Annotated in this window: 54 protein-coding genes, 1 tRNA gene and 1 pseudogene (2 of these 56 cut by a window edge); 29 read left to right on the forward strand and 27 right to left on the reverse strand. The window is 69.1% G+C overall.

Annotated elements, in window-relative coordinates:
* The 3 genes in view from NAG42_RS06765 to NAG42_RS06775 are tightly spaced (at most 14 nt apart) and all read left to right on the forward strand, a layout consistent with a single transcriptional unit that may run on beyond the window.
* Positions 1 to 2,522, forward strand: partial view of an AAA family ATPase gene (locus NAG42_RS06765; protein WP_250028823.1) — the 3' portion only. Its footprint begins 787 nt before the window's first position; 2,522 of the gene's 3,309 nt are visible here — the last part of the coding sequence; its start codon lies beyond the left edge, outside the window; it ends in the stop codon at positions 2,520 to 2,522.
* A 14-nt stretch (positions 2,523 to 2,536) separates the two neighbouring features.
* Entirely contained in the window at positions 2,537 to 4,171 is a 1,635-nt protein-coding gene (locus NAG42_RS06770) for a hypothetical protein (protein ID WP_250028825.1), read from the forward strand.
* Positions 4,168 to 6,816, forward strand: coding sequence for a phospholipase D-like domain-containing protein (locus tag NAG42_RS06775; protein ID WP_250028826.1), 2,649 nt, complete (start codon positions 4,168 to 4,170; stop codon positions 6,814 to 6,816). Before NAG42_RS06770 ends, NAG42_RS06775 begins: the two co-directional genes overlap by 4 nt.
* A gap of 200 nt (positions 6,817 to 7,016) precedes the next feature.
* On the opposite strand, the gene NAG42_RS45290 is transcribed toward NAG42_RS06775, so the two are convergent.
* From NAG42_RS45290 to NAG42_RS06785, 3 genes are all read right to left on the reverse strand, one after another.
* The gene (locus NAG42_RS45290) at positions 7,017 to 7,256 is read right to left on the reverse strand and encodes a beta family protein (RefSeq protein ID WP_369077093.1); all 240 of its coding nucleotides are present in this window, start codon (positions 7,254 to 7,256) and stop codon (positions 7,017 to 7,019) included.
* A complete protein-coding gene (locus NAG42_RS06780) occupies positions 7,177 to 8,040 on the reverse strand; it encodes a beta family protein (protein WP_284045030.1) in 864 nt (287 codons plus the stop codon). Before NAG42_RS06780 ends, NAG42_RS45290 begins: the two co-directional genes overlap by 80 nt.
* A gap of 352 nt (positions 8,041 to 8,392) precedes the next feature.
* On the reverse strand, positions 8,393 to 9,049 hold the full coding sequence (locus NAG42_RS06785; RefSeq protein WP_250028829.1) for a chromosomal replication initiator protein DnaA: 657 nt from the start codon (positions 9,047 to 9,049) through the stop codon (positions 8,393 to 8,395).
* Positions 9,050 to 9,279: 230 nt separating this feature from the next.
* Here NAG42_RS06785 and NAG42_RS06790 point away from each other — a divergent pair, with 230 nt between their 5' ends.
* Entirely contained in the window at positions 9,280 to 9,831 is a 552-nt protein-coding gene (locus NAG42_RS06790) for a hypothetical protein (protein WP_250028831.1), read from the forward strand.
* Positions 9,832 to 9,950: 119 nt separating this feature from the next.
* Here the strand turns inward: NAG42_RS06790 and NAG42_RS06795 are convergent, their stop codons facing one another.
* Positions 9,951 to 10,412, reverse strand: coding sequence for a site-specific integrase (locus NAG42_RS06795; RefSeq protein WP_250028832.1), 462 nt, complete (start codon positions 10,410 to 10,412; stop codon positions 9,951 to 9,953).
* A gap of 116 nt (positions 10,413 to 10,528) precedes the next feature.
* On the opposite strand from NAG42_RS06795, the pseudogene NAG42_RS06800 reads away from it, so the two are divergent.
* From NAG42_RS06800 to NAG42_RS06820, 5 genes and pseudogenes are all read left to right on the forward strand, one after another.
* Positions 10,529 to 11,179: pseudogene (locus NAG42_RS06800) on the forward strand (nucleotidyl transferase AbiEii/AbiGii toxin family protein).
* A 154-nt stretch (positions 11,180 to 11,333) separates the two neighbouring features.
* A complete protein-coding gene (locus NAG42_RS06805) occupies positions 11,334 to 11,717 on the forward strand; it encodes a YbaB/EbfC family nucleoid-associated protein (RefSeq protein ID WP_250028833.1) in 384 nt (127 codons plus the stop codon).
* Entirely contained in the window at positions 11,714 to 12,043 is a 330-nt protein-coding gene (locus tag NAG42_RS06810; protein WP_250028834.1) for a hypothetical protein, read from the forward strand. Before NAG42_RS06805 ends, NAG42_RS06810 begins: the two co-directional genes overlap by 4 nt.
* Positions 12,040 to 13,305, forward strand: coding sequence for a WXG100 family type VII secretion target (locus tag NAG42_RS06815; RefSeq protein WP_250028835.1), 1,266 nt, complete (start codon positions 12,040 to 12,042; stop codon positions 13,303 to 13,305). The genes NAG42_RS06810 and NAG42_RS06815 overlap by 4 nt, the downstream gene beginning before the upstream one ends.
* A gap of 18 nt (positions 13,306 to 13,323) precedes the next feature.
* The gene (locus NAG42_RS06820) at positions 13,324 to 13,626 is read left to right on the forward strand and encodes a hypothetical protein (RefSeq protein ID WP_250028836.1); all 303 of its coding nucleotides are present in this window, start codon (positions 13,324 to 13,326) and stop codon (positions 13,624 to 13,626) included.
* 91 nt (positions 13,627 to 13,717) lie between these two features.
* On the opposite strand, the gene NAG42_RS06825 is transcribed toward NAG42_RS06820, so the two are convergent.
* Positions 13,718 to 14,227, reverse strand: coding sequence for a DUF6933 domain-containing protein (locus tag NAG42_RS06825; RefSeq protein ID WP_250028837.1), 510 nt, complete (start codon positions 14,225 to 14,227; stop codon positions 13,718 to 13,720).
* Between the two features lie 66 nt (positions 14,228 to 14,293).
* Here NAG42_RS06825 and NAG42_RS06830 point away from each other — a divergent pair, with 66 nt between their 5' ends.
* A complete protein-coding gene (locus tag NAG42_RS06830; protein ID WP_250028838.1) occupies positions 14,294 to 14,689 on the forward strand; it encodes a hypothetical protein in 396 nt (131 codons plus the stop codon).
* A 131-nt stretch (positions 14,690 to 14,820) separates the two neighbouring features.
* Here the strand turns inward: NAG42_RS06830 and NAG42_RS06835 are convergent, their stop codons facing one another.
* From NAG42_RS06835 to NAG42_RS44815, 4 genes are all read right to left on the reverse strand, one after another.
* Positions 14,821 to 15,738: a nucleotidyl transferase AbiEii/AbiGii toxin family protein gene (locus NAG42_RS06835; protein WP_250028839.1), complete on the reverse strand. Its 918-nt coding sequence runs from the start codon at positions 15,736 to 15,738 to the stop codon at positions 14,821 to 14,823.
* A complete protein-coding gene (locus tag NAG42_RS06840) occupies positions 15,735 to 16,385 on the reverse strand; it encodes a type IV toxin-antitoxin system AbiEi family antitoxin domain-containing protein (RefSeq protein WP_250028841.1) in 651 nt (216 codons plus the stop codon). The genes NAG42_RS06835 and NAG42_RS06840 overlap by 4 nt, the downstream gene beginning before the upstream one ends.
* 282 nt (positions 16,386 to 16,667) lie before the next feature.
* Positions 16,668 to 17,714 carry an SEC-C domain-containing protein gene (locus NAG42_RS44810; RefSeq protein WP_250028843.1) on the reverse strand — a complete coding sequence of 349 codons (1,047 nt, stop codon included), beginning with the start codon at positions 17,712 to 17,714 and terminating at the stop codon, positions 16,668 to 16,670.
* A gap of 156 nt (positions 17,715 to 17,870) precedes the next feature.
* Positions 17,871 to 20,219 (reverse strand): TOTE conflict system archaeo-eukaryotic primase domain-containing protein, encoded by a 2,349-nt coding sequence (locus NAG42_RS44815; RefSeq protein WP_250028844.1) that lies wholly within the window; start codon positions 20,217 to 20,219, stop codon positions 17,871 to 17,873.
* A 154-nt stretch (positions 20,220 to 20,373) separates the two neighbouring features.
* Between NAG42_RS44815 and NAG42_RS06855 the strand changes: the two genes are divergently transcribed.
* The 4 genes from NAG42_RS06855 to NAG42_RS06870 all read left to right on the forward strand — a co-directional run bounded on the left by NAG42_RS06855 (position 20,374) and on the right by NAG42_RS06870 (position 22,684).
* A complete protein-coding gene (locus tag NAG42_RS06855; RefSeq protein WP_250028846.1) occupies positions 20,374 to 20,589 on the forward strand; it encodes a hypothetical protein in 216 nt (71 codons plus the stop codon).
* 731 nt (positions 20,590 to 21,320) lie between these two features.
* A tRNA-Arg gene (locus NAG42_RS06860) sits at positions 21,321 to 21,396 on the forward strand.
* A 4-nt stretch (positions 21,397 to 21,400) separates the two neighbouring features.
* Positions 21,401 to 21,946: a GNAT family N-acetyltransferase gene (locus NAG42_RS06865; RefSeq protein ID WP_250028848.1), complete on the forward strand. Its 546-nt coding sequence runs from the start codon at positions 21,401 to 21,403 to the stop codon at positions 21,944 to 21,946.
* Between the two features lie 9 nt (positions 21,947 to 21,955).
* A complete protein-coding gene (locus NAG42_RS06870) occupies positions 21,956 to 22,684 on the forward strand; it encodes a hypothetical protein (RefSeq protein ID WP_250028850.1) in 729 nt (242 codons plus the stop codon).
* Here the strand turns inward: NAG42_RS06870 and NAG42_RS06875 are convergent.
* The 5 genes from NAG42_RS06875 to NAG42_RS06895 all read right to left on the reverse strand — a co-directional run bounded on the left by NAG42_RS06875 (position 22,681) and on the right by NAG42_RS06895 (position 27,851).
* Complete coding sequence (locus NAG42_RS06875) at positions 22,681 to 24,552, reverse strand: hypothetical protein (RefSeq protein ID WP_250028852.1); 1,872 nt, start codon at positions 24,550 to 24,552, stop codon at positions 22,681 to 22,683. The two genes, NAG42_RS06870 and NAG42_RS06875, sit on opposite strands and share 4 nt — an antisense overlap.
* 88 nt (positions 24,553 to 24,640) lie before the next feature.
* On the reverse strand, positions 24,641 to 25,489 hold the full coding sequence (locus NAG42_RS06880) for a hypothetical protein (protein ID WP_250028854.1): 849 nt from the start codon (positions 25,487 to 25,489) through the stop codon (positions 24,641 to 24,643).
* Between the two features lie 65 nt (positions 25,490 to 25,554).
* Positions 25,555 to 26,277: a hypothetical protein gene (locus NAG42_RS06885; protein WP_250028855.1), complete on the reverse strand. Its 723-nt coding sequence runs from the start codon at positions 26,275 to 26,277 to the stop codon at positions 25,555 to 25,557.
* Entirely contained in the window at positions 26,274 to 26,825 is a 552-nt protein-coding gene (locus tag NAG42_RS06890) for a SigE family RNA polymerase sigma factor (protein WP_250028857.1), read from the reverse strand. Before NAG42_RS06890 ends, NAG42_RS06885 begins: the two co-directional genes overlap by 4 nt.
* 111 nt (positions 26,826 to 26,936) lie before the next feature.
* Positions 26,937 to 27,851, reverse strand: a complete 915-nt coding sequence (locus tag NAG42_RS06895; RefSeq protein WP_250028858.1) for a manganese catalase — start codon at positions 27,849 to 27,851, stop codon at positions 26,937 to 26,939.
* Positions 27,852 to 27,963: 112 nt separating this feature from the next.
* Between NAG42_RS06895 and NAG42_RS06900 the strand changes: the two genes are divergently transcribed.
* Positions 27,964 to 29,208 (forward strand): Nramp family divalent metal transporter, encoded by a 1,245-nt coding sequence (locus tag NAG42_RS06900; protein WP_250028859.1) that lies wholly within the window; start codon positions 27,964 to 27,966, stop codon positions 29,206 to 29,208.
* Between the two features lie 45 nt (positions 29,209 to 29,253).
* On the opposite strand, the gene NAG42_RS06905 is transcribed toward NAG42_RS06900, so the two are convergent.
* Positions 29,254 to 29,844 carry a response regulator gene (locus NAG42_RS06905; RefSeq protein WP_250028860.1) on the reverse strand — a complete coding sequence of 197 codons (591 nt, stop codon included), beginning with the start codon at positions 29,842 to 29,844 and terminating at the stop codon, positions 29,254 to 29,256.
* A gap of 78 nt (positions 29,845 to 29,922) precedes the next feature.
* Here NAG42_RS06905 and NAG42_RS06910 point away from each other — a divergent pair, with 78 nt between their 5' ends.
* The gene (locus tag NAG42_RS06910) at positions 29,923 to 30,573 is read left to right on the forward strand and encodes a sensor histidine kinase (RefSeq protein ID WP_250028861.1); all 651 of its coding nucleotides are present in this window, start codon (positions 29,923 to 29,925) and stop codon (positions 30,571 to 30,573) included.
* A gap of 197 nt (positions 30,574 to 30,770) precedes the next feature.
* Here NAG42_RS06910 and NAG42_RS06915 read toward each other — a convergent pair whose 3' ends face one another.
* Positions 30,771 to 31,658, reverse strand: a complete 888-nt coding sequence (locus NAG42_RS06915; RefSeq protein WP_250028862.1) for an NAD-dependent epimerase/dehydratase family protein — start codon at positions 31,656 to 31,658, stop codon at positions 30,771 to 30,773.
* Positions 31,659 to 31,748: 90 nt separating this feature from the next.
* Positions 31,749 to 33,740: a glycosyl hydrolase family 28-related protein gene (locus NAG42_RS06920; protein WP_250028863.1), complete on the reverse strand. Its 1,992-nt coding sequence runs from the start codon at positions 33,738 to 33,740 to the stop codon at positions 31,749 to 31,751.
* 106 nt (positions 33,741 to 33,846) lie between these two features.
* Here NAG42_RS06920 and NAG42_RS06925 point away from each other — a divergent pair, with 106 nt between their 5' ends.
* The 5 genes from NAG42_RS06925 (at position 33,847) to NAG42_RS06945 (ending at position 38,795) form a co-directional block, all read left to right on the forward strand.
* Positions 33,847 to 34,794 carry a hypothetical protein gene (locus tag NAG42_RS06925; RefSeq protein ID WP_250028864.1) on the forward strand — a complete coding sequence of 316 codons (948 nt, stop codon included), beginning with the start codon at positions 33,847 to 33,849 and terminating at the stop codon, positions 34,792 to 34,794.
* A gap of 38 nt (positions 34,795 to 34,832) precedes the next feature.
* Positions 34,833 to 36,044, forward strand: coding sequence for a CehA/McbA family metallohydrolase (locus NAG42_RS06930; RefSeq protein ID WP_250028865.1), 1,212 nt, complete (start codon positions 34,833 to 34,835; stop codon positions 36,042 to 36,044).
* An 84-nt stretch (positions 36,045 to 36,128) separates the two neighbouring features.
* Complete coding sequence (locus NAG42_RS06935; protein ID WP_250028867.1) at positions 36,129 to 37,361, forward strand: CehA/McbA family metallohydrolase; 1,233 nt, start codon at positions 36,129 to 36,131, stop codon at positions 37,359 to 37,361.
* A 7-nt stretch (positions 37,362 to 37,368) separates the two neighbouring features.
* Entirely contained in the window at positions 37,369 to 38,589 is a 1,221-nt protein-coding gene (locus NAG42_RS44820; RefSeq protein WP_250028869.1) for an EAL and HDOD domain-containing protein, read from the forward strand.
* A gap of 53 nt (positions 38,590 to 38,642) precedes the next feature.
* Entirely contained in the window at positions 38,643 to 38,795 is a 153-nt protein-coding gene (locus NAG42_RS06945; RefSeq protein WP_250028871.1) for a hypothetical protein, read from the forward strand.
* Here the strand turns inward: NAG42_RS06945 and NAG42_RS06950 are convergent.
* The 4 genes from NAG42_RS06950 to NAG42_RS06965 all read right to left on the reverse strand — a co-directional run bounded on the left by NAG42_RS06950 (position 38,792) and on the right by NAG42_RS06965 (position 42,825).
* Positions 38,792 to 39,949 carry an RNA polymerase sigma factor gene (locus NAG42_RS06950; RefSeq protein ID WP_250028873.1) on the reverse strand — a complete coding sequence of 386 codons (1,158 nt, stop codon included), beginning with the start codon at positions 39,947 to 39,949 and terminating at the stop codon, positions 38,792 to 38,794. The genes NAG42_RS06945 and NAG42_RS06950 overlap by 4 nt on opposite strands.
* Positions 39,950 to 39,951: 2 nt before the next feature.
* Positions 39,952 to 40,281, reverse strand: coding sequence for a YciI family protein (locus tag NAG42_RS06955; RefSeq protein WP_250028875.1), 330 nt, complete (start codon positions 40,279 to 40,281; stop codon positions 39,952 to 39,954).
* A gap of 26 nt (positions 40,282 to 40,307) precedes the next feature.
* On the reverse strand, positions 40,308 to 41,372 hold the full coding sequence (locus tag NAG42_RS06960) for a LacI family DNA-binding transcriptional regulator (RefSeq protein ID WP_250028877.1): 1,065 nt from the start codon (positions 41,370 to 41,372) through the stop codon (positions 40,308 to 40,310).
* A 376-nt stretch (positions 41,373 to 41,748) separates the two neighbouring features.
* Positions 41,749 to 42,825, reverse strand: a complete 1,077-nt coding sequence (locus NAG42_RS06965; RefSeq protein ID WP_250028879.1) for a HAMP domain-containing protein — start codon at positions 42,823 to 42,825, stop codon at positions 41,749 to 41,751.
* A gap of 172 nt (positions 42,826 to 42,997) precedes the next feature.
* Between NAG42_RS06965 and ahcY the strand changes: the two genes are divergently transcribed.
* The 8 genes from ahcY (at position 42,998) to NAG42_RS07005 (ending at position 51,767) form a co-directional block, all read left to right on the forward strand.
* Positions 42,998 to 44,473 carry an adenosylhomocysteinase gene (ahcY, locus tag NAG42_RS06970; RefSeq protein WP_250028881.1) on the forward strand — a complete coding sequence of 492 codons (1,476 nt, stop codon included), beginning with the start codon at positions 42,998 to 43,000 and terminating at the stop codon, positions 44,471 to 44,473.
* 58 nt (positions 44,474 to 44,531) lie between these two features.
* Entirely contained in the window at positions 44,532 to 46,181 is a 1,650-nt protein-coding gene (locus NAG42_RS06975) for a Na+/H+ antiporter (RefSeq protein ID WP_250028883.1), read from the forward strand.
* A gap of 181 nt (positions 46,182 to 46,362) precedes the next feature.
* Entirely contained in the window at positions 46,363 to 46,968 is a 606-nt protein-coding gene (locus NAG42_RS43975) for a TetR/AcrR family transcriptional regulator (protein WP_308201120.1), read from the forward strand.
* Positions 46,965 to 47,855 (forward strand): ABC transporter ATP-binding protein, encoded by an 891-nt coding sequence (locus NAG42_RS06985; protein ID WP_250028885.1) that lies wholly within the window; start codon positions 46,965 to 46,967, stop codon positions 47,853 to 47,855. Before NAG42_RS43975 ends, NAG42_RS06985 begins: the two co-directional genes overlap by 4 nt.
* Entirely contained in the window at positions 47,852 to 49,429 is a 1,578-nt protein-coding gene (locus NAG42_RS06990) for an ABC transporter permease (protein ID WP_250028886.1), read from the forward strand. The genes NAG42_RS06985 and NAG42_RS06990 overlap by 4 nt, the downstream gene beginning before the upstream one ends.
* 22 nt (positions 49,430 to 49,451) lie before the next feature.
* A complete protein-coding gene (locus NAG42_RS06995) occupies positions 49,452 to 49,934 on the forward strand; it encodes an NUDIX hydrolase (RefSeq protein WP_250028888.1) in 483 nt (160 codons plus the stop codon).
* Between the two features lie 37 nt (positions 49,935 to 49,971).
* Entirely contained in the window at positions 49,972 to 51,087 is a 1,116-nt protein-coding gene (locus NAG42_RS07000) for a PQQ-binding-like beta-propeller repeat protein (protein ID WP_250028889.1), read from the forward strand.
* A complete protein-coding gene (locus NAG42_RS07005) occupies positions 51,087 to 51,767 on the forward strand; it encodes a LamG-like jellyroll fold domain-containing protein (protein ID WP_250028891.1) in 681 nt (226 codons plus the stop codon). The genes NAG42_RS07000 and NAG42_RS07005 overlap by 1 nt, the downstream gene beginning before the upstream one ends.
* On the opposite strand, the gene NAG42_RS07010 is transcribed toward NAG42_RS07005, so the two are convergent.
* The 6 genes from NAG42_RS07010 to NAG42_RS07035 form a co-directional block, all read right to left on the reverse strand.
* Entirely contained in the window at positions 51,764 to 52,324 is a 561-nt protein-coding gene (locus NAG42_RS07010; protein ID WP_250028892.1) for a DUF1707 SHOCT-like domain-containing protein, read from the reverse strand. The two genes, NAG42_RS07005 and NAG42_RS07010, sit on opposite strands and share 4 nt — an antisense overlap.
* 9 nt (positions 52,325 to 52,333) lie before the next feature.
* On the reverse strand, positions 52,334 to 53,125 hold the full coding sequence (locus NAG42_RS07015) for an SAM-dependent methyltransferase (RefSeq protein ID WP_250028893.1): 792 nt from the start codon (positions 53,123 to 53,125) through the stop codon (positions 52,334 to 52,336).
* A gap of 44 nt (positions 53,126 to 53,169) precedes the next feature.
* On the reverse strand, positions 53,170 to 54,198 hold the full coding sequence (gene rsgA / locus NAG42_RS07020; protein WP_250028894.1) for a ribosome small subunit-dependent GTPase A: 1,029 nt from the start codon (positions 54,196 to 54,198) through the stop codon (positions 53,170 to 53,172).
* A 98-nt stretch (positions 54,199 to 54,296) separates the two neighbouring features.
* Positions 54,297 to 55,184, reverse strand: coding sequence for an NmrA family NAD(P)-binding protein (locus NAG42_RS07025; RefSeq protein ID WP_250028895.1), 888 nt, complete (start codon positions 55,182 to 55,184; stop codon positions 54,297 to 54,299).
* Between the two features lie 20 nt (positions 55,185 to 55,204).
* The gene (locus tag NAG42_RS07030; protein ID WP_250028896.1) at positions 55,205 to 56,620 is read right to left on the reverse strand and encodes an L-fucose/L-arabinose isomerase family protein; all 1,416 of its coding nucleotides are present in this window, start codon (positions 56,618 to 56,620) and stop codon (positions 55,205 to 55,207) included.
* A protein-coding gene (locus tag NAG42_RS07035; RefSeq protein WP_250028897.1) for a LutC/YkgG family protein crosses the window boundary here: on the reverse strand, positions 56,617 to 56,855 show its end. The gene runs 358 nt beyond the window's last position; only the last 239 of its 597 coding nucleotides appear in the window; the start codon falls outside the window, past its right edge — the gene reads right to left on this strand; it ends in the stop codon at positions 56,617 to 56,619. The genes NAG42_RS07030 and NAG42_RS07035 overlap by 4 nt, the downstream gene beginning before the upstream one ends.

Genomic DNA, 56,855 nt, shown 5'->3' on the forward strand with positions numbered 1-56,855 from the left:
TCAGCCTGTCTGCGCTCGCCGCCCCGACCGATCTCGTAGCACTCAGCGAACACCTCGCCGCCGCGCGGACGGCGGCCGGCGAGGCCGAGCACAATCTCGTCGTCGCCGAACGGTTCGACAACGCGGCGCGGGCGGCCTTGCAAGCCGCACCCCGGCGGGGTCCGCTGGAGCAAGCGCGGCGTGACCATGCTGAGCGCGCGAGGCTCACCCACCGACAGCCCGACGCCGAGAACGATCGGGCCGAAGCCGCCAAATCCCTGTCCGTCACGACAGTCGACCACTCCGCCGCGACCCGTGAACTTTCGGTGGCCCGGGATGCTGCCGAAACCGCGACAAGCTCGGTGACGGCGGCCAAGACCCGCGTCACGGCACTGCGAGCCGAGTGCATGAAGCTCGGCAAGCTATCCACTCCGGCCGACGTCGCCGAAATGAGCGGCAGCGAGACCGCCCTCCTGACGAAGCTCACCGCGGCCCGGCAGGCGCTCACCGACGCGGAGGCGACAGAGGCCGACGCCAGACGCGAAGTCGGTGCGGCGCCCCCACGTGCCCCACTCGAGCAGGCCAAGCACAACCACGCTGAACTGGCCAAGTTCCTTGCGTCGGAGCCGGAGTTGGCGCGGCAGCGCGAGGAGGCCAAACAGCAGGTCGAGGCGGCGCACAAGGAAGTTGAGGAGGCGCACCAGGCCGTTGCCCGGGCTCGGACTGCCCGCGACGAGGCGGCACGCACCGACGTCGCGGCGACCCTCCGGCCACACCTCGTAGCGGGCCAACCCTGTCCCGTTTGCGAGCAGCCCGTCGAGGCCCTGCCCGACCCGCTGGATCACGAACTGCTCGCCGCGGCCGACAAAGGCCTGACCGACGCAGAGGCCCGGCTACGTCGGACAACCCAGCACCACACCACGGCCGTCGCGGCCGAGCAACGGGCCATCGGTGCACTCGAGAGCGCGGCCGCATCGGCAAACGCCCTCCGCCAAGCCCTGAGCGGGGAACTGGCGGACGAGAGGTCCGTCGATGCCGAGCTGAGCCGCCTGGACAGGTTGACCGTCGCGCTCCGAGACTCCGGCGCCGGCCTTCATCGGGCCCGCGCCGCATACGAGGCGGCCGACAAGGAAGCGGCCGCCTTGCGGAAAAGGCTGACGGTGGCCCGGACTCGGCTGAACAGAGCCCGGGATCCACTCGTGCCGCTCGGCGCACCGGCCGTCGACGGTCTCGATCTCGCCGAAGCGTGGCAAACACTCGAAACTTGGGCGGCGACCGAGGCCACCACCCGCGACGACCTCCTCAAACTCGCGATCCACCAGGCGAGCGAGGCCGAGCAGGCCGCGGAAGCAAGCTCGACCGCGCTCGCGGGTGCCCAGACTGCGGCTGACCGCGCGGACGTTGCCAAGATGGCCGCCGCTCGCGCCGACCAAGAAACGGCGCTGGTGCTCCGTCAACTCCGAGAGCGGATGTCCGAGCTGGACACGACCCTCGCCGATGCGCCGACCGACGAGGCTGCCGCCGCCGAGCTGACCCGCATCGATCACCTGGAAGCCGAGACCAGGACCGCCCACGAGAAGGTCCAAGCATCCCGGGCCGCCCGCGACCTGGCTGCAACCGCGTTCGATCAGCTCCGCGCCGACGAGCAGACCGCTTGGCTCGACCTGCGGGCCGCCCGCGACCGGTTGGTGCCACTCGGCGCCCCGCCCGTTCGCCAAGAAAACCTCCTGACCGCTTGGGCTGACCTTGTCGGCTGGGCCAGTCAGCAGTCACGCACTCGGCAAGCAGAGACCGCACTCGCGGAAAGCTCTCTCGCAGCAGCCGAACGGCACCTGAATGAGGCTCAGGAAGCCCTCACGGCTCGGCTTTCCCAGGCAGAGGTCGTCGTGCCGCAAGGCCGGCCCCTCGCGGAGACGGTGGGGGCGGCCGTCGCGGCCGCCTTGGAACGGGCACGAGCCGACGCCCGTCACATCAAAACCCAGCGAACAACTCTGGCTGAACTCGTCACCGGCAAGGCGGCCGCGGAAGCCGACCACGAGGTGGCGCACATGCTGGCGGGCCTCCTGCGGTCGAACGAGTTTCCTCGCTGGCTGGTCGCCTCCGCCCTCGACGTCCTGGTCAGGGACGCCTCGGCGAGCCTCGCCGAACTGTCCAGCGGCCAATTCGACCTCACCCACGAGGACGGCGACTTCCTCGTGATCGACCACACCAACGCCGACCTGCCACGCCCAGTCAAGACGCTGTCCGGCGGTGAGACCTTCCAAGCGAGTCTGGCGCTGGCGCTCGCACTGTCGGCGCAGATGTCCACCCTTGCGGCCGCCGGCTCGGCCCGCCTCGACTCGATCTTCCTGGACGAGGGTTTCGGAACACTGGACGAGACGACCCTGGACACTGTCGCCAACACGCTGGAGAACCTGGCGAGCCAGGGCGACCGGATGGTCGGCGTGATCACCCATGTCAGCACCCTCGCCGACCGCGTCCCGGTGAAGTTCAGGGTGAACCGCGACCAGTACGGATCCACCGTCACGCGGGACAACTTGTGACTACGCGGATTGTTGTGGACGAGGTACCCGCGCCCCGCTGGATCGCGGCTTCCTTGCGGGAGAACGAGGGCCGCGACCCGCTCGGCCTCCAGACGACCACCCAGGATCGATTGATGCCGCTGCTCCTGCCGGGCATCCTTGAGTTGTCCCGACGTGCACGGTACTTCGCATTCCACGCCTTTCTCCTCGACGAATACCAGGGCAGACGACTGCCGGCCGACGGCAAGTCGCTAGCCACATTCATCCGCCGGCGTGAGTGGGAACTCGGCCTCGCGGTGCAGCGCTGCCCAAACGAGTGCGGATCGAGCCCGGTCGGCGCACGGCGGCTGAGTGACGTCGCCGCAGGGCCGGGACCGTTCCCGCGCGGGGAATCTGTGGAGAGCAGCTTCGGCGGATACGGGCTGTACTACCGCTCGCCGCTGATTGAACTTGGCATCGTCGCGAGAGCTGGAACGATGCTCGGTGACCAACCGATTGCCATCGATGTCCTTCGCGCAACCGATCGAGCCCGAAGCCTGGCTGCGACATTCCGGAGCGCTGTGGAGGACACGGATTACTACCGCCGATTCATGTGGACCAGCGATCCGCTACCCGCAGCCGCAATCGATGAATACGCCGGGGTCGCCTGCCTGTGCCGGCTGCGTGAGCGACCGGACGAACGCAGCGCCGTGCACGACGCCATCTTTGGTAGCGACGCACCCGCTACCAGCGGAGCCGATGAGGCCGGACCCGGCGTTAGCGCCGCGCTGGACACCGGTGTGGTCCAGCGCCGACGCAGCGTTGGGCACTATCTCAGTCTCGTCGCTGCCGATCCAGATGTGCCTTGGTACGGTCGCGCGTATCGGGACGCGTTGTGGTCGTATTCGCAACCGCGTAGCGACGGGCACGCTCTCGTCGCCGGGCAGTGGGCGGCGCTCATCGCCAAGGACATCTGGCAGGAGGTCATCTGCTCGGTCTGGTCGCAGTTCTGCCGTGCCGGCCTGGCCCGCAGCCGCGACCTGGGTCGCGGGCTTACCCACGCCGAGGTACGTGACGTGGCCTCAAACATGGTTGGCGGACCACCTGCCTGGGCCTCCGGCTACCCAACGGCTGCGATCGCTGCCGAGCTGGAGACCGCCGCGTTGACCGTGCCTGACCGTGACGGCGAGGACATAGACGTCGCCACGGCGACGCTGGATACCCTTCGGTGGTTGACCGCCGGGCTCGACACGGCCACCTCCGCTGTCGTGGTGCTGCTAGAACTCGCCCGCCGCACCAAGGGTCGCGTCGATCCCGGCTGGGAGAAGGCGTCGCGGGTCAGATCGGCATGGCAGCCGTCGGTAGCCGAAGTCCTAGCCGCCGTCGGTGAGCATCTCAACGGTCAGCCGTCCCTCGGGGAGACGCTGTGGTGGCTGGTATCGCGGTTCGTGGTCCCGGTGCATGAGCGCATCGCCTATTCCAAACTGCCGGACTTCACGTTCCGGTTCCGCTGGGATGAAGGGCTCCTGCGGTTCTACGACCACGGCATCGAGCGGTTCCCACTCGCCGCGATCCGCGCAAACCCGCTGAGCTGGATCACCTGGGACCTGGGTCTGTGGGAAGGCGACGAGCCTACCGAATCACGGCTGACCGATCGAGGCACCGCGTTCGTCCACGAGGTTCTCGGATGACCGAGCCGGCGGTCCCTTTGGCGGAACGAAGCCGCCCGGTCAACGAACTGTTCATCGGTGCCGCGTCGGCGATGTGGGCCACGACGTACAGCGTGGACCTGTCGTTGTTCAACGAGTTCCTGCTACCTCGGTTGGGTGACCCTCCGCTCAACGTCGTCGTGCTCGCGGACCACCGCAGGCTCACCGCCGGCCTCGACCGCCTCCCTGCTGATGCCGTCGACACCCTCACGGCTGTGAACCGGCGATGGCTGCTGCGCGGCGTACGTCCGGGCGGTCAGGCATTCCACCCCAAGACGTACCTCACCGTGGCCGGAACCAGGGCGACCCTGCTGGTCGGGTCCGGGAACCTTTCAATGACCGGGCTCGACCGGGGCAAGGAAGTCTTCACCACCTTCCGCTCCGGCACCCCCATCGGCGACGCAGCCATCCGCACATGGCGAACCTGGATTCACCGCGTCGTCGGCCTCGTCGATGACACAACTCTCGCCCAACGGCTACTCGACCTCGACACCCGGCTGCCGCCCCAACCAGCCGACACGCCGCAGACAGACTCACCTCTGCTCCACAATCTGGACACCCCGATCGCCGCCCAGTTCAAGACGGTCCTTACCGCCCAGGCGCCCACGGACATTGACGAGCTGCTACTCAGCGCCCCGTACTACGACGACGATGCGGAAGCGGTCGGGCAGCTACTCACCGACCTGCGCCCTCGGCGCGTTCGTGTGTTCCTCACGAAAGCCACGAGCGTCAACGGGAACCGGCTCAAGGAAAGACTGATCGCCAGCGGCGCCACAACCGACGTGCTCATGTACCAGCCGGACGAGTTCGTGCACGCCAAACTCATTGGCGCCGTGGCCGGCGACCAGGGATGGCTACTGTCTGGATCTGCGAACCTGTCCCGAGCCGCGTTGACCCGCACCGTGGGACACAGCGGCAATGTCGAGGTCGCCGTCCTTAGCCAACTCACCGCGGACAAGGTCCGAGCGGCGTTCACACCCCCGGACACCACAGCCGTTACCGCCAACCTCGACCAACTCGGATCATGGTCTTTCCGATCCGAACCGGAACCCGCAGCGCCCTCAGTACGCCTGATCTCCGCATCTGCGAACGGCGACGGACGGGTGGAGGTGTCCAGCGAGCCGATGGCTCAGCCCGGTTGGCTGCTTGACGACCTGACGCACCGACAACCGCTCACCCGCGACACCTCCGGGAGAGCCGTCACCGCTGGTCCGCTGCATAGGCGCCTCGTTCGTCTGGTCGACGCCAACGATTCCGTCCTGTCCAACCAGGTAGTCGTGGACGACCCGACCGCACTCGCAACCGCGCTCACTGCGACAGCGCGACTCAGCGTCGACCTACCAGACGGCCTTGTCACTGGTGACCTCGACAGCCCGCTCGGCAAGATGCTGGTCTGGCTGCACCGCAACTTGGTGATGGAGGTCAGCGATCGACCGACATCCGCCGCAGGCGGCGGCGTGACGGCCGATGAGGAAACCGAACAGGGCAACGACGACCTATGGGTACGCCTCGAACGTGAACAGCTCGGGCGTGACCCACGCGCCAGTCGATACGGAAGAATCTGGGGCGACAGTCTCGACGCCAGCGAACCGATCATCGAGCTCCTCGACGCGCTACGTGCGCGGACTCCATCGGAGCCTGCTTCCGGCCGTGCCGGGCCTTCACTTCTTGCAAGACTCCTCGACGACGCTGGCGACGCCGAAGAAGAAGAGGCACCGACGCCGCGGAGGTGGCGGCTCGCAGCCCGCGTCCGCATACGCGCCCGCAACCTTCTAAGACGCTGGGCCAATACGCAAGCGGACCCTCGCCTGGCATGGATCGAGCCCCTTGCGCCGGCCGGTAACTTCGCGACGATCGTCGGCGCGTTCGCCGAACTCAACCTCGCCTCCGCCCAGACCCCCGAACGGCTGGAGTTGACCGAGCAAGACCTTGATGACCTGTGGCTGCGCTGGCTTGGCGGATTTGCGGGAGGCGGCACCCGCCCTGGCTGGCTCAACCAGGTCGATCAAGAAGTCTGTACGAAAGCCAAGCAACGGCTGCCCCAGTGGCTACCGGAAGCCGCTGCTGCATTGTCCTGGCTGACCGTGCAGCCTGGTCCACGCCGCCGGGAACGAGTTGTGGAGGCCCAGCCCGTCATTATCGCCGCGTTCGAACACAACCTGGTCGACCCGACAGACGAAACCGCCAGATACCTCAGCGCCATCACCGGACGCGCCATCACTCGCGCCGAAGTGGATGAACAGCTCTTGGGCGCCATCACGTTCATCGATGATGATCTCTGGTGTGCCCGCACGGCGTCCGAGCTTGGCCTTGACGACCTAACTCTCGACGCGCCACCTGGCGCTGCAGCGATCCAGGTCCGCCTTGGTGTGCGAGGCATCGCGGATCCTCTTCTTGATCCACGTCTGCCGCGGTTGCTCGCCGCGGTCCGCCAATACCGGCGTTGCCGCGGAGTGGCCGTCTACGCCACTGACAGTAGCTGGCGACTTTCCCTCACAGAGGGTGAGACGCTCGCCGTTCTTCCCGGCCTCGGCCAGACGGTATTGGAGTCGAGCGAACCAACCAGCGATCGTCTCCTCGACCAACTCAACGCCGCGGTCGGTGTGCTGGCCGACCTGTTTGCGTAGCCGAAGCAGGCATCGCTCGATTGCCGGCCCCTGACGATCCCCTCCATGGCTGCTGGAAGCGCCCAGTCATCCCTACGGTGGTTCATCACTATCAATCCGGCCGAGCGTCGATGCCGCACCACAAGTGGCATTCTGTGCAGACTGGAGCGACCGAGCGCAACGACAGAAGGTGCGAGCGCGATGCAGAGTGATTGCGCACCTCAAGCGCCGGGCTCTCCCTGCGCGGTGCTGAGCGTTCTAAGCACGTGGGTCAGATGATGTGCCGTGCCCCAGGCGCGCCACTGCATCGGGTTACCGGGGCCTCCGAACCGTTCGGCGCACCGTGCGACCTCGCCGTCACCCCACGAGTAGGCACCGCCCTCAGCTGGCCAGTGGTCTGCTGCGACCAGCGAGGCGCATAGCTCGTACATGGCCTTGTTGCCGTTGCCGTCCGCGCCCATCGGTATATCCACCACACGTCGTCGTCGGTATACCTGATGTTGGGCATGGGAACCCATCCCCCACGCTCATTTCGGGATGGCCGATGCCGTAGTCACCGAATCCGAGATCGGGTTCTCGAAGGCGCTTCCAAAGGGCCAGGTCATGTCGGGGAATCGGGGTGGCCGCGTTCTTGGGCAGATCAGCCAACGTCTTGGGCATTGCGCCTGCGGCCACCGTGATGGATTCCCAGGGATAACGTCGTGCCCAGGCGACGCACTTCCGGTCCAGCGGCTCAACTCGGCCGAGGTCGCGCGCCGAACGGATCTCGAAGAAGTCGAGGACGAGGGACGACTGCTCGATCGTCGTTCCCGCTTGCCGACACAGCTCGGCCAGCCTTCCCTCGGCTTGTTCGTCATCCGGATCAGCCGCATCGCCGCCCAGCCGCACCACGGTCTGACCTGTGTGCATCTCCGTGGCCTCTCGCGCCTCAGCGAGCCGGCGGCTGGAGTCGTGTAGGTGGAGGACCGGGCGAACCGGTACTCCCCAGAGGGCGAAGTCCTCAGCAATGTCCCGTAGCGGCCCTCGCCAGCGGTCGTCCGAATCGCCCAGGTGGCCGACGTCAACGGCGATCGTCATGCCTAACGGAACCGAGTCACGGGCCTTCTTGGTGAACGCGTACGCATCCTTGATCGGATCATTGGACGCTGGCGGCACCTCAAAGATCGGCAAAGTGCTTGGCACGAACGCTTCGGGCAGCCGGGCGATGGCCTTGAGCTCACCTTCGCGGCCTCTGAGTATGGGCATGTAGACCAAGGCGCACCCCTCGCAGGCCATCCACACCTTTCGCTCGATAGTGCACGCTTGGTATTCAGTCCGCAACTGTGGGTATACCCTTTCCCCGGTAGACAATCGTAGCGGACAGCGACCCAGCGGTCGGGCTGATGCGCGTCGTGGCCGGGGCGGCGGACCGGCCAGGTGCGACAGAACTCTCATAACTGGCCGAATCCTCGTTTCGTCGTCCGGCCGGACCGCGAGGAGCGAAGTGCCCCGTTTCGATCCGGTCGGTAGCTGATGCGTCGCCGGCGTGCGGGCACGGAGGACCCGTGGAAGCCTTTGCCGTACCTGGCGATATGAGAATGGGGGACGGCGGGTCAACTCACCGGGATGAGCGGGCGACGTACTCTTCCACCTTCGCCTTGAGAAACTCGAGCTCGTTGATGACGCCCGAGAGCTGACCATCGGTGTGAGCGCCGGTTGTGGGTCGAGATGTCGCGGCCTCTCGCTTCGACTCCCCGGCAGTGCCGACCTGCCGGATGTCGGTAGATCCGGCAACGCGCTTCCCGTTCTGCGTCGCACCCTGCGATGGTTGACTCGTCGCGGACGCTTTCGTCGCCTCTGGCCGGTGTGTGGCTGGTCGTGCCAGTGTGACGGCGATGTCCACTGGGCGGTCGAGCCGCCGACTCAGAGCGTCGGCGATTTGCCCACGGAGCCGTGACTCGACGACGTCGCGAGTGAACGCGTCCGGCGCGACGAATAGGGCAGTGTCATTGACGATGGTGTGGAGCTGAAGCAGCGTGACGTAGGCGAGTTCCTGCGTAGACCGGAGCTCGCCGGCCAGGTCGAGCAGTGCGTCCCCCCAGGTGTCAGTCAGCCGGTCGGAGCGCGGGAGCGTGACCCGGGAGGCGCCGTGCGCCGCCTTCAGTGCCTGCGCCCGCCCGGCTTCGGCCAGCCAGTGGTCGACGGTGGTACCGGCCGCCTCGGCGGCTTCTTCGAATTGGCGGTAGTCGTCAGAATTGATCTTCACTTTTGGCATGCCGGATATCCAACCCCGGAACCCGGGCGATGCGCGAGATCGTCGTGTGTCATCTTGCGGCGTGACCTCCGCCCGGTCGCCCAGTCGGGCGGAAAGCTATGTCTGCCCAGCTTAACGAGGGAGTCAGGGTCAGCCGATGGGATTCATTCGGGCTGAGCCGCGTACGTTTGATCGCTCGGCGTCCGAATTTGCGGATTACCCTGTCGGACCCTCGCCGTACGGTCCGGCCCATGCGATCAGAGATCCTCGCCCACCTGCACGAGGCGGTGGAAGCCGCCGCCCGCAAGGCCGCTGAGGCCGAGGCGGCCGGCGCCGTCGCCCGCAGTCTGCTGGACCAGTTGGACGCGGCCGTGGGAGCTGCCGTCCGTACCCTCCCGCCCGACACGTCGGTTCGGGAGGTACGCCGCTACGTCGACGAACGTGGACGCAAGATGGTAGAGATCGAAGTCGACTTTCCCGACGATCTCGCCGCGTACCTCGACGAAATGCCCGACCGGAACGCGTTCATAGAGGACGCGTTGCGACGTGCGATGAATACGACGACGCTCGGCCGCCATGCCTACTATCAGCGCTTGAGCGTCGCCGCAGCGCGGTTCGGGCTACGACCCGATGCGGGATCCGACCTCGAGGGGTGGATGGAGCACTTCCCGGAAGCGCCTGACCAGTTGAGCTTGGAGATCCTGACTGCACACGCCGACTGGGTAAGCCGACGTCCTGTGTCCGGGTCGGGGACGCCGCGAGCTGACGGCGGCGATACCGCCAGCGCGGCGACAACCGCATGACGTCGCGCGGATGAGCCTGGATTAGGCCACGTTTCACCTCTTGGCTTTGATGCGTTCGGCGACCGCTCCGACGGCCTCGTGGTGCAGCTCCTTGGCGACGCTCTGGTAGGTGTCGCGGGTCAGAGTGGTGGTGGAGTGGCCGAGTTGTGGGCAACGGTGTCGGGGTCGAGGATGACGTCGCGGTTGCCGGCTTCGCTCTTGGGCTTCTTATGACAGATACTTCCGCCGCCGTATGTGGCGATCTGGTTGACGATGCCGATTTCGGCCTTGCGGAGGCGGACTTCGGCGTCGAGCAGGCCGCAGGTTTCGCCGCGGCGGGTGCCGCTATAGGCCATGAGGTGCAGCATGAGGTGGATATCGGGCGCTTCGGCGGCGGCGTAGTCGAGGAAGTCGGCGAGTAGTTCGTCGGTCCAGACCATGACGGGGCTGGGGACTTCACCGGTGGCGTGCCAGCGTTCGACGCGTTCGGGCTCCCAGACGATCGGCCGGGATCGCTTGTTGGGGGTCTTCACCAGGGCGGCGGGGTTGGCTACGCCGGCGATGATGCCTTCGCGGAGGGCGTCGTTGAACGGCTTGCGCAAAGTGGCCCGGATCCGGGAGCGGGTCGCGTCACCGGTGGGTCGTCTACCGGCGACGCCTTTGCGAAGAACGTTTCCCGGAACTGGCTGCTACCCGCACGAACGCCGCGTAGCAGCCGGTGGATCCCTTTCACGAACGACTCGCTCGGACTGGGCTTGCGGCCGCTCAGCGGTAAGGCTTCGCCCTGACCGGCGGATACGCGGTCCAGGCAGCCGGTCTTCTGGAGCGGCCCAGCGAGGACATCGACCTGTTCACTGGCTGGAACAGCCGCGACGAGTTCGGCGCGGCGGTCGCCGCCGTGGTTCAGGCGTACCGCGACGACGGCCTCACGGTCGACCTCGAACGGCGCTATGACACGTTCGCCCGACTAACAGTGACCGACGGCAGCCACACGTCGAAGGTGGAGCTCGGCGTGGATTGGCGGGCCAACGAACCGATTCTCATGGCCGTGGGACCGGTTCTGCATCCCGACGACGCGGTGGCGAACAAGATGAGTGCGCTCTACGGACGGGCGTTCGCGCGCGACTTCGTCGACATCGATGCCGCCCTGCGATCAGGCAGGTACACCCACGAAGCCGTTCTAAGACTCGCCGAACGCGCCGATCGCGGCTTCGACCGGCGAATCTTTGCTGACGCTCTCGGACAGGCCGATCTGCTGGACCCGGACGACTTCGCCCAATACGGCATCACCGGCCAAGCGCTCGACGACGTGCGGAAACGGTTCGCCGCATGGCGTCGCGATCTGCGTGACGAGCCCTCGTCGGAATAGTCGCGCGGCAGAACCCGCGGAGTGGTTCAGGCTCGGAGTACGTCTGCACACCGGCCGAACTGCCATCGGTTCGGAAGGCCCGTCAGGGCCGAGTCGAAGATCCAGATAGCAAGCGCTCGATAACCTGTCGGAAGACATCGATGGGGGTGAGCCCGTGGACGGCGCCGATACTGCTGAGGACTGGCTGGATACTTGGGCCGGGCAGGTGAACGCCCAAGCGGCGCGCAGTGTCGAGCTGTCGCGGCGGGTGGCGGCGCTGACCGGCACGGCGGAGGGCCGCGACGGCGCGATTCGAGTCACGGTGGGGTCTGCCGGTCAGATCGAGCGCCTTGAGCTCGACGAGCGCGTACACGATTTGTCTGGCCCCCGCCTTGCCGACGAAATCATGTCGGTCATGCGGCGCGCCCAGGCGGCCCTATCCGGCCTGGTCGCCGATCAGGTCCAGGACACCGTCGGCGCAGACACCGAGACGGGACGCGCGGTACTTCACTCGTTCGAGACCCGATTCCCGACTGTCGAGCGTGAGGAAGACCGGTGAGCGCGGGTGTGGAGTTTCCCGCCGAGGCGGTGATTCGCCATGCCAGCGCCGTGAATGAGGCGTCCGATGACATGCTGCGGGCTCGATCGGCGGCAGGCGAAGTCGCAATGGACGGCCAGGCGTACGGGCAACTCTGCCAATTCCTGCCGGCCCTGCTCAGCCCTCTGTTCGGCAGCGCCACGGAAGTCATGAGCGACGCGGTGGACGCGCTCAGCGAAACCTCCTCGAAGCTGCAGGCGATCGCGATCGGGATGAACGCCGCCGACGCTGGCAGCGCCCGGCAGCTGAACGTAGCCGCGACCCCGCACCTTGATCTTCCGCTGTGACCGACAACCCGCTGGTCGCCCAGGCGCACAGCTCGACCACCTGGTACACCGGCCTCGGGCTGGCCGAGGACGCGGCGCAGATCAGCAGCGGCATCCAGGACGGCAGCTGGGTCGACGGCACCCTGGGCGGCGTCGGCGGCACCCTGGACCTGCTCGGCACGGTCGTCGACCCGCTCGGCTCGCTGGTGGCCTGGGGTGTCGGCTGGCTGATGGAGCACGTACGGCCGTTGAAGCAGGGCCTGGACTGGCTGGCCGGGCAGCCCGGCGAGATCGCCGCCCACGCCGCCACATGGCGCAACGTCGCCGCCGCCACAACGGCCACTCAACAGCGCTATGCCGACACCGTCCGGTCGCACACGGACGGCTGGTCCGGCGCCTCCGGTGACGCCTACCGCAACCACGCCGGCCAGCAGGCCGACGCCCTCGGCGGCATCGCCAAGGCGTCCGAGGCGATCTCGTACGCTGTCGAAGGCGCCGGGCTGCTCGTCGGACTGGTCCGCGGCATCGTCCGGGACCTGATCGCCCAGTTCGTGGCCACCCTCGCCGCCCGCCTGCCCATGTGGTTGGCCGAGGCCGGGCTCACTCTCGGCATCGGTGCCCCGGTGGTCATCGGTCAGGTAGCCGCACTGGTCGCCAAATGGGTCAACCGCATCCAAGGCTTTATCCGAGCACTGCTCAACAGCCTGCGACGACTCAGCGGCAAGCTCAACGAGTTGACCGGCGTACTGGATGGTCTCAAGGCGGCACTTCGTAAGCTCAGCCGTTCCGATCCGACGGCGACCACGCCCGATACGACGTCCGCCGTGCGACAGACCGGTGGGGAACTACGGCGTCCGCGCGGTGACATCGACTTCGAGGATGAATGGGCAGACCGGGCCTATGACTCGTTCCGGGCCAGTGACGACGAACTCTCGGCGGTCGCCGCGACCGCGCGAGAATACGGCTTCACCGCGGAAGACATCACCACGATCAAAAACCACGTCTTCCGCGATGAGCACCTGCTCGATCTGTACGGCGACAGCACCGTGGCACGTTTCGACGCCAACCCCCGCATGGCCGAGGCATGGCAACGGCTCGCCGGCGGCAACCCGCACCCGGCCGACATCGACCTGTTGCGGCACGAGCGATTCGAATCGAATTACATGGCCAGCACCGGAGACCCAAGCTACGGACGCGCGCACACCGCCACCAACGACGCAGGCTTTACGTGGGACCCTGAAGCCGCAGCGCGCGACGGTGTCGGCTATCAACGAAAGGACTGACGTGCTCGGTGACCGGCGATGACCGCCTCTATCGGGATTTGGGCGCAGGGCGACCCGAGCGGTGAGTCGGTGCTCTACCGGTGGGAAGCCGACCAACAGACCGGCTACGTGACCTTCGAGGTACCGACCCGGCGATTCCGACCGGCCGACGACAGCGGCCAGCCGATTGGGGACCTGTCGTTTGATCCCGCTGTGGGCGAGCCGTCAGGCACCGCCGCGGGTGTGAACCAACGGCTGTTCAACCAGGTGGTCGTAGCGATCATGCGCGCCTACCGGCGGGCCGGGACGGCTCCGGCCACCGCCCACGCGTATTACTACTGACGCCCACGTAGCGAGTCGTTCGTGCGGGAACGAACAGCATCTGGGCGACAACGAAAGACACGCTGGCCACCCCGCCCGGACGGCGGCAGGATCAGGAGTCCGAGCGCTGGACGAGTTGCAGGAACGCTTCGAGCTCACGGTCCGGCCGGACATGGCGGCGGTAGAGCGGACTGCACGGCGTCTCCGCCAGCTTCAGGCCCAACTCGGCCAGGCTTCTGCCAGGGTCGGAGTGTCGGTAAACGTCGGCGAGGTAGGCGAACTCGTTCATGACGCCGACGACGCTGCGGTTCGCGGTGGGACCGAACCGGCAGTCCCGCATCTGCCTCAATTCGCCCTCGATGACGGCCGCCGGCGCCTGGTGAGCGGCCAGAGCAGCGGCGATCTCCGGTCCGATACGGGCCGGCACGGTGGCCCCCGGCGCCAGCGACATCAGCACCGGCAACAGGGTCTCCTCGTTGACCAGCAGGATCAACTGCTGGGGCCGCCACGGCAGCAGGTTTGCGTACCACTCGCCGAGCAGGGTGGTCGACGATTCACCGTCATACGGCGTCGCCGACCCGAGCCGCTGGCGTAGCTTCTTGGTCGCCCGGACGATCAACACGAGACCAATCCTGCTCGACGGTTGTCGACCGCACTGGCTGGGCTGGTCTTTTCAGGGGGTAAGCAGATGGCAGCGGTCGATGGCGCGGCGCGCGATTCGCGTTATGCGGACCAGCGGCACTACGTCGTGCCGACGAACCTCGCCGATCTGCATGGCCCGGCCGGTGGTCAGGTGACGCTCGATCGGTCATTGGATTGGTCGGGCCACAGCACTTACGACCTGGACGATCCAGGCGACCTTCAAGTGATGTATCAAACGGTGTTGAATCAGGCGGCCACCACTGATGACCTCAGTCGCTGGCTCAATGCCGACATCCTGCGCCGAGTATGGCCGCTTCTATGGCTCCCTGCCCGAATGCGAGCGCTTTGGCAGGCCCGTTTCCCGGAACTGCCCGACCCGGTGACCCGAGAGTTAACATCCAGGACAAAGCGGCGTGGCCGCACCAGGTCCTGCAGGTTCTGACCGCGATCAAGAAGTTGGAGGAGCGTCGTGAGCGTCGCGGCAGAAGACGACGTGCGTGTGCCGGAGCAGTTGGCCGAGTTCGTGTCCTGGACGGTGATCTGTCGTGCCAGCCCGCGATCTGGGCGGTGGGGTCACTCTGGGCTCCAGACCCGCGCCGACGGATCCCAGACACCGGTCGCTGTTGCGTCCAGGATGGGGTCGAAGATCTGGCGCGCGAGGCTCACGGCGGTGTCGTAGTCCGGGACGATGCCGGGTGCTTCGGCCGCGACCTTCGGGTAACGCCTTGCCCAGCCTTCGTCCGGCACGATGAATTGGTCGGGAAGTTCAACCTTGCGAATCGCCGCGTTGATGACAACCGCGGTGCGTAGCCGGTCGGCGCTGAAGGTTTGCGTGCTGGCGATGATCGCGATGTCGACGAGGTCCTTAACTCGGCTGCTGCTCGCCGACTGTCCGTCCCGGACGTAGGTGCCGATCGTCGCGCAGAGCTTGTCGGCCAGGTGGTCTGGGATCGGAAAGACGCGATAGTGCGGCCGGACGAGGCCGTCAATGGAGAGCGGCGTCAGCGGTGCGACGACATCCGGTGTGCCGGTCATGGCGGTGCCCACTACGACGTCGATGTGGAAGCCGGCAAAGGACGTCGGGCCGAGTCGTGCGTTGACGTGCACACGGGCCCCTTTGGCCTCCTCCTGGAGGGGAGCAATCCGGGTGACGTCGAACGCGAAGTGATCGCCGATGTCGGCACGGAGTGCAGCACGCAGAGCGTCAACGGCGTCATCGACGGCGGCTTCGGTAGCGTTGAAGAAGACGTCGACATCCTTGCTGTGCCGAGCCGTGGCGAGCCGGGCTAATAGCGCCCCCGCGCCCTTCAGGACCCACCGGTCGGCGTCATTGGAGCTGAACAGCCGGGCGAGTGCCCGGTCGTAGGCGAACTGTCGCTGGAGTTCAGCGAGTGGGTAGCGCCGGTCGGTACGCGCGATCTGGCCGAAACGTTCCTTGAGTGCCGTCCTGAACGCCGAAGGTGTCTGATATCGAAACGCGGGCTCGGTCATCGGCGCGCCCCCTTGCCGGTAAGTGCCTGAACGAACTCGCCTGGGTCGGTGTGGCCATAGGCGACCGTGTAGGGCCCGACGATCGAGGTGAGCGCCTCATCGCGCAGCAGGCCCAGCGCGAGAGCATCCTGCACGACCTGAGCCACAGCGGACTCGTCCTCGCCGTCGGCAAGCAGATCATCAATGATCGCCGGTACGGTGCGTGCCGGAAGCCCGCCCCAGATCTCCCAGCTGTCCGGGGCAATCTGTGACCGGACGCGCAGCTTGATGTCGTCGCGTCGTGGTCGCAGTCGGGTGGTGGCGTAGAACTCGTGCTCGTACGGAATCAGGCCGCCGAGCCCGCGTAGGTGTGCAGCACTGCGGTGGCTGATGACAAGGTTCGGGGCGGCGGTGCGTTCGTGCCACGATTTCGCGCCGCCGAGTTGCAGCCACGCCGCGCGTAGCGGGTCGAGGTCAGGGTCTTCGGGCGCGCCTGTCAGCCGATACACCCGCATGGCCTGATCGACGACGGCCAGCGTGCCGTCATCGACCAGGCGGTTCAGATCTTGGCGGGACACCCCGAGTCGACGGGCTTGCCCTGCGGTGAGCATGCCCCACTGCTCGCTGGCCACGGGGCTGATCGCGGCTATGGCAGTGCGTCTCGACATGGAGCGATCGTATCAATAGTGCGACGAACGCTCCAGCAAGCGCCAGGTCAGCCTGACGAATCCGAAGGAAGAGTCGCGGCCCGCCGCGATGCGGGGGACGTTGCGTAGGCCACTGCCGTAGTAGCGATAGCCACGCGCCGGGCACCTCGCGCGCGAGGTGCCCGGCAACGCTGCCGCAGGAGGCGCACCCCGCGGTATCGGTGGCACGAACGATCGCGCGAACATCAAGTCGACCGCTGAAGGTATTCCCAGCTCGGAAGGCGTGCGAGCCCATCGAGAGCGTCAGTTGCGGGCTGGTGCTCCGCAACATTTCTTGTACTTACGTCCCGAATCGCACCAGCACGCCTCGTTACGCTCGGGCGGCCAGAGCCGTACCCGATCGGGCCGCGCCGTGGTGCACCATTCGCCATAGTCCCGGCGGGTCGACGGGGCGGCCGGATCGCGTTGCTGCGCCCTCGCATACGCCTCGTAGTCCGCAAGGCCGCCGGAGACCAGGCGAACCCGAGTCGCGCCTGACTGTTCATACGATTGGGCCTCGCGCTGGATCCGCCCGGCGTACGTCTCGTAATCGCCTCCATAGACAGTCGTCGATTCCGGCCAGCGGGAGCGGACCGCGCTGAAGTCCTCTCGAATCCACCGCAGGACGATCCCGTCGAACGCTCCCTCCGCAAGGGCTGCGTCGGCCCCACTGCCCGGCGGTAAAGGACCTAGCGTCTCGCGAATCGTCGCTGCGAGCTCCGCAAACGACGAGTCGGCCTCCGCGCGCGCTTCGCGATCCTCCTCGTCGAGCTCCACGCCCAGCTTCTCCCGCAGGTAGGAGCGGCTGATGAGCAGCGCGTGCCGACGCTCCTCCACCTCGGGGTCGTCGCCGGCTTCGACCGCCCGCTCCAGTCCGGCCTGGCACCATCCGAGGGCCAGGTGGTCTTGCCCGGCGTCGGACAGCATCTCCGTCATGTCATCGAAAACTCGCACGGTTCCCAGGCCGCTGGGCTGGTCGTCCAGTTCCGCCCGGAGGGCACGCTGGACCTCGTCCGCTTCCTGATCACGGTGCAGCGCGTAGAGCTGCTCCGCGACGCCGACCTGAGCGTCCCTGCCGACCTCACCGCCGAACCCCGCGGCCCGGCGGAACAGTTCCAGCGCCCGATCAAGGTTGCCGCTGCTGCGGGCAATCGACCACCCGGCATCCACCAGCGCCCGCGGCGCGTCGGGATCACCCGCGTGATCGGTGGCCCACTGCTCATAGTCGGCCGCGGACGGCTCAAGCCGCAGATCGGCGAGGAAAACCTCGTACGCGGTACGGGCGATATGAGGTTCCGAAGAGCTACTCACGCCAAAAACCTACCGGGCGGCTCGGGCGCAGCCAGTTGGTGGGTGGACTGGGCAACCAGTTGCTTCGGGGCCGTCGACTGGTGGGGAACGGACGTCGAGGACACCTGCTCGGCGGGACGGGTCGTGGAGGTCGATGACCATCTCGCCGGCGAGTTTTTATGCCGCCGTGAATCCGAGTGTCCGGTATCCGGGCATGCGCCGCTGCAATGAGGCGGCGAGGATGGGGGTGGCAACGTCGTGGTAGTCGTGGACCTCGGCGGTGTCCTTGCCCGGTGCGGCTCGGATGACGCGGCCGGCGCATTGGACGAGCAGGCCGTCGTAGGAGATCGGACCGGCGAGGAAGAGGGTATCCAGGGCTGGGGCGTCGAAGCCTTCGCCGATGAACGGCGTGGTCCCGATGACCAGCAGAGCGTCACCGGCTTTGGCCGTGTCCAGTCGATCCACAACCGCCCGACGGTCGGTCGTGCTCATCGCTCCCTGAAGCACGAGCGGCTGATGTCCTCTTGCGGCAAGCATGGCGGCGAGAGCCTCGACGTGGGCGACCCGTCGGGTGAGGACCAGACAGTTACGGCCACGCGTCAGGGCCGCGGCAATGTCATCGGCGATCAGAGTGTTGCGTGGCTCGTCGAGGGCCAATCTCCGGTGCACCTCGGCCAGCGCGCCCGGCGCGTCCAGGTCGACGTCGCCGGCTTTGAACTCGGTGTCGTGCTGGAACAGCAGGCGCCGCGTTCCGGTGTCGGCGTTCATGGCGGAGGCGAGAGTGCCCTGTTCGTCGTCGGTCATGGTGTGCCGCACGGGGCCGAGTTGCCAGGTCACGAGTTGACCGAGGCCGTCACGCCGGGTAGGTGTGGCGGTAAGGCCGAGCCAGAACTGCGCGGCGATCGCTTTGACGGAGTGTTCGTACGCGGCTGCGCCGAGGTGATGGCACTCGTCGACAACCACGTGCCCGTACTCGTGGGTGAGGGTGGCAATGTCGTCGCGTCTGGCCAGCGACGGCAGCAGCGCGATGTCCACGGTGCCGGTGAGCTTGCGCCGGCCGCCCCCGAGTTGGCCGGGTTTGATGCCGAGGAACTGCTCGACGCGCATGCGCCACTGGTCGGCGAGGGCTTTGCGGTCGACGAGGATCAGGGTGGAGGTGCCACGCTCGGCGATCACGGCGCAGCCCATGACGGTCTTGCCGGATCCGGGCGGGGCGATGAGCAGCCCGTCGTCGTGGGCGAGAAGGGCGCCGACCGCGGTCCCCTGCTTGGCGGTGAGTTCGCCGGTGAACGCGACGTCGATCTCCTGACCGGGGTTTCGCGCGTCGGTGACGGAGAGCCGCGAACCTGCCTGTTCCACGATGGAGTTGATGGAGTGGCGCAGCCCGCGCGGCAGGATCAGGTGGTCGTCGAGGGTGAGGTCGTAGCCGCGGATGAATCGCGGGGTGTCCCAGGTTGATTTCCGCAGGCGTTGCAGTTCGTAGAACTTCGGATTGGCCATGGCAGCCGCGTGTTTGAACGTCGCGAGCGCGGCCGGGGTGAGTTGGCTGGTGTCAAGGTTCAACCCGGCACCGAGTTCCGCGTGGACCACCGCAGGCAGCGCGGGATGGACCCTTGTTGCGGCGGACCAGCTGATCGTGGCGACGTCGGTTCCGGTGGTGGAGCGTTTCGCTTTTCGGGCGAGGCGTTCCGCATCACCGGGGCTGAGTCGGTCCAGCGTGGAGAGGAACGCCCACTGGTCCTCGTACGGTTCGAGCGTGCCGAGGTCGAGGAACGTGGTGAGGCCTTCCTTACGGCGGCGGCCGTACAGCGGCGCGGCGATGAGGTTCCCGAACCCGCCGTCGGGCAAGACGTCTTGATTAGGAAACAACCGGTCGTACGACCGTAGGTCCATCGACCCGCGCAGCACCATCGCCTCGTGCAACAACCCGGTACCGACAGCTCGCGCCGTAGCCGCAGGAAGCGCTTCCGTGAAGAAGATCCACACATGGGCCCCACGGCCCGACTGGGAAATCTCCAGCGCGGCCGGCACAGCACTGGCCCTCGCCGCCTTGACGTAGGCGAGCGCGTCGAGCATCGCCATCGCACCGTCGAAGTCGGCGACGACGAACTGACACGTGTTCTTGGAGAGCAGCGGGTAAAGACCCATAAACACGTCGCCAACCAGATGAGCCGCCACGACTTGCGGGGTTCGGGGTAGATGAGTGGCGCTGCGCCGATCCATGCCCTTGCGCCAGCCGCCGGCGACGGCCGGCGACCACCCAGATGCACCCGTACGAGTGTTCTCCCAGCGGACGGCGTACACGTCGGTGCGGGCCCGGAACCGGTCGGCGAACAAGGCCAGCTTGTCCGCCACCGGCGAGGCCATGGTGACCATGCCCGGCGCGGCGACCGGGGCGGATAGCTGCTCCGGGGGCGGAGCAGTGTGCTGACCACGCAGTTCCAGCAGCCGCGACAGCCTGGCGTTCTCGGCCTGTAAACGCTGTACCTCCCGGCGTAGGTCGGCGTGCTCAGCCGTCGCATCCACCGGATCATTCTGACGTATCGGGCTTCGAACCTACGACGACCGGCCGCTCTCCTCCGCCGATGGCACCGAAGCGGAACGCGGCGCTCGAGGCGATGATCGAAGAAGCCACGTCGACGCGTACAACGACGACGAAAAGCTCACTGGCCTGGTCACCATGCTCGAAGACCACCTGGTCGTACCGTTCGCCACCACCGTGCTCGGTGTCGAGGTCACCGTGAAGAAAGTCGACTTGATCGGTGACAACATCGTCGCCATCTGCGCTCGAGGCCGCGACCGGCAGCGGATCGACCTGCTCGACCTGCCACTACCCGCCCCGCCACCGGACGGTTCGGTATGGATCGACGCCTACCGGTACTGGGCAGGGCGATAGACCACGGTGGCCGGCTACCAGTACTACTCCTCTTACGCCTGCCCAACCCCTGGAACGGCACTGGCGCTGGAAGGTCATTCCGGCCGCAGGAACGACGGTCGGTCGGCGGAAGTCCTGCCAGCTCTCCCACGGATAAATCCTGGGCATGTCACCTTCGGATGACAAGGTATCTATCCAAGGGTTGCGACGCTTGACCGCGCGCGCCGTGTGCGGTGCAAAGCTGGCCGTCCAGAGGAATGGGCTTACCTTGCGGTCGTCTGCTGCAGCCAATGGCGCAACGAATCTCGCCGAGGAAAATTCGTATCAGTAGTGCGACGAACGCTCCAGTCTTCGCCGTGGTCGGCACGACGTGCTGCCGGGAAGCCACGCGCCGGGCACCTCGTGCGGGAGATGCCCGGCGACGCTCCCGCAGGAGGCGCACCCCGCGGTGCCGGTGGCACGGACCATCGTCTGACCCCGCGCGAACATCGAGTCGACTGCCGAAGAGGTCCCAGCTCAGAAGTCGCCGCGAGTGCTCCGGACGTGCTCGGGGAGCGAGTAGCACCCGCCGTCAGCGCTGGGCATCCGTGGTCACCGCCGGGCACGCCGGGCCGCGTGTGCCCGGGGTTTGCTCCGGACGCGCTCCAACCAGCGACGGAACCCCACCGGTGGACCAGATGGCACCTATGAGCACCCGATGGGACGCCCGGGCACTCCTGGGAACGCCCTGGTAGGTACGATATGGGCCGCAAGCCCTCGTAGCTCAGGGGATAGAGCATCGGTTTCCTAAACCGTGTGTCGTAGGTTCGATTCCTACCGGGGGCACCACTTCGTGACTTTTGTGTCATGGCTGGGTGAGGTGATCGTCGTCGGGGCTGGGCGGGTTGTTGTTCGGCGGTTTGTGGGTGGCGACCTTCAAGACTTTTTGGCCTATCAGGGTGAACCGGTGGTGCGGCGCTATCTGCCTGGTGCGGCCATGAGTGCTGAGCAGGCCCGTGACTATCTGGCTGGGCAGGCTGTGCTTGATGAGCATGCGCTGGATGCCTGGCACGGGTTTGCTGTGCAGCACCTGGCCGACGATCGGGTGATCGGCGACGTCGGGGTCTGGCTGGCGTCGGATCGGCCTGGGGCGGGGGACGTCGGCTTTCAGTTTCACCCGGGTTATCACGGGCAGGGGTACGCGTACGAGGCTATGCGGCTCTTTTTGACTTATGTCTTTGACAGTCTTGGGCTGTCGCAGGTCACGGCCGGCTGTGAGACCGCCAACTCGTCGTCCTGGGGGCTGATGGAGCGGCTGGGCATGCGGCGTCTGGGCGAGACCGGGCAGTCGCTTCGGTATGGGTTGACCCGGGAGCAGTGGGCGGCCTCGGCGGATTAGCGTGGAGTGGTGCTGAGCGATCGGGACCGCACTCTGCTGGCGCCTCACCTTGTGTTGTTGCGGGCGGCTCGGCGAGAGCTGGCGGGGGCTCGGCGGGATTTTGAGGAGGCCGAGCGGGCGCTGAGCGACTCGACCGGGGGCACTGACTGGCGCGATCGGGTGCTGGGTGGGCTGTTCAGCGCCGACGACGGGCGGACTCAGCGCTATCGGCGGGCCCGGGACGCTCGTAAGGCGGCCGAGAAGGTGCTGGCTGATGCCGAGGCGAAGTACGCCAAGTACGCCGAGCGGGTGGACGGGCTCCTCGAGCCGATGCTGGCTCGGGACGATCCCGGTTTCCGGGCGCGGCTGGAGGCCGTGCGGGCCTGCGACAAAGCTCTGCGCGGCTGTGAACAGACCCGCCGGGACATCGCGACGATGGTGAAGGCGCAGACGGTCAAGGGCAGCGAGAGCTGGCATGAGGCCGAGTTCGCGCGGCGGCGGCGGGATGAGTTGATCACCGAGCTGCACGCTCGGGGGCCGGCCCTGACTCGGACGATCGAGCGGGCCGCTCGATCTGTCGGCGAGGAGCGGATCGAGCTGAACCTCGGCGGCCTGCCCGCCACCGGCATGGCGGTTGATCAGCGTCTGGGGGAGCTTGAGCTCCGGCTGGACGCGGCGATCAAGGAGATCAGCCGGTGGCGGGTCAGTGCCGATCAGGGTCGGGCGGCGGCTTTGCGGGCCGCGCACGACTCCCTTTAGGAGCCGGCTACCTGGAATGAGTAATAGGTGTTGTATTCGCTCTGGGTGCCGTCGGGTTTGACCGCGTAGACGTCCACCGAGTGCGAACCCGGGGTACTCGGCGTCCACTGGAGTGTGGCTTTGCCGTCGGCGTCCGCGTCGATCTCCAGGCGGTCGGTGACGTCCCAGTCGCCGTCGAAGATGTAGCGGTATTTGGCTACCTCGTGCCAGCCCGGCGGTGGGGTGAAGGTGAATGTGCCCTCGACGCCGACTCCGCCGGTCGGCTCGGGCGAATACTGGGGGTAGACGTCGGACTCGACGCCCGGGCCGGGCGGGAAAGTGGCCTGGTAGTTCGTGGGGGCCGAAAGGAAACCGTTGGAGCTCCGGCTGCGGATGGTCACATTCTCGCCGTACGGGTTGGTCGCCTGAAAGCTGTAATAGGCCACCCCGTTCGCGTCAGCGCTCCGGGTCTCGGTGTATCCGTTCCCGCGGCGCTCGATCTCGTATTCCTCGACACCGGTCATCCCGGCCGCGGGGGTGATCTTCAGGACGACTTCCTGGTTCCACTTCGGCGGGCCGTTCTCCTCGGTGACCGACGGCTCGTTGCGGGCGACGAGGATCATGATCTGGGTCTGGGCCGAGCCGTTGCCGGCCTTGTCCAGCGCTCGCACATAGAGCTGCAGCGGGCCGGTCTGTCCGGGGTTCAGGGTGACCGTGGCCTTGCCGCCGGGGACGTCCGCCTTCACCGTGTTGGCCCGCGCGAACGGGTCCTGGCACACGAGCTGGCCGACGTCACCGCTGTCGCAGGTGGGCACGGGCAGGCCGGTCCACGAGTATTCGAAGCCGGCGATGTCCTTGTCCTTGTGCCCGTCGAAGACGAACGTCGGGTTCACGCCGACCGGGCCCCAGCTGCCGGCGTTGTGGGTGGTCGAGGTGACCGTGGGCGCTGAGGGCCGGGTGCCGTCGTACTTGAAGAAGCACTTCTTCGACCAGGCCGAGGTCTCGGTGCCGTCGCCGACGCGCATCTGCCACCCGTACGCCTGGTTGTCCACCAAGGAGCCGGCGGTGGCCTGGGCCAGGCCGGCCCGGGCGTACTCGTTCGTGTAGACGGTGCGGTCGTCGGGGCTGCCGACCGGCCACACCGCGAACTCGGTCTTGAGCTGTTCGCCCTCGTCCGCGTCGCTGACCACGGCCTGCATCCGGCCCGCGAGTCCGCCCAGGACCGGGTACGGCTTCAGTTGCGTACAGGGAAAGCCACCACCGTAGAGGTGCGCGTTGTCGACCTGGGGCGCGTGGTTGTAGGAGAGGGACAGCTGGACGTTGCGATACCAGTTCAGCGTGCGACCGTACGCGGGGTCGGTCTCGTGCTCGGCTGAGACGCGCAGGACGAAGGTGATCCGCCGCTGCTTGGCCGCGATGGCCTCGGCGATGCCGGCGCTGACGTCGAAGCTGATGGTGGCGCGCGGGCAGTATTCGGGGGTCTGGATCTCGTCCAGCTTGGTCAGTTCCTCCGGCGCCTTCTTCCAGGTGGGGACGGTGGTGACCGGCTTGGTGCGCCAGAGCTCGATCGACCGCTTGGTGCAGTCGGCCGCGCTGCGCTCCTCCACATAGACCGTGCCGCCGGTGACCTTCGCGCCCTCGTATTCGGCCAGGTCGAAGGTGGCGTAGACGCGCGATGTGTGGGTGACTCCGGCCTCGTCGACCCGGGTGCCGAGCGGTAGGTCGACGCTGTCGCCGGACGGGAACGCCTGGCCCGGCTTGGCGGCGTCGGTGTAGCCCGAGATCACCCGGGTGGGTGAGTCGGGGTGCCAGGCGGCCGACGCGACGCCGGGGATCCCGAGCACCACGCCCAGGCCGGCGACCAACGCCAATGTTGCTGCTTTCCTCACGTATCTTCCTTCCCGTTCCGGACGAGCCCCCGCTCGACCGGCACGAGAATTAACTATGTGAATCCGTCGATGATCAAGCCTTTCCGGATCACAACTGGGTCACCGCGCGAGCCAGCCCGATCGCGAACGGCGAACGAGCCGTACGCCAGACGTGCCTTTCCTCGTAGGACCAGGCATAGACCGGGAACTCGTCGCGGTACAGACCGGCCAGGCCGGGCTCGCCCAGATCGTCGGCGGCGTGCTCGTACAGCTGCGGGATCCGCGGCGCGATGACGCCGTAGTCGATGATGCGCGACAGATAGTTCTCGTCGGCCAGGACCTTGTCGATGCCGACCTTTTCCAACGGGTACGCGTCGGGGAGCACATCCTTGAGCGAGAGAAACAGGTCAGCGCCGCGACGGCGGGGGTCGCCGAGCAGCCCGCCGAGCATCGACAGCCGCCCCAGCGCGACCCTCGGCCGTACGAGAAGGCAGTGCGCGTAAAGAACCCGGAGCAGAGCCACGTCCATGAAAAAGCGCTCGAGCGGCCCTTCGGCGTCGACCAGATCGCGGTGCCGCAGATAGCCGGCGACGATGCTCGAATTGTGTGCGCGGTACCACGCCTCCGGGGACGGCCAGCGCAGAAAGGCGAGCCAGAAATCGACGCTGCGGCACGTGGACGAGCCCACTTCGCCGTTGAACAGCAGATCGGCCTCGGTCGCGTCCCGCAGCAGTGATTCGTTCACCGCCCGCCACCAAGGGCTTCCACCCTCCGCCCGCAGCACACCACACCGGAGCTGCCACTTCATGAAAGCGACTTCGGCCCTCCGGTACGGCTTGATGCTGTGCCCACCGACCCGCTGCTCATAAAAATCGGCCGCCAACCTCAGCCGCGCCGATGGGTCATCGCGCACCGCCGCGACCAGTTCCCCGGCGCGCTCGCTCGCGTCGTACGCCATGGGTCTGGAACTTAATGCCGAACAGCCCGCACCGGGAGGGCGCGGGCTGTTCTGGTTGGACTGGGTCAGCCGACGCCCTGCTGGGCGTTCTTGTGGACGTGGACACCGGCGCCCAGTTCGACGATCTGGGACTCGGTCAGGCCTACGCCCTGCCAGACCTGGACGATCAGGTAGATGCCGGACGGCTGCTTGATCCAGAGTTCCCAGCCGGTGTCGCCGCCGGGGGCGGTCGGGGCGGGGCCGTCGGGGGTCATGCCTCGCAGGCTTTTGAGCAGGGTGCCCTGCTGGGCGCCGACCTTGACGGTCTTGCCCGGGCGGCTCGGGCCGCTCTGGTCCTTCGACTCGAGCATGATCGCGATCTTGCTCTCGAACGAGGCGACGTCGGCCAGGGGCTCGGTGGACGGGTTGACGTTCGGGTCCAGGTTTTTGGCCTTGTCGGGGGCCAGCACCAGGTAGCCGAGTTCGCTGGACTGGATGAACCAGCCGTCGGGGGCCTTGTCGATGGTGAAGCCCTGGGGCTGCTCACCCTTGTAGGCGACGAGCTGGACGGTGGTCGCGCCGGCCACGGTGCGGTCGGCCGGGGTGGCCGGCGGAGTGCCCGTACTGGTGGCGATCGCGACGGCGGCGGCCAGCGCGGCGACACCGAAGGCGGAACCGGTGCAGGCCTGGACCACGCGGCGGCGGCGCAGGGCTCGGCGGCCGCGGGTGAGGTCGGCCTCGACCTGGTCGGTGGTGGGGGTGGAGATCGGACCGGCGATCTCGTGGAAGTGATCACGCAGGTCGTTCATGGGGTGGCTCCCTGGCTGAGAAAGGTGGGTCGGGCGCTGCCGTGCAAGGCGGCTCGGAGACGATCCAGACCCCGCGCTGTCTGGCTCTTGACGTTGCCCTCCGAGCAGCTGAGCGCGTCCGCCGTCGCTGCCACGTCGAGATCGTAGAAGTAGCGGAACACGACGGCCGCCCGCATCCGGGGCGGTAGCTCGCGCAGTGCCTGCTTGACGGCTTCGCCGGCGATACCGGCCCCACCGGGTGCGGTTCCCGCGACGTCCGGGAGCTCGGCCATGCTGCGCTCGCGGTGCCGCCAGACCCGCCGCTTCTCGTCGATCAGCGCGTTGACCAGCACCCGGCGGACGTAGCCGTCCGGGTTGTCGGCCCGCTGAAAGGCCGGCCAGGCGACATAGAGCTTCGTGAGCGCCGCCTGGACCAGGTCTTCGGCCAGGTGGGTGTCGCCCGCGGTCAGCAGGGTCGCCGTGTGCAGAAGCCGAGGTCGCCGGCTGACCACGAATTCGTGGAACTGCTCGTCTCGCTCGGTCCGCCCCGAGCCTCTGTCTCGTCTCACACCCCGTTGACGAACGGCTCTCCAGCCAGGTTGCATGCCGCCCATCATCGATCAGCGCGGCAAGGCCGGGCGGATGGACCGCCCGGCCTTGCCGCGTGTGGGTCTGAGGAGCTAGTCGAGAGCGCCCTTGATCTTGTTGACGACGTTGGCGACGCCCTGGCCGTGTGCTCCGGCACCGGTGCCGGGCTTGCCCTTGCCCTGGGAGCCGTCGTAGGTCACGAACAGCTTGGGGTCGGGGGCCGGGCCCAGCGGCTTGTCGTCGGTGAGGGGCTGGGCGTCGGGGACGTACTCGATCTTGTCGCCCAGCAGGGTCTCGCCCTGGGCCCAGCGGCCCTCGGCGGCCCGGCTCTCCGGGTCGAAGCTGTAGAAGGTGCGCCGGGCGAAGTCCTTCTCGTCCTGGCCGTTCGAGTTCTCGATCGGCGAGTCGGTGTAGCCGTCGGCGATCAGCTGCTCGATGCCCAGCAGCCACTGCTGCTGGTGGTAGGTGTCGCGGGCCAGGTTGAACTGCAGCATGTCCTTGACGCCGCGGTCGTCGGTCATGTTGTAGCACCGGCTGGTCTGCAGGCGGCTCTGCGCCTCGGCCGACACGTTCGACCGGAAGTCGGCCAGCAGGTTGCCGCTGGCCACGATGTAGCCGGCGTTCCAGGGCACACCCTGGCTGTTGGTCGGCATGGCGCCGCCGCCGGTGACGATCGAGTGCTGCGGGTTCTGCCCGCCGAGCACGGCGGCCAGGACCGGGTTGGCCGCGGCGGCCTTCTCGGTGGCCTCGGCCGGGCCGCCCTCGAGCAGACGGGCCAGCATGGTCGTGAGCATCTCGACGTGACCGATCTCCTCGGTCGCGATGTCCATGATCATGTCCTTGTACTTGCCGGGCACGCGGCACGACCAGCCCTGCCACAGGTACTGCATCATCACGGTCATCTCGCCGAACTGGCCGCCGACGAGTTCCTGGAGTTTCGCGGCGAAGAAGGCGTCCGGCTTCTCCGGCTTGGCCTGGTACTGCAGGTAGTCGACGTGCTTGAACATCGAAATCCTCCATGTCGCGGAAGCGGGACACCCCTTGAGCTACCCGTCGTGTTGTCCCCGGCGGGTCCGGCGGTGGCCCGTGCGGGTCATCGACGGGGGGACTTGAACGGCCATGGTGGTTCTCGATGTCGCGCTTCCGATCCGGCGGCAGGTCGCGCGGGTCGCGCCCTGGTTCGGGCCCGCCTTCGTGGCGGCCATCGCCTATGCCGACCCGGGGAACTTCGCCACCAACTTCACCGGCGGGGCCACCTTCGGTTATCAGCTGGTCTGGGTCATCGTGGCGGCGAACCTGATGGCGATGCTGATCCAGTCGCTCTCGGCCAAGCTGGGTGTGGTCACCGGCCGCGACCTGCCCGAGCTGTGCCGCGAGCATCTGTCCCGCCGGGTCTCGCGGGTGTTGTGGGTGCAGGCCGAGCTCGTCGCGATGGCGACCGACCTGGCCGAGATCATCGGCGGGGCGCTCGCGCTGTATCTGATCTTCGGGATTCCGCTGCCGACGGGTGGCCTGATCACCTGTGTGGTGGCGTTCGCGCTGCTCGGTCTGCAGAAGCGGGGCGTACGGCGTTTCGAGGCGGTGATCGGCGGGCTGCTCGGGGTGATCCTGCTCGGCTTCATCTACGACGCGCTGCGGGCCGGCACCGACGTCGCCGGGATCGCGGGCGGGCTCGTGCCGACCCTGTCCGGCACCGACAGCCTGCTGCTGGCCACCGGCATTCTCGGTGCGACGGTCATGCCGCACGTGATCTATCTGCACTCCGCGCTGACGAAGTCGCGGGCCGTGGACGCCGCCGACCCGGCCCAGCGGCGCACGGTGCTTCGCTGCCAGCGCATCGACACGCTGGTCGCGCTGGCCCTGGCCGGCCTGGTCAACCTGGTGATGCTCACGATCGCGGCCCGGCTGTTCTTCGGCAGCGGCATCCCGGGCACCGACACGCTGGAGGGCATCCACGCCGGCCTGGGCGTCACGCTCGACCGGTATGCCGCCCTGGCCTTCGCGATCGCGCTGCTGGCCTCGGGTTTCGCCTCGTCGAGCGTCGGCACCTACGCCGGGCAGGTGGTGATGCAGGGGTTCATCGGCCGCACCGTCCCGTTGACCCTGCGCCGCCTGATCACCATGGCCCCGGCCATGCTGATCCTGGTGGTCGGGGCCGATCCCACCACCGCCTTGGTCTGGTCACAGGTCGTGCTCTCGTTCGGGGTGCCGTTCGCACTGGTGCCGCTGATCTGGCTGACCCGGCGCCGGGACATCATGGGAGACGAGGTCAACCACCCGGTGACGACCGCGATCGCCGTGCTGGCGGCTGGTCTGATCATCGCGCTCAACGTGTTCCTGATCGTCCGTACCTTCGCCGTTTGAGCCGGACCGGCTCGGGAACCCGCCCGCCATGCCGACCGGGACGACTTACAGCAGACCGGCGCTGCCGGCCAGCGCGGCCGCCTCGGCGCGGGTCGAGACGCGCAGTTTGCGCAGCAGGGTGGCGGTCTGCCGCTTCACCGTCCGCTCCGACACGTGCAGCTTGGTGGCCATCTCGGTGGTCGACGCCCCGGCCGCGATCAGCTGGAGCAGGTCGCGTTCCTCTTCGGACAGTGGCACGGTGATCCGCCGCGGCCCCGGGTTCTGGGCCATCACGGCGTGCAACAGCTCGGCGGGTAGCACGACCCAGCCGTCCAGCGCGGCCAGCAGTGGTTGCAGCAGGTCGGCCGGCTCGCTGCTCTTGGGCAGGAAGCCCTCGGCGCCGGCCCGCAGCGCCCGCACCGCCGGCGCCGGGTCGTCGTCACCCGACATGGCCAGGACCCGGACGCGAGGTGCCTCCTGGCGGATGGCGGCGATCGCCCGCACCCCGCCCGGGGGTGGCATGTGCAGGTCGACCATCACCAGATCGGGCACACAGCGGCGGACCATCCCGGCCGCCGCGGCGGCGTCACCGGTGCTGTCGACCACGGTGGCCCGGCCACTGCTCACCTCGGGCAGCAGCAGTTCGAGTCCTCGCACAAAGAGAGGGTGGTCGTCGACGATGGCAATTCGGATGCCCACACGCATGGCGCGCGGATTCCCGGAAGGACGCGAGTCATGCGCGTGAGGCCGCGCCGGGCCGAACCCGATCCCGCCCTGCTGGCGTTGCGCAGCGTCTGCCATGAGCTGCGGCCACCGATGGCGACGCTGTCGGCCCTGCTGCGAGCCATCGAGGATCAGCCCTCGCCGGAGCGCCGGGCGGCGATGTCCCAGCTCGCCACCGAGCACGTCTCGCACGCGGAGTCGGTGTTGCGGCAGGCCGCCGCGGTCGCCCAGGAGCTGCACAGCCTGCCGGTCGAGCCGGCGCCGCTCGACGAGGTGCTGCCGGTCGTGGCGGCCACCGCGCCCGGCGACCGGCTGAGCGTCCGGGCCAGCCCGGCCGCCATGCGGTGGCTGGTGCACCCGCTGCACACCCGGCAGATATTGATCAATCTGGTCGGCAACGCGGTCCGTCACTCCCCCGGGCGTATCCGGCTGGCCGCACGCCTGCACGGCCGCCGCCTGCGGCTGACCGTGGCCGACCAGGGCGGCCCGAATCCGGAGCTGAGGACGGCGATGAGCCGGCAGAGCCCGCCACCGGACGACCGCGGCCTGGGCCTGTGGGTGGTCCGCCAGCTGACCGGGTCGCACGGCGGCACACTGCGGGCCCGCGCGGTGACGCCGGCCGGGCTGGTCATGGAGGTCAGGCTGCCCCGCTATCGGCGGTGACCCCACAGGGCCACGGCGGGCCCCGTCGGGTCAGGGGACCGGGCACCCGACCGGCATGGGAATCGCACTTCTGTTCCGGACGATCGTCGTCGCGCCGTGGCTGGTCGGCCTGGCCTGGCGCGGCACGCCGGATGTCGTCGCCGCCGCCCTGGCCCTCGCCCTGGTCGTCGTCTGGGCGGTGCCGTTGCTGCGCCGGGTCAGCGCGGATTCGCCGCTACGAATTCCGCCACGTATTCGTCCAGACGGCGTGAAGGTCGCCAGCCCAGCTCGGCGGCCTTGGTGATGTCGGCCTGGCCGCGGGTGCGCTCGCCGCGCAGGGCCGGGGTCAGCTCGTAGGGCACGCCGAACATCTGGGCGACGTCGAGGATCGGCCACTCGTGACCCGCGCCGAGCAGGTAGCCGTCGCCGCTGCCCTTCTGGGCGACCAGGACGATGCCGCGCACGATGTCGTCGATGTGGGTGAAGTCGCGGGTCTGGGTGCCGGGTGAGACCACCGGCAGCGGCTCGCCGCGCAGGTATTTGTGCTCGAAGATGCCGATCACGGTGGCGTATTTGCCGCTGGTGATCTGGCCGGGACCGTAGACGTTGTAGAAGTACGTGATCGCGTAGTCCAGGCCGTACCAGTTCGCGTAGTTCTTGATGTACTCGATGTTCTTGGCCTTGGTCCACGCGTACGGGTTGAGGTTCTCGTCCTGGCCGTCGTTGCCGAATTTCGAGCTGGAACCGGCGTAGATCAGCTTCGCGCCGGCGGCCGACGCGAACTTGACCACCTCTTTGGTCCCGAGCAGGTTGTAATCCCAGGTCAGGTCGTGGTCCTCGAACGACGTGACGATCCGGGAGTACTCGCCGAGGTGGAAGACGATCTCGGGGCTGGGCAGACCACGGTCGGCCCAGATCTTGGCCAGGTCGGCCGTCGACCCGTCGAGGTAGGTCACCCGGGGATCGTTGACGTGATTTTCCGGTACGCCCGTGAAGTAGTTGTCGAGCGAGACGATCGCCGCCGCCGGGTAGTCCGTCAGCAGGGTCTTGATCAGGGCGGACCCGACGAACCCGGCTCCACCGGTGACCAGCAGCGTGTGACTCAACGTAACTCTCCCGACTGACGACTCCCAGCGGAAAAGGCTACCAAGGGACAGCCGTCCCGCCCGAATCGTTCGGACGGGACGGCTCCGCGACTACCAGGGAGCGGGCGCCGGAGGGGCGACCACCGGCGGCCGGTCGTCACAGGTGATGGTGTTGGGCAGCAGCCACGGCGTGAGCCAGCCGTCGTTGCCGCCGCGGTCGGTCACGGTGAACTCCGAGCCGGCCGGGGTGAAGCCGAACGAGCCGCAGTTGTTGACCGGCACCGCACCGACGTTGCGGGCGTCGACGTTCTCGAAGCCGGCGCCGCCGGCCACCCGGGCACTGAGCACACTCGTACCGGTGCCGTCGATCTTGACGTCCTTGAAGTGGACGTTCGGGATCGAGTAGAGATCCTTCACCGGCCAGTCCGAGACCATCATGATCGCGTTGTAGGTGTTGTCGAGGTAGTGGTCGCCGGTGACCCGGATGTCGGCGTCGATGCTGCGGTCGAGCGCGAAGATCCAGATCGCGCCGAGCCCGATGTTCCAGTTCAGCTCGTACGTGCCCGCCCGCACCGTGGTGTTGTCGGTGATCTTGAGCGTGCCGGCGAACGGCTCGGCGCCGAACCGGGACCCGGCGTGGATCGCACTGCCCTCGCGGATCGGGTCGGCGATCAGGTTGTTCGAGACCGTGTTGTCCGTGCCGCCGTAGATCGCGATGCCGTTGGCCAGCACCGGGGTCTGCACGGTGTTGCGGTCGAAGGTGTTGCCGGCGTTGGTCGTCTTCTCGGCCCACATGGCCAGGCCGTCGTCGCCGCTGTTGCGCACGAAGTTGTTGCGCACCACCGAGCCGGTGACGCCGGTGTGGAAGTTCAAGGCGTCGGCGATCTGATCCACGACGATGGAGTTCTCCACCCGTACGTTGGACATCGGCCCGTCGAACCAGAGCCCGACCTTGGTGTGGCGGATGTAGAGGCCCTTGATCGTCGAGTCGCTCATCGCCCCGCCGACCCCGTTGACCTGGTCCTTGTCGATGCGCTCGCGCACGTCGCCCTGGATGGTGAAGCCGGAGAGGTGGACGTTGCGGCTGCCGCCGTCCTCGGCGTACTTGCCGTAGAAGCCGACGCCGGTGTGCACCGAGCCGTCCGGTGCGGGTGTGCTCAGCGCGACCTCACGGCCCTTGATCACCGTGTACCAGTTGCCGGCGCCCTCGATCGTCACGTCGTCGACCACGATGTGCCGGTTGACCTGGAAGGTACCCGGGGGCACGTAGACCTTGAGCTTGGCCTTCCGGGCGAACGCGATGGCCTTGTCGAACGCGGGGGCCGCGTCGCGCCGGCCGGTCGGGTCGGCGCCGAACGCCAGCACATTGGCCGCCCGCAGGTTCACGTACGGCAGTCCGACCTGCTCCGAGTCGAGCAGGTCGATCACGGTCCACGGCACGGCCGACGACGCGGTCAGGCGCACCTTCTCCCCCGCGGCGACCGTGCGGCCGAGCAGGAGGCGCTGCTCGTCGTAGAAGTGGCTGGGCCGGAACGGCTTGCTGATCACCGGCGCCGGGGTGGTGGCGGCCGGGACGCAGGCGCACTCGGTGATCCACCAGTCCGGGTGCAGCAGGTCGGCATTCGGGTCGTTGGTGAACGGATATTGGTTGTAGAGGTAGGAGTACTGCGAGGTGAGCGTCATCGTGCGGCGGGCCGGTCCGGCCTGGACGGCGAGCGGGGCGGTCAGCCCGCCCCCGGTGGCCGAGTCGGGGATGCTGTAGCGCACGGTGATCGCGTTGGCCGCCTTGGGCAGCGTGAACTCGACGTACTGGCCCGGGGTGAGGCGGACGGCGGAGCGGCCGGACGCCTCGGCGGGCAGGGTGTAGGCGGTGCGGTCGGGACCGATGACCGTGCCGGTGGTCTTGGCCCGCTCGGCCTCCTGCTCGAGGAAGGCGACGGAGGCGCCGCGGCCGGCGACGAGCGCGGGGTCGAGTCCGGCCCGGGTCACCGCCGGGGACGCGGCGGCGGGGGAGGCGGCTTGGGCAGCACCGGCGGGGACGACCGCGACGGCACTCAACGCTATGACGGCCACGGCGACGGGCCGCCTGAGTTCCAGGAACATCGACGAACTCTTCTCTTCGCAGGGAGCGTGGCAGTGACCATAAGATTGCTGTGACGTAGTCCACAAGGTTCAGTCCAAAGTTTCCGGCAGATTGCTCGGTGCTTACGTGAAGCGATCGGTTTCTTTCACGCTGGCCGTGGTGCTGCTCGCCGCTTGCAGCAACCCGCCGCAAGAGCCCGAGTGGGCCCGGATCGACGTGCCCGGCGGTGCGGTCGTGCTCAGCGATGTGGCCGACTGCGGGGGCGAGTGGTGGGTGGTCGGCGGGATCAGGCTCGCGGACGGGTCGACGCGTCCGGCCGCGTGGACCGGCACGCCGTTGCGGCCGGTCACCTTTGTCCCCCGGCCGACCAGCTACTACGGCCCCCGCCAGCTGATCCGGAGCGTTGCCTGCGCGGGCCGGGAGGCCGCCATGGTCGGCGCGACGCCGGGCGGGGCGCACGGCAATCCCCGGGTCAGCACGTGGCATCGGCTCTCCGATGGGCGCATGGCGGAGAACGCGGCCCCCTTCGAGACGTACGGGGGTGATGAAGCCGTCGACGTGGGGCCGATCTCCGCTGGGCCGGGCGGATTCGCGATCGCCGGCAACCGCACGAGCGGGGCGGCCGCCTGGTTCTCCCCGGACGGCCGGACCTTCACGCTGAGCGAATCGCGTCAGGGCGGAAGCGCCGCCCGGGACGTCGTCGCCCAGCCGGACGGCCGGTGGCTCGTGGTGGGCAGCGGCGCCTGGACCCAGCCGTGGTCACCCGCGCCCGCCCCGGACGGCGAGATCCAACGGGCGGTCCGCGACGGCGACGACGTGGTCGCGGCCGGCCCGGACACGGTCTGGCGACGGCACGACGGCACCTGGACGGTGACCGCGACCTTTGCCGGCACCCCACAGGGCGTACGGTCGCTGGCCGTCACCCATGGACAGAGCGTCGTCGTCGACGGTGGCCTGTGGATCGGCGACCAGCGGCGCGACTCCCCGGCCGAGCCGGTCGCCGTGGCCGCCCGCGGTGACACCCTCCTGCTCGCCACGGCCGACAGCCTCTGGCAGACCACCGTTCACCGTTGAGACATCCATAGCTGTCGCTCTCTTGGGATGCTCGGCCGATGACCGCCCACGAGCACGACCACGTCAGCCGCCGCTCACTTCTCGCCGCCTCCGGAGGGCTGCTGGTGCTGGCCGCCACGCCCGGCACCGCGCAAGCCGCCACCACCGGGGTCGCCGTCGACAACTCGCCGCAGCGGTCCACCGGCGCCTCCCGGAGCTCACGACTCACCCAGGGCACCGCGCTGGTACACGCCGACCTGCACAACCACACCCTGATGTCGGACGGCGACGGCGACCCGGCCAACGCCTTCGCCTCGATGCGCTCGGCCGGGCTGGACGTGGCCGCGCTGACCGACCACACCACACTCTTCGCGGTCGAGGGTCTCTCGTCCTCGGAATGGCGCCGGGCCGGTCAGCTGGCTGACGCGGCCAACGTGCCGGGCACCTACACGGCGCTGCGGGGCTTCGAGTGGTCGCATCCGCTGCTCGGGCACGTCAACGTCTGGTACACCGGCGGCTTCACCGACCTGGGCGGCTCGTCGAGCATGGGCAAGCTCTACGACTGGATCGAGGGGGCCGGTGGCATCAGCGGCTTCAATCACCCCGGGCGCGAGCTGCTGCGGTTCAACGATTTCTCGTACGACGCCGGTCTGCGCGACCAGATGGTCGGCCTCGAGATGTTCAACCGGGGCGACGACTACCTGTTCGACGGCTGGTCGAGCGGGCAGAGCTCGCCACTCAACGCATGCCTCAACGCCGGCTGGCGCACCGGGCTGACCGGCGTGACCGACGAGCACGGCACCGACTGGGGTCATCCCGAGGGCAAGGGCCGGACCGGTCTGTGGGTCGCCGAGAACACCCGCAACGGGGTGCTCGAGGCCATGCGGGCCCGGCGTTTCTTCGCCACCCGGGTCAGTGGACTCCGGCTCGACGCCACGGCCGACGGCGTACGGATGGGAAGCAGCCTGCCGATCGCCAAGGGTGACGTGCGGTTCGCGGTCGATCTGGACCGCGGCCCGGAGTGGGCCGGCAAGCCGCTCAAGCTGCAGGTGCTGCGGCCGGGGACGCGGGCGCCGCAGGTGGTCGAGGTGATCGACGCGACGGCCGGCTCGACCACCGAGTTCACCGTGCCGCTCGACCTGGCCGCCGGCGCCTGGGTGGTCATCCGGGTGTCCGACCCGGCTCAGGCCAACGCCTCCCCCGGTCCGGCCGGGCACCCGTGCAACGACTGGGGTGTGGCCTATTCGAGCCCGTGGTGGCTCTCCGCCTGATCGGCCGACCACGTACGGGCCAATCCGGACGAGCCCTTGCGCGATTCACCTGACCATCGCCCGGGGTCTTGACATGCTCCTCGGGTGACCGCGCCGCAACGCCACCACCGTGTCCGACGTCGATCCCTGCTGGCCGGGGCCGGCGGCCTGCTCATGCTGAGCGCCGACCCCACCCGGGGCCGGGCCGCGGCGGCCGGGTCCCGGCGTGCGTCCAGGGTCAGCCACGGCACCACCCTGGCGTACGCCGACCTGCACAACCACACGCTGCTGTCGGACGGCATGGGTGAGCCCGAGCTGGCCTTCGCGTCGATGCGGACGGCCGGGATCGACGTCGCCGCGCTGACCGACCACGCCACCGACGATGCGCTGACCGGGCTCACCAGTCACAAGTGGCACAAGCTGGGCAAGCTGGCCGACGGCGCCTACCGGCCCGGTGAGTACACGACGCTGCGCGGGTTCGAGTGGTCGCACTCGCACCTCGGCCACATCAACATCTGGTTCACCGACGAATTCGCCGACCTGAACCGCGCGGGCGACACCGCCGAGCTCTACAAATGGCTGGCCGGCACCTCGGGGATCGGCAGCTTCAACCATCCGGGGCGGCAGCGCGAGCAGTTCGGCGACTTCGCCTACGACGCCCGGATCGCCGGCCACATGGTCGCGCTCGAGATGTTCAACAACGGCGACGACTACCTCTTCGGCGGCTGGCCGACGCATGCCTCACCGCTGGTGGCCTGCCTCAACGCGGGCTGGCGGACCGGGCTGACCGGGGTCTCGGACGAGCACGGCGGGGATTGGGGACACGACGACGACAAGGGCCGTACGGGTCTCTGGATCACCGAGAACACCCGGGACGGGGTGCTGGCGGCCATGCGGGCGCGGCGTTTCTTCGCCAGCCGGGTGGACCGGTTGCGGCTGGACGCGACGGCCGACGGCGTACGGATGGGTGGCCGCCTGCCGATCGCCCAGGGGGACGTGACCTTCCGGGTCGACCTCGACCCCGGCCCGCAGTGGGCCGGCCGGCCGCTCTGCCTGCAGGTGCTGCGGCCGGGCCGGGACGTCCCCGAGGTGGTCGAGCTGCTGCACCTGGAGGCCGGCCCGGACACGAGGCAGGTCGTGAAGGTGACCGTGCCGCTCGACATCTCGGACGGTGACTGGGTCGTGCTGCGCGTCTCCGACCCGACCCTGGACAACCCGGCCCCCGGCCCCGAGGGGCACCCCGGCAACGATTTCGGCCTGGCCTATTCGAGCCCTTGGTGGCTGACGGGCGGATCATCTCCGGCCAAGTCATCAAGTTCGCACCGGTCCGGCCGATAGGCAGCGCGTGACATCATCGGAGCCGGTCGACGGCACCAAGCTCGTGCACGTGGGTCGCCAGCCGATCTTCGACGTGCACGGCGACGTGGTCGCCTACGAGCTTCTCTTCCGCGGCAGCATGGACGCCGTGGCGGCCGGCCGGCAGGACACGTACGCCACGAGCACGGTGATGATCAACGCGTTCACCGAGTTCGGCATCCGTGAGGTCGCCGGTGACCGCCTCTGCTTCATCAACCTGACCCGCGAGTTCCTGGCCGGCGAGCTGCCCCTGCCCTTCGGCCCGGCCCAGGTGGTGCTGGAGGTGCTGGAGACCGTCGAGATGGACGACGAGGTGGTCGCCGGGATCACCCGGCTCGCCGAGGCCGGCTATCGCATCGCCCTGGACGACTTCGTCTGGGGCTCCGGGCACGAGCAGCTCTTCGCCCTGGCCTCGTACGTGAAACTCGACCTTCTCGACGGCGACCTGAGTGTCCTCGAGAAGGTCGTGGCGGCGGTCCGGCAGTACCCCGGCATCCAGCTCGTCGCCGAGCGGCTCGAGACCGAGGAGCAGGTCGCGATCGCCGAGCACTACGGCATGGAGCTGCGCCAGGGGTACGTGCTGAGCCGCCCGCAAGTGCTGACCGTGAACAGCCTCTCCCCCTCCCGCCTGCGCCGGCTCGAGCTGGTCGCCGCGCTGAGCGCCCCCGACTCCGACATGCCCCGCATCGTGGCGATCATCGCCAGCGACCCGGCTCTCTCGCTGCGCGTGCTGCGGGCCAGCAACTCGGTCGCCGCCGGTCACGCCAACCGCGTCTCGTCGGTGCGGCAGGCCGTGGTGATGGTCGGGCTCAAGCACATCCGCCAGTGGGCGATGCTGATGGTGCTGGACGAGGTCGGCGGCCCGGCCGAGGAGCACATGCTCGGCGTGCTGACCCGGGCCCGGCTCTGCGAGAACGTGGCCCAGTGGTTCGGCGCCGCGCCCGACGCGGCGTTCATGAGCGGTGTGATCAGCGGCGTGGCCAAGGTCCTGGGCATCCCGGCGGCCGAGATGGCCGAGCAGTTCCCGCTCGCGCCGGCCGTGTCGGCCGCGCTCACCCTGGGCAGCGGGCGGCTCGGGCAGGTGCTGCTCGCGGTCGACGCGTACGAGCGAGGTGAGCTGGGCGCGTTCGACCTGGCCCCGCAATACATGGACGCGGTGCGCTGGTCGACCCGGGCCCTCGACGCCTCCAACCGGCTGGCGGCGGCCTGAACCGGTAGTTTCGGATCCATGAATGTCGCTGTGGTCACCGGGAGACCTGCCTGGTGCCGAACTGGATCGGGCTCGACCGGGCGCACGCCGAGCGGGCTCGCCTGGCGCCGGCCGACCGGGTGCCGCTGATCCCGCCCGAGCAGGTCGTCAAGGCCGCGCTGGAGTTGCTGCGGTCGGGCGCGGGCGGCACGGTCGTGGAGATTTAAAGCTCGGCCGCCCGGGCCAGCAGGGCACGGCGTTCCGGCCCGTCCGGACTCGCCGCGGCGGCCTCGCGGAAGAGGGTGGCCGCCCGCTGCTTGTCACCGCTGCGGGCGGTCAGGTCGGCCTCGACGGCGATGACCATGGGGTAGTCGTCACGGATCTCGCGCACGTCGTCCAGGAGCGCCAGGCCGGCGGACGGGCCGAAGGCGTACCCGTGGGCCACCGCCCGGTTGAGGTTGACCACCGGGGTCGGCTGCACGCGAGCCAGCTCGTCATACCAGAGCGCGATCGACCGCCAGTCGGTGTCACCCGGAGTGACGGCCGTGGCGTGACAGGCAGCAATGCGGGCCTGCAACGCGTACGGGCCCTCGACCGGCGTGCGGAGCAGGATCTGCAGGGCCTCGGCGATCGACGCGCGATCCCAGGTCTCCCGGTCCTGGCGATCCAGCGGTACCAGGTCGCCCGCGGCGTCGCGCCGGGCGTGCCGCCGCGAGTGCTGGAGCAGGAACAACGCCAGCAGCGACGACCCCTCGGACTCGGCCGGCATCAGCGTCGCCAGCACCCGGGCCAGCCGGATCGCCTCCTCGGCGAGGAACGGCTCACCGTCGTACCCCCGGTTGAACAACAGATAGAGCACCGCGAGCACACCCGACAACCGCTCACCGAGCGCATCCCCCTCGGGCACCCGGTACGGGATCCGGGCCGCGGCGATCTTGGACTTGGCCCGAGTCAGCCGACGGGTCATCGTCGCCTCGCTGACCAGGAAGGCGCGGGCGATGTCAGCGGTGGAAAGGCCGGCCACCGTACGCAGGGTGAGCGCGACCCGCGCCTCCAGGGCGAGCGCCGGATGACAGCAGGTGAAGATCAGCTGGAGCCGATCGTCCTCGTCCTCGTGGGCCGGCCCGGTCATCGCCACCTCCCGCAGCTTGCGATCCTCGACGGCGGCCCGGCGCAGCACGTCGAGGGCCCGGTTCCGGGCGACTGTCATCAGCCAGCCGCCCGGATTGCCGGGCACACCGTCGCGCGGCCACCGTTCCAGCGCCGTGGCCAGGGCGTCCTGCGCGCAGTCCTCGGACAGCGTCCAGTCGCCGGTCAGCCGGATCAGGGTGGCGACGATGCGCCCGTAGTTCTCCCGGTGGGCGACGGCGACGGCGTCCATCTCTACAGGTCGGCGTAGGGGCGCAGCTCGACCCGGCCGCCGTGGGCCATCGGGTGGGCGGCCGCGACCGCGATGGCCTCGTCGAGGTCGGCACACTCCAGAATGTCGAAGCCCACGATCACCTCCTTGGTCTCGGTGAACGGGCCGTCGGTCAGCAGCACCTCGCCGCCGCGGACCCGCACCGTGGTGGCCGCGCTCGGCGGGGCGAGCACGCTGCCCTCGACCCGGCGCCCGGCGGCGTCGTTCTCGGCCACCCAGACGTTGATGTCGGGCACCCGCGACTCGTCGGTCTCGGGCTCGGTGTCGGTGCAGACGAACATCATGTACTTCATCGCTGTCTCCCTCGATCGTCGTGCGTTCATCGGGATGACGAACGGCTCGAGCCCGATCCGGACAGGCCGCCGAGAATCTTTTCAGATCCTTCTCTCCGCCAGATCCGGGGCAGATTGAGCGAGGTCAGGATCTGGACGGCGGACCCGGCCGGACGCACCGAACCGGACAGTGCGCCACGCGCCTGAAGGATGGCCCGGCAGGCCGAGCGCAGGTCGGCGCGCAGGTCGTGGTGCAGCACGGCGGAGAGGCGACCGGCGCGTAAGAGGCCCGCGTTCTCCTCGTCGAGGTCGTGCGCCACGAAGACGTCGTAGTTGCGGCGCTCGGCGGCGAAGGCGGCCAGGACGGCGGCGGTGTGGCCGGTCGCGGAGGTGTAGACGGCCCGGATCGCCGGGTTGGCGGCCAGCACGCCTCGCAGCCGGACTGGATCGGCCGGCTGCTCGGTCGATTCGGGTCGCCGCTCGATGGGCTCGGTGATCAGCAGCCGGCGGTTCGGCGAGCGCGAGTGCAACTCGCTCCGGAAACCCTGGAGCCGGCCCTGGGCGGCGGCGGCGTTCACCACCAGCACGTCGCCGGCCCGGTCGGCCAGCCACTGGTCGACCAGATAGGCAGCGGTGGCGCCGGCCTCAGTCTCGTCGAGGCCCACGTGAGCGACCCGTTTGGCGGCCGGCAGGTCGGTCCCGAAAGTGACGACCGGGATCTCCAGATGCCCGATCGCGTCGAGCAGCCCGGGTGACTCGGCGGCCTCGAGGATCAGGCCGTGGGAACCGGCCCGGGCTACCTTGGTCAGCTCGGCCAAGGGGTCGACGGCCGATCGGAGGCGAGGGCGGATCACGGCGGGCCGCAGGCCAGGAAGTTCGGCCCGCAGGGCGGCCCCGACCCGAGCGCGATCACCGACGATCAGGTCGATCGTGAACGTCCGAGCCGGCAACGGCGGCTCGTCGTGCTGCCGGTCGAGCGCCGCGATGGCCTGGTGAACGTCTTGCACGGTGCTCTGGCGGACACCGCCGCGCTGATGCAACACCCGATCAACAGTGGCCAGGCTGAGGCCCGCCTGGGCGGCGATCTCCCGGATCCGATGCGGGTGCTTCACGCCGCCTCCATCCGCCCAGCCAAGATCGCCTCCCTGGTGCCACCGCCTCCCCCGCCCTCCCAAGGGCAGGGGAGAAACTACGCCCCACCGGGCCGACCGGGCTGGAGTTGTCCACAGCAACGCACGGCTGTTTATCCACAGCGGGACCTCTCGCTGCCGCCCGCGCTCGGGTCGCCGCAGCCGCCCGCGCTCGGGTCGCCGCAGCCGCCCGCGCTCGGGTCGCCGCAGCCGCCCGCGCTCGGGTCGCCGCAGCCGCCCGCGCTCGGGTCGCCACAGCCGGCCGTCGTTCAGATGCCTCGGCCGCGCGTTCAGGATGAGGGGTTTCTGAGGTGTTATGGAAGAGCTTTGATGTGTGGTCAGCCCATTGCGCGACTGGTCACGCGTCACCGTTGAGAACGGCGACCATGTGGCGGTGCTCGTCGGCCATCTGAGCCAGCAGCAGGTGACGCTGAGTGGCCGGCATGTCGGGATTGTCCATCAGCTGATCGAGCTGGACGCCCAGGTCGGCGAGGCTAGGACGCAACTCCGCAGCCTGGTCGCGAGCGGGCTCGGCAACCGGGGCGGACTCGGCAACCGGGGCGAACTCTTCGACCGCGGCGGCCTCTTCAATCGCCGCGGGCTGGGCAACCGGGGCGGGCCCCGAGGTGGGCTCAGGCGTCGCGGGGGGCGGGGGCGCGAACGAGAGCGATTCGAAAGTCCGCATCTCGACCGTCGGGCCCGCGACGGCTGCCTGCGGCCCGAAAGGTACGTCGGCCGCAGCCGGTTCGGCCGCGGAAGCCTCCGCCGGGGACAGCCCGTCCGGAGTGGGCGGGTGCTGGGCCGGGGAGGCCGACGGGGGTGCCGCCGATCGGGTCCGGGCCAGCAGGTCGTTGAGGGCCGTCGTCAGCTCCGCCACCTCGCGCGGACTCGTCACCTCAGGCAGGCGTTCATCCGGGCCGAGGTCGCGCGCGGCGCTCAGCAGCCGCTGGAACGGCCGCAGCACGAGGCCGGTGGCGAACCAGACCCCGGCCGCGCTCAGCACGGCCGCCAGCAGCACCAGCAGATCCACGACCAGCACGTTATCGTCGTGCTGCTCCTCCAGGGCGTCCAGGCTCACCAGAATCTGCAGCTGAGCGCCGGAGACCAGCGTCTCGGCCAGCGAGCGCCACTCGTCGTCGCCCGAGCTGACCGTCGAGTAGCCGTCGTCGACCGGCAGCGGGAAGCCGGCCGACGAGCCGACCTGCTTGAGCATCTCGCCGTCGGCGATCAGCCGGATCGCGAACGTCCCGTCGGTGGGCAGGGAACCGTTCTTCACCGCCGCCGCCCGTACCTGCTCGGCGCGGGCGGCCAGGACACGGTCCAGGTCGTCGCGGTCCCGGTGGTCGATGCGGACGACGATGACCAGCCCGGCGAGCGCGACCACGAGGGCCACGAGCACCGTGACGGCGAGGGTGAGTTGAGTGCGGAGCCTCATGGCCGGGACATGATCCTCACGACGATGGCGGGAAAGAAGTCTGGCACTCGGTTAAACTATTACTTGCCCGCGTCGAGAGGCGCTGCGACGGAGCCGGCCGTGCCGGTCTCCGCCACGCTCGGCCCGGGTTGTTGACCTCAAGGGCGCCTCCTGATGAGGGAGGAGCCCTCGCGTGAGCACAGATCTTGCCAAAAGTCGTCTGACCACCGTCAACGGGGTCGAGTTCGCGATCGCCGACCTTTCGCTGGCCGAGGCGGGCCGGCACCAGCTGCGTCTGGCCGAGCACGAGATGCCCGGTCTGATGTCGCTGCGCAAGGAGTTCGGTGAGTCGAAGCCGCTGCGCGGCGCGCGCATCGCCGGCTCGCTGCACATGACCGTGCAGACCGCCGTGCTGATCGAGACGCTCATCGCGCTCGGCGCCGACGTGCGCTGGGTGTCGTGCAACATCTTCTCGACCCAGGACGAGGCAGCCGCCGCGACCGTCGTCGGCCCCACGGGCACCGTCGACGCGCCCGCCGGCGTCCCGGTCTTCGCCTGGAAGGGCGAGTCGCTCGAGGAGTACTGGTGGGCCACCATGCGGCTCTTCGACTTCGGCGACGGCCAGGGTCCCAACATGATCCTCGACGACGGTGGTGACGCCACCCTGCTCGTGCACAAGGGTGTCGAGTTCGAGGCGGCCGGCGCCGTGCCGCAGGCCACCGAGGACGACAACCATGAGTACCGGATCATCCTCGAGACCCTGCGGGCCAGCCTCGCGGAGGACCCGCAGCGGTTCACCCGCATCGCAGCCGACATCCGCGGTGTCACCGAGGAGACGACCACCGGTGTGGCCCGGCTCTACAAGCTGGCCAAGGAAGACGCTCTGCTCTTCCCGGCGATCAACGTCAACGACGCGGTCACCAAGAGCAAGTTCGACAACAAGTACGGCATCCGGCACTCGCTGGTCGACGGTCTCAACCGGGCCACCGACGTGATGCTGGGCGGCAAGCTGGCGCTGGTCTGCGGTTACGGCGACGTCGGCAAGGGCGCGGCCGAGACGCTGCGGGGCCAGGGCGCCCGTGTCGTGGTCACCGAGGTCGACCCGATCTGTGCGCTGCAGGCCGCGATGGACGGCATGCAGGTCGCCACGATCGAGGACGTCGTCGGCGAGGCGGACATCTTCATCACCACCACCGGTGGCACCGACATCATCACCGTCGAGCACCTGTCGGCGATGAAGCACAACGCGATCGTCGGCAACGTCGGTCACTTCGACGACGAGATCGACATGGCCGGTCTGGGCAAGGTGCCGGGCATCGAGAAGGTCGAGATCAAGCCGCAGGTGCACGAGTGGCGCTTCCCCGACGGTCACTCGGTGATCGTGCTCTCCGAGGGACGCCTGATGAACCTGGGCAACGCCACCGGCCACCCCAGCTTCGTGATGTCGAACTCCTTCACCAACCAGGTGATGGCGCAGATCGAGCTGTGGACCAAGCCCGGTGAGTACGAGAAGCAGGTGTTCGTTCTTCCGAAACACTTGGATGAGAAGGTTGCCCGGCTGCACCTCGACGCTCTGGGCGTTCGCCTGACCACTCTCACCAAGAAGCAGGCGGAGTACCTCGGCGTCGACATCGAGGGCCCGTACAAGCCCGAGCACTACCGCTACTGACAGCCGCTCTTTCCCCGCCCGGCCGCATCGGCGGGACCGGGCGGGGAAAGATGGTTCTGTGCACGTCGAGGAAACCCTGCTCTTCATTCTGGCCGCCGTCGCGGTGATCATCGCGATGCGGTGGATCGCGGAGAGGACCGGGCTGCCGGCCGCCGCCCTGCTGACCATCGCGGGCATCACGTACGCGGTGCTGCCCGGTCCGAACGTCGAGCTCGAACCCGAGCTGATCATGACGTACGTGATCCCGCCACTGCTCTACAGCGCGGCGCTGGACTCGTCGTTGCTCGACATCCGCCGCCACCTGCGCACCGTGATCAGCCTCTCGGTGCTGCTGGTGCTGGCCACGGCACTGCTCATCGGCTTCGGCATCAGCTGGTGGGTGGGCGGTGCCACGCTCGCGGCCGGCATCGCGCTCGGCGCCGCCGTGGCCCCGCCCGACCCGGTCGCCGCGCTCGCCGTCGGCCGCCGCGCCGGGCTGCCCGGCAAACTGATCACCCTGATCCAGGGCGAGGGCCTGCTCAACGACGCCACCGCGCTCACCATCCTGACCGTGGCCATCGCGGCCGCCGACGGCGACGGCTTCTCGTTCCCGTCCGCGACCGCCAAGTTCTTCATCATGGCGGTCGGCGGCGTGATCGCCGGCATCGTGGTGGCGTACGCGGTCCGCGCCCTGCGCCCGGTGCGCAAGGACCCGCTCAGCTCGAACGCGATCTCGCTGGCCACCCCGCTCGCGGCCTACGTGCTGGCCGAGTCGGTGCACGTCTCCGGGGTGCTCGCGGTGGTGATCGCCGGCCTGATCATCGGTCACGACTCGTCGCGGCACAGCATCGCGGCCAGCCGGCTGCAGACCACCGCGGTCTGGCGGCTGGTCGACTTCCTGCTCGAAGGCCTGGTCTTCCTGCTGATCGGCCAGCAGCTGCCAGCCGTCGTCGACGAGCTGAGCAACTACTCGACCACGACGATCGCCACGGCGGTGGGGGTGACCGTCGGGGTGACGCTGCTCCTGCGGCCGCTCTGGCTGATCCTCACCCAGCTGCTGCCGAGGTCGCTGCACCTGCGCCTGGGCGGTGAGACGTTGGTCGAAGCCGACTCCCCCGAGGCGGCGGAACGCAACCGCGACCTGGAGAAGGCTCTCAACGGCCGAGAGGTCACGGCGCTCAGCTGGGCCGGCACCCGCGGTGTGATCAGCCTGGCGGCGATCTTCACGCTGCCCGATTCGGTGCCCAACCGAGGGTTGCTGCACTTCTGTGCCTTCGTGGTCGTGCTGGTGACGTTGCTGGGCCAGGGTCTGACCTTCGCGCCTTTGGTGCGCTGGCTGGGCCTGCGGGCCAACAAGACCGACGAGGCCCGGGAGCGCAACGAGGCCCGGGCGGCCGCGGTGGAGGCGGCGATCGACCGGCTCGACGACATCAAGGCCGAGAAGCACGACCACGTCGAGGACGTGGCCATCGACCACATGCGGCGGCAGCTGGAGGTCCGGCTCGAGCGCTACCGCCGCCGTCTCGACCTGCTCGACAAGGCCGACTCCGACCAGGTGCCGCTCTCCCCCCAATACGAGGCCGCGCTCATGGTCCGCCGCATGACCATCGAAGCCCAGCGCGAAGAACTCCTCCGCTGGCGCGACGCAGGCAACCTGAACGACGAAGGGCTGCGCATCCTCGAGCGCGAACTCGACCACGAAGAACGGCTGCTTCCCGACCGGTCTTGAGACCGCAACCACTCACGCACGTCGCCGTGGTGGGGTGAGCGTTCTGGGCGCGCCGGCGCCCAGCTCACCTCGCCGCGGCCCTCGGCGTGAGCAGCGATCCGCACCACCCACCGAGCTACGACATCGATCTTGATCAGAACTTGGCACTTCCGACTACACGCTTGTGCAGTAACCTACACACGTGAGTAGTGATCTGACGGCACGTGCACGTATTCGTGATGCTGCGATTGAGCTGTTTGCCGAGCGTGGCATTGACGGGGCCACGGTCCGTGACATCGCGCAGCAGGCCGACGTCTCTTCCGGGCTGTTGCGTCACCACTTCGGCTCCAAAGAGGGACTGCGCGACGCCTGTGACGAGTGGGCGTTGAGCGAGCTGACCAAGATCAGTGGCCAGTTCACCGAGTTCAACACGCTCGACGGGCTCACCCCGCGCGTTCAGCAGCTCCAGCGCTACCTGATCCGCTCCACCATGGACGGCTCGCCGACCGGCGCCGCCATGTTCGACCGCATGCTGGAGTTCGGGCACCAGTGGCTGGGCACCACCGAGCTCAAGGTCGCCGACCCGGAGGCGTTCGTGGCCGTGGTCGCCGTCATGAAGATGTCGCTCTTCACCATGCGTGACCTGTTGTCGCGCGCGCTGGGCAGCGACGTGACCGAGCCGGTCACCTGGGCGCGGATGCTCCAGGCGACGCTCGACCTGTTCTCCCAACCCCTCATCACCCCGGAGCAGGCCCTGCAGGCGCGGGCCGCTCTCGACCGGCTGACTGCCGGAGAGGAAGCATCATGACCGAGGCCATCGACGCCACGGGGCTCGTCAAACGGTTCGGCCCGGTCGCCGCCCTCGACGGGCTCGAGCTGCACGTCGCGACCGGGGAGGTGCACGGGTTCCTCGGTCCCAACGGGGCCGGCAAGACCACGACCATCCGCATCCTGCTCGGCCTGATGCGGCACAACGGCGGGAGCGTCAGCCTGCTCGGCGGCAACCCGTGGACCGAGGCCACCGCGTTGCACCGGCGGCTGGCCTATGTGCCCGGTGACGTCACGCTCTGGCCCACCCTCACCGGCGGCGAGGTGATCGACCTGCTCGGGCGGCTGCGCGGCGGGCTCGACCTCCGGCGCAAGGCCGACCTGCTGGAGCGGTTCCAGCTCGACCCGCGTAAGAAGGGCCGCACCTATTCGAAGGGCAACCGGCAGAAGGTCGCGCTGATCGCCGCACTGTCGTCCGATGTGGAGCTGCTGATCCTCGACGAGCCGACCTCCGGCCTCGACCCGCTCATGGAAGAGGTCTTCCGCGAGGTCGTCCTCGAGGAGAAACGCCGTGGCGACCGGACGGTGCTGCTGTCCAGCCACATCCTGGCCGAGGTGGAGGCGCTCTGCGACCGGCTGACGATCATCCGCGACGGCCGCACGGTCGAGACCGGCACGCTCAGCGACATGCGCCACCTGACCCGGACGACGATCCAGGCCGAGCTGGCCGGGCCACCCGACGGGCTGGCCACGCTGACCGGGGTGCACGCCTTCCAGCTCGACCACGATCGCGTACGTTTCGACGTCGACACCGAGGCCCTCGAGCCCGCCCTGCAGAAGCTGGTCCAGGTCGGCGTGCGCAGCCTGGTCAGCCAGCCACCGTCGCTCGAGGAGCTGTTCCTGCGGCAGTATCAGGCCGACCGATGACCGGCACCGGCAAACTCGTCCGGCTCATCCTGCGCCGCGACCGCGTCGTCCTTCCCCTGTGGGTGGTGCTGCTCGGGCTCGTCCCGGCCGGTTATGTGGCGTCGTTCGAGGGGCTGTTCCCGACCGCGGCCGAGCGGGTCGCCTATGCGCAGGTCAGCGCGTCCAACGCCGGGTTCGTGACGCTGTACGGCCCGCTGCACGGGTCGTCGCTGGGCGAGCTGGTGGCCTGGCGGGCCGGCTTCCTGCCGGTGCTCGTCGCGCTGTGCGCGCTGCTCACAGTCATCCGGCACACGCGCGCCGACGAGGAGGCGGGGCGCACCGAGTTGATCGGCGCCGCCGCGATCGGCCGGCCCGCTCCCCTGGCGGCCGCGCTGATCACCACCTGCGCCGCGAGCCTGCTGCTGGGCGCGGTGCTGACGGCCGCGATGCTCGGGCAGGGGATGCCGGGTGCGGGATCGGTGGCGTTCGGCGCCGAGATGGCCCTGACCGGCTGCTCCTTCGCGGGTGTCGGCGCGATCACCGCCCAGCTCACCAGCAGCGCCCGCAGTGCCCGGTCGATCGCTCTGGTCGTCCTGGGGGTGGCGTTCGTGTTGCGGGTCGGCGGCGACGTGTCGGCTCTGGGCGACGGCTCGCTCTCCTGGCTGAGCTGGCTGTCACCGCTCGGGTGGGTCCAGCACCTCTTCCCGTACGGGGAGAACGACTGGTGGCCGGCCGTGCTCGCCGTCCTGTTCACGATCGGGACGGCCGGCCTGGCCGCCGTGCTGCTGACGCGCCGCGATTTCGGCGCCGGCCTGCTGCCCGCCCGGCTGGGTCCGTCCTCCGCCGCGGCCGGTCTGCGCTCGCCGTTCGCCCTGGCCTGGCGACTGCACCGCGGTCTGCTGCTCGGCTGGACCATCGGGTTCGCGCTGCTCGGCCTGATCTTCGGCGGGGTCGGCGGCAGTGTCCTCGACATCGCCGCGGACAACCCGGACCTCGGTGACATCTTCGCCCGGCTCGGCGGTTCGAGCGCGCTGGTCGACAGCTACTTCGCCGGTACGGCGGGGATCGTCGGCCTGATCGCGGCCTGCTACGCCGTCCAGGCCACGCTGCGCCTGCGCGACGAGGAGCAGAGCGGCCACGCCGAGGCGGTCCTGACCACGGCGGTGTCGCGCTACACCTGGGCCGGCACCCACCTGCTCTTCTCACTGCTCGGCCCGGTCGTGGTGCTCGCCGCCGAGGGCCTGGCCACCGGCCTCGCCTACCCCCAGGGCGATCTGGGCGCCATCCTGGCCGGCACGCTCGTCCAGCTTCCCGCGGTCTGGGTGCTGGCGGCGCTGGCCGTGCTGGCCTTCGGGCTGATCCCCCGCCTGTCCGCGGTGGCCTGGGCCGGGCCGGCCCTGTGCCTGCTGATCCTGCTGGTCGGCCAGACACTCCAGCTCGACCAGTGGTTCCTCGACCTCTCCCCCTTCACCCACGTCCCCCACCTCCCCGGCGGCGACGCCTCGGTCACTCCTTTGGTGACCCTGACGCTGATCGCGGCCCTGCTGACCGCGGCGGGCATCGCCGGCCTACGCCGGCGCAACCTTCCCGACTGATCCGGTTGTCTACGGTGGCGGCATGCCGATTCCCGAGTTCGTCGTCGCGCTGCGATCCAAGATCGGGCACGATCCGCTTCCGCTCCCCGGGGTGGTGGCGGTCGTGCTCGACGACCGCGGGCGGGTGCTGATGGTGCGCCGCTCCGACACCGCCGAGTGGGCGCTGACCACCGGCTGCCTGGAGCCCGGGGAACAGCCGGCCACCGGCGCGATCCGGGAGGTGCGGGAGGAGACCGGCGTCGACGTCACCGTGGAGCGGGTGCTCGCCGTCGAGGCCCTGGATCTGGCCGTCGCCCCGAACGGCGACCAGATCCACTGGCTCTGCATCGGGTTGCTGTGCCGCTACGCGAGCGGCGACGCCCGGGTCAACGACGACGAGTCGGTCGAGGTGAGCTGGTTCGAGGCGGCCGATCTGCCGCCGCTTCCGGCTCATCAGGCGCGGTCCGTGGCACTCGCGCTCGGCCAGGACGAGCGAGCCTATTTCGCCGCCGGACCGTGGCGGTAGCGACGCATCCTTCTTGTGCGTGGCGCGTTGACACGGCGTGCGAATCCTTCAGCAGATCCGCCGGGTAGCTGTCACCGGCGTCGCAGCCCTCGCGGTCGGTGCCGCCGCGTCGCCCGCCCTGGCGGTCGTCGGCCAGACCGCCGGTCGTCCGGGGCCGTCGTTCAACGGCTCGGTCCACGCGATCGCGTACCGCGGTGACACGGTCTATGTCGGCGGGTCCTTCACCCGGATGACGATCGACGGCCGCACGGTGAGCCGGAACCGCCTCGCCGCCTTCTCGGGGCGCACCGGCGAACTGCTCGACTGGGCGCCGTCGGCCGACGACACGGTGCGGGCCCTGGCCGTCACGCCGGGCTGGGTCTACGCGGGCGGCGACTTCGACGAGATCAACGGCGAGGAGCGCAGCTCGCTGGCCCGCATCGACGCGAGCGACGCCGAGGTCGGCTCCTTCGACCACAGCGTGGCGGGCAGCGTGCACGCGCTCGCGGTCGGCCACGACCGCCTCTACGCGGCCGGCACGATCAGCCGGGTCGACGGCGAACGCCGCGGCAACGTCGCCGCGTTCTCGCTGGACGACGGTGAGCTCGACGAGGACTGGGTCCCGCGCCCCGGCGGTGTGGTGAACGCGCTGGCCGTACGCGGGTCCCGGGTCTATCTGGGTGGCGGCTTCCCGGGCCGGCTCTCCGCGGTGCACGCCACCACCGGCCGCGTGGACGGCGGGTTCCGCCCGTCGGCGCCGGCCCTGGTGCACGCGGTCGCCGTCGACGGTTCCGGCGTCTACGCGGCGATGGGTGGCGCGGGCGGCCGGGCGGCGGCGTTCTCGACGAGTGGGCAGCAGCGCTGGACGCGGATCTTCGACGGGGACGTGCAGGCGATCGCGGTGCTCGACAGCGTCGCGTACGTCGGGGGTCACTTCGACCGGGCCTGCGCGAACGGCGACGACGCGGAGAACGGCGAGTGCGACGCGGGGTCGGTGTCCCGGGTGAAGCTGGCCGCGGTCGACCGGTCCGGCGCGCTCACCGGCTGGGCGCCGCAGGCCAACGGCGTGGTCGGCGTCCGCACGCTCGCGGTGAACCGAGGCTCGGTGGCGGCCGGCGGCGACTTCACCACGATCGGGGGCCGGGCCCAGCGTCGCTTCGCCTCGTTCGAATGATGCGCGCACTTGTCGCAACGATGCTGGTGGTGCTGGCGGCGGGCGCCCCGCAGCCCGAGACGGTCCGCTACACCTTCGACGGAGCGGCGACGCTGGCCGACGCCTCGGGGCACGGTCACACGCTGAGCCCGGTGAGCCGCAACGGCGGTGCCTTCCGGACGGTCAAACGCGGCGGGGGCAAGGCACTGGCCTTCCCGCCGCCCTGCCACAAGGAGCCCTGCCCGAGGATCGCTCTCCGGGCGGTCACCACGACGGAGCTCAACCCGGGCCGGCGGCCGCTGCGCTACGGCGCTTCGATCAGGCTGGCCGCCGATCAGACGACCAAGGGTGAGAACGTGCTGCAGAAGGGCTACTCCAAGCGGGGCAGCCAGTACAAACTGCAGATCGACGGGCTGGCCGGCCGGCCCAGCTGTGTCCTGGTCGACGACCGGCGGCCGGAGATCCACGCCGCGATCAGCAACGTCGGGGTAGCCGACGACCGCTGGCACGCGTTGGAGTGCCGCCGCTCCGGCGTGCGCCTGACCATCCTGGTCGACGGCGTCGCCCGGGGCCGGGCCACCGTGCCGGCCGACCTGTCGGTGAGCAACCGTCTGCCGTTCAGCATCGGCGGCAAGGGCTCCTACACCGACAACGACCAGTTCCAGGGAATCCTCGACGACGTGTGGGTGCAGATCAGCTAACGGGGCAACGCGTACGGGCGGGAGACCACCTCGACATTGCTGAACCAGGTGGTGATGTGGACCCGGATCTCGGGGGTGCCGGGCAAGCGGGGCACCGCGGCCAGGTGCAGGTTGCGCGACGAGAAGGCCACCGTGCCGGTCACGTCGACCTCGACGCCCTCGGGCACGATGATCTTCAGCTCGCCGAACGTGCAGCTACCGGCGACCTCGATGACATCCTGGTCGGTCAGCACCTCGCGCAGGTCGAGCTCGGTCGAGCCGAACATCGTGAACAGCTTGAGCCGCCCCTCGCGCAGCCGCCAGCGACCGCGGCGCTTGTTCTCGCTGAACAGGGTGACGACCCGGTCGACCGTCCGGGCCGAACCCACGATCGGCGTCTGGCTCAGGCCGGCGGTGGCCAGCGCCAGCTCGTCGGCGGTCTCGGCGGCCCAGACCGCACCGACCCGCACACTGAACTGCTCGAGCGTCAGGCGGCCGTCGCCGCACGCCCGCTGCAGCAACTCGGCCGCGGTCTCCCGCTCGGCCTCGGACGGCGGCACCCGCATCGGTGTGGTCACGGGGCGATCCTAGGGCTTGCGCGCGACGATGCCGTAGACCGCGACCTCGGCCGGGGCCGGCCGCGGCTCCGGCTCGTCGCCGGCCCGCCAGTCGCTGACCACCACGAGACCGGGCTCGAGCGCCTCGAGGCCCTCGGCAAACGAGCTGACCTCCGCGGCCGTACGCGGGTAGGCGTCCAGCCGGCCGCGGGAGGCCAGGCCCGCAAAGCGGGCCCGCGTCTCGTCGTCGGCGAAATCGCTGGTGCCATTACTGAGCACCAGGTAACTGCCGGAGGGCAGCGCGTCGAGCAGGACACCGACGATGCGTTTCGCCTCCTCGGTGCTCTCGATGAAGTGCAGCACGGCGATGAGCATGAGCGCGACCGGCTGGCCAAGGTCGAGCACCTCACGCAATGCGGGGTCGGCCAGGATCTTCTGAGGATCGCGCAGGTCGGCCTCGAGATAGGCCGTGCGGCCCTCGGGCGTGCTGGTGAGCAGCGCCCGGGCGTGCACCAGCACCATCGGATCGTTGTCGACGTAGACCACCCGCGAGTCGGGGGCGATGCGCTGCGCGACCTCGTGGGTGTTGTCCGCCGTCGGCAGGCCGGTGCCGATGTCGAGGAACTGGCGGATGCCGGCCTCGGTGGCGAGATGGGTGACGGCACGACGCAGGAAGCCGCGGTTTTCCACAACGGTCGTCCGGATCGTCGGGAAGACGGCCGCTATCTGGTCGCCCGACTCCCGATCGACGGCGTAGTTGTCCTTGCCGCCCAGCCAGTAGTTGTAGCGCCGCGCCGAATGCACCCGAGACTCGTCGACCATCGACGCAGCTTAATCCTTTGTGGAGAAGCGCATCGTCCCGCTGGTCATCGGCTGTCTTTCTTGCTGGCCTTCGTGACACGTTTCCACTCCTGGCGCTGGGCAGCCATCGCCGCCGGGTCACTGCGCCGCGACTGGTAAGCCATCTCGCGCCGGATCGCATGCCAGCTCTGCAATCGCCGCTCGGGCAACTCACCGGCGGCCACCGCGGCCTCGACCGCGCAGCCCTTGTCGCCGTCATGAGCGCAGTCCCGGAACTGGCAGTACTCGGCCAGGGCGGCGACGTCGGCGAAGGTCTCCTCAACAGCGGCGTCGCTCGCGTAGAGGTCGAGCGACCGGATCCCCGGCAGATCGAGCAGTACCCCGCCGCTCCCCAGCCGGTACAGCTTCCGGGTCGTCGTCGTGTGCCGGCCCTGACCGTCGCGCCGGACCTCCCGAACCGCCTCGGCGTGTCCTTCCAGCGCGTTGAGCAGTGACGTCTTGCCCACCCCGGACGCACCGAGCATGGTCGTGGTCGTCCCCGCAGCCATCCGCGACCGGAGCTCGTCCAGCCCTCGCCCGTCGACGGCGCTGGTCAGGACCACCGGCACCCCGGGGGCGGCCGCCTGAGCCTCCTCGACGACCGGTTCCGGGTCATCGGTGGCGTCCGCCTTCGTGAGCACGACCAGCGGATCGGCGCCGCTGTCCCACACCATCACCGAGAGCCGTTCGAGGTTCTTGAGATTCAGGCCCCGGTCGATCGGCAGCACGATCATCACCGTGTCGATGTTGGCCGCGAGGACCTGGATGTCCCTCTCGTTCGGATCCGGACGCGACAGCGACGTCCGCCGCGGCACCACCCGGACCGGCTCCCCGCCGTCGATCACGATCCAGTCACCGGCCACCGGCCGGAGATTCAGATCGCGGCGCAACTCGAACAACGTGGTCTCCGCCGCGGCGTCGGACGGGAACCAGATCACTTCGATGCTCGGGCCGTGGACCACCGAGACCCGGCCCGGCCGTTCGTCCCCGGAGACGAACAGGGGCGCACCGGCAGCCCAGCCGAGCGTGGTCAGCGAGTCGACAAGTTGGTTCATCGGTCACTCCACCGATCTTCCGGCCGCCGCGGGGGCGGTTTCTGTCGCGTCGAACCGCGAGCGCCTCTGGTCACCGCGAAGGCGATGACGGCGCGATTTTAGTCTTTTGTGGAGCTCACCGCGGCCCCGCGCAAGGTTTCGCAGGCCCACGCGGCCAGCGTGGTCGGCGTCGTGCTTCGGAAGTCCCGTGGCTGCTCGGGCTCGAAATCGTCGGGGATGCCGGTGCTCATGGCGGCGATCCCGGCCGCGGCCACCTCGCTCAGCCCGGCTCCGGTGAGGGCGGCCTGCAGCTGCTCGCTGGTGATCCGTACGGCTGAGACCTCTCGCCCCAGCGTGGCCGCCAGGATTTCCGCGGCCTCGTCCCAGCTCAGGTCGACCGGCCCGTGCACCGCCGCGACCGACGAACCGGTCCAGCCGGCGAGCAACCGGGCCGCGGCGATGTCGCCGACATCGCGTGGATCCACCCACGGCATGCGCCGCGACGGCGCCACGGTGGTGGTCAGCACGCCCTCGCGCAGGCTGTCGAGCATGCCCAGCAGGTTGGTGAAGTAGTAGCCGCAACGCAGCGTGAGCAGGTCGGTCCCGGTCGCGGCCAGCTGCTCCTCGTTGCGGGCGAGCCCGTCGATCAGGCCGGCGCCCTGCCGCAGCTCGGCGCCGACGCTGCTGATCTGCAGCACCCGGGCGACGCCGGACGCGCGGACGGCGGCCGCGGCGTTCTCGCCCATCGCCACCATGTCGTCCAGCGGGTCCGGCACGTCGAACGCCTCGGGCGTGGCCCAGAAGACCGACTCGGCGTCCTGGAACGCGCCGGCCACGAAACCCGGGTCGCGCAGGTCGCCCTGAGCCACCTCGACCAGCGGCAGCAGGTCGGGCGGCAGCCTGTCCGGGTCGCGCACGAGCACCCGGGGCCGGGCGCCCGCCTGCACGAGCAGCTGGACGACGCGGGAGCCGGCATTTCCGGTCGGGGCGGTCACGACAATCGTCATGCCACCGGTCAGTACCCGGTTCAGACCTGCCGGAACTCGATACCCAGCAGGCTTGCCGCCGCTTTGTAGTCGGCCGCGCGATGCCCGAGCGACAGCGACCAGTGATGGCCGACCCCGGAGGCGCTCCAGTCGTCGACCCACTCGCCGGGGTCACGGCCGAAGTCGACCCGGCTCGTGGTGTTGCCGATCGCCAGCAGCGGCCCGTCGACCACGGTGCCCTCGCCGGCGATGAACGACAGCGAGCCGTCGCGGTCCTGACCCAGCCCGAGCAGGGTCACCGGACCCGGGCGTACGTCGAACTCGACGCTCACACCCCAGCCGCGCTTGCCGTGATAGACGCCGAGGCCGCGCAGCAGCGGCTGCCGCGCGCTGACCGCGAGGTGGGCCGGCCCGTCGTGGCCCATCTCGACCACGTTGTCCTCGAAGTTCAGCGCCTGGATCTCGCAGAACGACCCGCCCGCGCCGGCGACCTGCGTGGCCAGCTGGGCGACCGTGGTCCGCAGCTCGTATTCGCCGGTGGCCGGGATGCCGCGGGCGGTCAGCAGCGACGCGCCCAGGATCATGCCGGCGCCCAGCCGCTCGTGCAGCTCCCCGGCCAGCCCGCGGTGGTAATAGGCGAGGCTGTCGAGGTCGAAGTCGTCGGCGAGGCGATCGAGGCCGACCGAGACCCGCGCACCCCAGGCGAAGTCCTCGTCCCGCACCGAGTCGTCGAGCACGAAGATCTTGCGGGCCAGCTCCATCCGCTCGGCGACCTCGTCGTCGGTGACGGCCAGCGTGCGCTCCCGCAGGTCGTCGAACTCGAGCACCTCGACGTGCGAGCCGAACGTGGTAGGCAGCAGCGTGAGGTCGGTCGAGACGTCGAGCATGCCCGGGTAGAGGTGGCCCATCAGGCCGTGCCGGGCCTCGCGCAACGCGGCCCGGACGCGGGCGGCGGTGATCCACTGCGAGATGCGGGCCCAGGCCGACTCCTGTCGCAGCCAGCCGGTGACCGAGCGGAACGGGATGCCGGCCCGGCGGAACAGGTTGCCGACCTCGGGTACCGGGCACTGCCCGCAGTAGGCCAGCCAGGCCCCGGTGTCGAACGAGGCGTGATCCATCTTCTCGGTCGGCTGCAGGTCGATGACCAGCACCGGGCTGCCGGCCCGCTGGGCGATCGGCAGCACCATCGACGAGGTGAGATAGGTCGTCAAAAACAGCACGATCAGGTCGCAGTCGGCCTGGCGGAGCTTCTCGGCGGCGGCCGTGCCTTCCTGCGCGTCGGATATGAAGCCGACGTCGGTGACCTCGGCGTCCATCTCCTGGAAGCGCTCCGAGACGTAGCGGGCGGACTCCTCCAACTGCGGCAGCAGGTGCGGGAACTGCGGCCAGTAGGTGCCGAGGCCACCGGCTACGAGCCCGATGCGGATCTTCCGGCGCGGCTTGGGGGTGAGGATCATGCGGACTCCCAGAGAACGATGTGGAGGTTGCGGGGGCCGTGCACTCCCTCGACCCGGTTGAGCTCGATGTCGCTGGTCGCCGACGGGCCACTGATCCAGGTCAGTGGGCGGCCGGGGGTGAGACGGGCGACGGCCTCGGGCACCGAGGCCACCACCTGCTCCGGGCGCAGCACGCAGATGTGCAGGTCGGGCAGGAGCGAGAGGATGCGTCGGCCCTGGTCGGGCGACGCGTCGA

This window comes from Paractinoplanes maris (assembly GCF_023544465.1).
Classification (GTDB): Bacteria; Actinomycetota; Actinomycetes; order Mycobacteriales; family Micromonosporaceae; genus Actinoplanes; species Actinoplanes maris.

What these genes read in the sequence shown, in the direction of transcription:
- NAG42_RS06885 (WP_250028855.1), bottom strand. Translation starts at nt 26,277, where the DNA reads ATGAACGACCTGCGTGATCACTTCCACGAGATCGCCGGTCCGATCTCC.
- NAG42_RS06995 (WP_250028888.1), top strand. Translation starts at nt 49,452, where the DNA reads ATGCCGATTCCCGAGTTCGTCGTCGCGCTGCGATCCAAGATCGGGCAC.
- NAG42_RS06950 (WP_250028873.1), bottom strand. Translation starts at nt 39,949, where the DNA reads ATGGACGCCGTCGCCGTCGCCCACCGGGAGAACTACGGGCGCATCGTC.
- NAG42_RS07015 (WP_250028893.1), bottom strand. Translation starts at nt 53,125, where the DNA reads ATGGTCGACGAGTCTCGGGTGCATTCGGCGCGGCGCTACAACTACTGG.
- NAG42_RS06840 (WP_250028841.1), bottom strand. Translation starts at nt 16,385, where the DNA reads ATGTCGAGACGCACTGCCATAGCCGCGATCAGCCCCGTGGCCAGCGAG.
- NAG42_RS07005 (WP_250028891.1), top strand. Translation starts at nt 51,087, where the DNA reads ATGCGCGCACTTGTCGCAACGATGCTGGTGGTGCTGGCGGCGGGCGCC.
- NAG42_RS06910 (WP_250028861.1), top strand. Translation starts at nt 29,923, where the DNA reads ATGCGCGTGAGGCCGCGCCGGGCCGAACCCGATCCCGCCCTGCTGGCG.
- NAG42_RS06985 (WP_250028885.1), top strand. Translation starts at nt 46,965, where the DNA reads ATGACCGAGGCCATCGACGCCACGGGGCTCGTCAAACGGTTCGGCCCG.
- NAG42_RS06835 (WP_250028839.1), bottom strand. Translation starts at nt 15,738, where the DNA reads ATGACCGAGCCCGCGTTTCGATATCAGACACCTTCGGCGTTCAGGACG.
- NAG42_RS06930 (WP_250028865.1), top strand. Translation starts at nt 34,833, where the DNA reads ATGACCGCCCACGAGCACGACCACGTCAGCCGCCGCTCACTTCTCGCC.
- NAG42_RS06955 (WP_250028875.1), bottom strand. Translation starts at nt 40,281, where the DNA reads ATGAAGTACATGATGTTCGTCTGCACCGACACCGAGCCCGAGACCGAC.
- NAG42_RS06785 (WP_250028829.1), bottom strand. Translation starts at nt 9,049, where the DNA reads ATGCCAAAAGTGAAGATCAATTCTGACGACTACCGCCAATTCGAAGAA.
- NAG42_RS07025 (WP_250028895.1), bottom strand. Translation starts at nt 55,184, where the DNA reads ATGACGATTGTCGTGACCGCCCCGACCGGAAATGCCGGCTCCCGCGTC.
- NAG42_RS06895 (WP_250028858.1), bottom strand. Translation starts at nt 27,851, where the DNA reads ATGTTCAAGCACGTCGACTACCTGCAGTACCAGGCCAAGCCGGAGAAG.
- NAG42_RS06990 (WP_250028886.1), top strand. Translation starts at nt 47,852, where the DNA reads ATGACCGGCACCGGCAAACTCGTCCGGCTCATCCTGCGCCGCGACCGC.
- NAG42_RS06965 (WP_250028879.1), bottom strand. Translation starts at nt 42,825, where the DNA reads ATGAGGCTCCGCACTCAACTCACCCTCGCCGTCACGGTGCTCGTGGCC.
- NAG42_RS06790 (WP_250028831.1), top strand. Translation starts at nt 9,280, where the DNA reads ATGCGATCAGAGATCCTCGCCCACCTGCACGAGGCGGTGGAAGCCGCC.
- NAG42_RS06855 (WP_250028846.1), top strand. Translation starts at nt 20,374, where the DNA reads ATGCTCGAAGACCACCTGGTCGTACCGTTCGCCACCACCGTGCTCGGT.
- NAG42_RS07030 (WP_250028896.1), bottom strand. Translation starts at nt 56,620, where the DNA reads ATGATCCTCACCCCCAAGCCGCGCCGGAAGATCCGCATCGGGCTCGTA.
- NAG42_RS06830 (WP_250028838.1), top strand. Translation starts at nt 14,294, where the DNA reads ATGGCAGCGGTCGATGGCGCGGCGCGCGATTCGCGTTATGCGGACCAG.
- NAG42_RS06920 (WP_250028863.1), bottom strand. Translation starts at nt 33,740, where the DNA reads ATGTTCCTGGAACTCAGGCGGCCCGTCGCCGTGGCCGTCATAGCGTTG.
- NAG42_RS06775 (WP_250028826.1), top strand. Translation starts at nt 4,168, where the DNA reads ATGACCGAGCCGGCGGTCCCTTTGGCGGAACGAAGCCGCCCGGTCAAC.
- NAG42_RS45290 (WP_369077093.1), bottom strand. Translation starts at nt 7,256, where the DNA reads ATGGGCGCGGACGGCAACGGCAACAAGGCCATGTACGAGCTATGCGCC.
- rsgA (WP_250028894.1), bottom strand. Translation starts at nt 54,198, where the DNA reads ATGAACCAACTTGTCGACTCGCTGACCACGCTCGGCTGGGCTGCCGGT.
- NAG42_RS06880 (WP_250028854.1), bottom strand. Translation starts at nt 25,489, where the DNA reads ATGGCGTACGACGCGAGCGAGCGCGCCGGGGAACTGGTCGCGGCGGTG.
- NAG42_RS06900 (WP_250028859.1), top strand. Translation starts at nt 27,964, where the DNA reads ATGGTGGTTCTCGATGTCGCGCTTCCGATCCGGCGGCAGGTCGCGCGG.
- NAG42_RS06780 (WP_284045030.1), bottom strand. Translation starts at nt 8,040, where the DNA reads ATGCCCATACTCAGAGGCCGCGAAGGTGAGCTCAAGGCCATCGCCCGG.
- NAG42_RS06820 (WP_250028836.1), top strand. Translation starts at nt 13,324, where the DNA reads ATGACCGCCTCTATCGGGATTTGGGCGCAGGGCGACCCGAGCGGTGAG.